Origin of the sequence: Flavisolibacter nicotianae (genome assembly GCF_003628535.1) — a bacterium.
Classification (GTDB): Bacteria; Bacteroidota; Bacteroidia; order Chitinophagales; family Chitinophagaceae; genus Flavisolibacter; species Flavisolibacter nicotianae.
Map to the genome: position 1 here is coordinate 1 of NZ_RBCI01000019.1, position 56,989 is coordinate 56,989.

The window sequence follows — 56,989 nt, forward strand, 5'->3', positions numbered from 1 at the left end:
GGGAAGCTGCGCCTCTGACCATTTCAATGCGGCTGACCGCTTCCATTGGTGGCAGGTAGTAGGCTTCGTTGTAGCCATAAATATCCGCACTGATGTTGTAGCCGTTCTGGCGGGTGTTCATCTCGATGCTTTGCGTTGGGTTGAGCCCTCGTGTAGCGATGCCGTTGGCGGTAAAGCCGCTGCTTTCCGTTTCCACAATGTTCAGCCCCGGAATGCGACCAAGGATCTGCCGGGTGTTGTTGATGGCTTTGTTCGCATCCAAACTGTCAGTGAGGATCACTTCATTCTTTTTACCAGCGTAAATCACGCCGTCTTTTACCTCCAGCAGATGGCCAACACCATTCACGGTCCGGTAGCCGGTAATGGTTACCGGCTCCAGGCTTTTGGCGGAATCTTTTTGTGCATACAGGGAAAGGCTGCTAACTAACAGGATAACAGCACCAACTGACCTTTTTTTCATGATAGGAACAAAATAATTGGCGCAAAACTGACGGAATTCTCTTGAACGCAGTTTCAAAATCGGGAAATGCTGGCTACGAAATGCGGAAATTTTGCGAGCACTTCACCCTTTCACAAGCCTGCTTTTGTCTAAGAGGTTGGAGAGATCTTTCATGAATATCATGCGGAAATGTGAAAAAACAGACCTTATTGAAAACCACTGTTTCATAAAAAAACATCCGGTATGGGGGCTGCCAGCATAGCGTGTGCTCCCGGGATTGCAGGCATTTTCCGCTTCGTAATTCTTCGCATCGGCAATTGTGACTTTAAAAAGATCGAAGACACGATGGATAAACCCCTCTACGACGAGATGCATGAGCGGCGGCAAACCCGCAAAGCCTGACGTTTGAAGAAACTGCGACAGGCGACTGTTGAACCAGTGATCGGTACCCTCATCAACTTCCTGGGCATGCGACGGGTGAACACCCGCGGGGTCAAACTGGCAAACAAGTGCCTGCTGGTGGCAGCGGTCTGTTACAATCTCATACGACTGCTGTAATGGATAGCTGACGGCACTGAAAACATAAAAAAAACGCTTGTTTGGCTCCTTTTTCTGCTGTGGTTCTTCCTGTTTCCGCAGGATGGGAAAAGCCGCTTAGCGGTAGTGGTGAGTAAATGACGAAACAACGCTAGTTATTGGATACAACTTAACTAAAATAGATTTTAAAACGGAGTTGTGCAATAGCGACCCTCGTTGTGCGATGTCCTATTCGTCCATTCTGGATTTCAGATCCATCCGTTGGTGTAATATTCTTACGATCTCAATGTCACTGGATTTCACTCCTCGGTAGAAAACAATGTGTTTACCAACAGGAAGCCCCAAAATGGCTTGGTCGATTTCATCGTAGTTCTTTCCAAGCGCTGGATTTTGTACAAGGTCTTGAAAAGAGCTGGTCAAAAGTTCATAATATTTGTCAGCCTGGCTATCCAACCAAACTTCATACGTATGTTCCCAAATCTTAGAAAGGTCTTCAACAGCCTTGTTGGTGAGTAAATACCTAGCCATTTCGTTTCTTCCTGGCTTTTAAACTTTCCAGATGCTTTTTCGGATCGAAATTTCTCGAAATGCCACTCTCTATTCCCTCTTGAATCGCGCCTTTTACAGCCGCAATCTTGTTTTCTTCCTCTTCCAAAAGTCGCAGTCCGGCACGAAGGACCTCACTGGCATTTTTATACCGACCTTCGGCAATTCTGCTTTCAACAAAATCTTCAAAATAGTCTCCTAAAGAAACAGAAGTGTTTTTCCCCATCGTCAACATTTTTGATCGAAGTTACCAATTTTTGGTAATGGCAGGCTTAGGATTTCGCCCTGCAAGTAGTTGACTAACCTGAATTTACCTTCGCAAGAGATTGACTAGTGGTTTCCGCATTTCGTGTAGTTCTAACCATCGGCAGCACCAAGAAGGCTGTCCCAGGTTCTATTGAAGTTCCGCCTTCCCAATTTGTGGAGGCAGAATAGAGAAAGCCAACCTTCGATACAACGTAGGTTGGCTTTCTTCATCTACCGATGAGTGGACTGAAGTGCTAAAAACCGTTACGCTGCACCTTGCCCCGCAACTCTAGAACGATACATTCACCAAGCACTTAAACAAATAAAACGTGATAACAAATTTTTTAAAATACGATCTTGCTTACATCTTCCCATGTGCTCTTCGATGCCTCGAACCACAAGTTAGAACGGCACATTTGAAGGAATCGAATCCAGACTATAATATTGATGGCGGAGCTTATCTCCTTTGATCGTTACGATACGAAAACCTGAAGGATCCTTTCCTAAAGGTTTGCCTACCGGACCTGTAGTGATCATTTCAATATTTTCTGCCTTTCCAAATGCGTTACGATGATAATGCCCAGCGAAAATGTGACGGATACCATGGGCTTTAAACAAGTCCAGATATTTTTTTCTTGTGGATAACGGAATATTAAAATACTGATCTGCCTCCTGCTCTTCCTTCAAAAAAAAAGGATGATGAAGGAAAACGATAATGTGCCGGTACCTTTTTGCCGCTGCTTCTTCTAAAGTAGTCCTCAACCATTTTTCCTGTTCCAGTGCTTGCTCAGGAACATGTTGAGGCGCCTGTAGATACAACGAGTTGAGCACAATACCGAGCATGGAACCGTGCGTAAAGGTGTAATAGTCCGGTCCAAAATTTTTTTTGTAAGCAGCAATATCGGAAGGAACAGGCATATTTTGAACATCGTGGTTTCCTGGCACACTATACAAGGGAACACTGGCGCTAAGTTGACTGGAAATTCGTTTGTATTCGGCTATTTGTGTGCTGTCAGAGGGCTTATTCACCAGATCGCCAGTAACAACGACGAAAGCTGGCTTTAAACGGTTGGCTTCCGCAATCGCCTTGGTGTAACGTAGGGTTTCCTCTTCAAAGGATTTATCTTCATTGAACATTCCAAACTGCGGATCGCTCATTTGAATAAAGTAAAAAGCATCTTGACTCCGTCTTAGGGTTGCGCAACTACAGAGCGTTGCGCAAAGTACCAGAATCAAGACATTGCGAAATGACAACATGTTTATCCCTTTTTATTTTTCCAAAAATAGACGCATAACAAACAAGGAGAACGATCATTGCTTTCAATACATACTTAATTCTTCAGCCAATTTTTAAATGTGAACTCCCCGCTAAACCGAACATTGCTAAAATAAAGAAATAGAGAAACATGGATACTTGAAGAGTGCAGGATTGCCATGAAAATGAACCTACGCCGAAACACAGAAAGAGAGCCTTTGCCCGGATGGCCGCCACAGACAAGGGTTTCAGCGGAAAAGAAAATGAACAACTCCTCAAAAGTGGATGCGACTAGTTCGCCCGGTGTCACGTTTTATATTTTGCACGTGTATTTTATTGGCCATCGAACACCTACATGGAAAGTTCGAGCTCCCCAGTTGTCACACAGGTAGTTTCACCAACAGACAATCCGTTGCACGGCATGTAATTTAAAAAAGTAGACAAACTCAGCTGAAATTAGTTGATTTCAGTAAAGCGACACTACACTAGTAAAAATCAACGTTGACAATGCATTCATAAGATCAGTCCATTCGGGGATTGGATGCAAATAATTTACAATTAATTCATCTTTTGGTAATGATTTAATAACAGTGGAGATTGACCTTTTTGTGCTTTCCAGCCCCTTCTCATGAAGGGTCGTCACAAAACCATGTGGATTTTTAACTTATAATCTGTGTTACATGTCAAGGATACTGTTTGTTTACTTACACGATTCCTCCAGAAGCCAAATGGCAGAAGCCTTTTTAAACCTTTTTGGAGAGGGAAAGTTCGAGGCAGAAAGCGCCGGCCTTGAAAAAGGAACCCTCAGCCCTCATGCGTTACAAGTCATGCAGGAAATTGGCATTGACCTCAGTCGGAATGAACCGAAGGAAATCTTTGAGCTCTTTAGACAGGGACGGCATTACAACGCTGTAATTTCATTGTGTGATCAGACAAACGGTGAAAAGAGTCCTTTATACCCCGGCATGACCCAAAGGATCAGCTGGTCATTCTCCGATCTTTCCCGTTTTACAGGTACAGAAGAAGAAATTCTTGAAAAAATCAGAGCAGTACGAGACGGAATAAAAGAAAAAGTGTTGGAATTTATTGAGCAGGCAAGCGATACAACCTTTTGGTTAACCGAGCAATTGAGAAATTAATTAGCCACAACAAAATGCATAAGTTAAACCTATCAATCACAGCAAGAGATTGAATACGATAGACAGGTTTGACCTCTGCTCCAATTCAACATGAATGGCAGAATCGAGCGCTTCGACCGACGACCATTCGTAAGCAATCAAATTTTTGATTTTTCAGTTTGTAAAGTTGATTGCACGAACCTCGTAAAATATGCAGGCCGGCTGTTATACCGACACCTTAAAATGTAACAACCAAAGTTCAGGAAGTAAATAAAACCGTTCTATATTACGGGTACATCGAAGCAACTCACGTTGCAAACACATGACCAGTATAGCGAACGAATTTTGTTTTCAACACCCGCCGAAATCCTAAAACAGCCCAATTTGAAAAACTTGCAGATTTACCGGTCACTTCAAAAGCCGGCGAACAATACATGGTTCCATTATGGAAGCAATACGATCCTTCGCAAGTCGCCAGAAGTCAAAAAATCTAATCTGTACTTTACGAAAAAAGCAGGGAGATGATCTCCGTCCAGTAAATTTCCATTGTCGACAATAATCCTGTAAACGGTATCCTTTGCTGTTTCCTCCTTTTGCATTGTCTCAACATACCATTGGGCAAACTGGCTATTCAACAAACCCTCCTTAACATTTGCCGGTAAATGCCTTGACTTTCGTATAGTTGTCTCTGTCCTGATCCATTCACCGTCGCTATGAAAACTGGCAATAGTGTTATGATTGTTGTATGTTACAAGCGTCGTATAGACACTGTCTTTAAACAACCACCTACGCACCGGAACAGCGGGATACAGCGTTGCAAATGCTTTCTCTACTTTATCTGGCAGATTTGCGGTACGCAACTGAGCGCTACAAGAATTCACTAATACCAATGCAGAAAAAAAAGTAAAAAATAGCTTCATCCTCTTTTTTTGTTTACTGAGTAATAAGCGGACATGCCCATCGGCTTTAGGCAATTAGCCCTGTGTGCCCTTGCACCTGCGATTTATTGAATAAAGAGACCATATGAAATTTGCATACGCTTGCAAAAAGGCTGGCAAGCAGTCTAGTTCAAAACCAAAATTTAAATTAGCCGAAAGAGAACATCTATGGAATGCGTCTCGTTGTTTCCTGGTTGTAAAGATGTTTTTGGCATGTGACCAAATCGTAAAACTGATGTTACGAAATTGTTAACGCCTAATATTCATAGACTTAACAACTTCTATCGAAAAAGCAATGGTACAAAGCAGGTGTACCTGTCTAGTTTTTCCAACTGATTTAATCTTCTATCATTAATGGCTTATCCCTACACAAGCACATACCCTAACCACTGATTGTGGCTTGTTTTGACCTTTAAGAAAAAGGGAAAGCAGCGATAGCCACTGATCTCGTTTTATAAGAATGGTAGCCTCCGTCAAGACTTTCCTAAGGTGTGCTTTTTGTTGGGAGAACGACGTTGTCTTTGATCATGAATTTTACCAGCGATGCGATTGCCTGGAAAACCTGCTGGTTGCGCAGGTGTATCAGGTGGCAGTGGTCATGCCGATCGAGGGAGTGGCAGTTTTGGTAGTCACATACGAGAGATAGGAAAAAAATAGCGAACGACATTTTTGGATGTCCCTTTCAAAACGCTGATCCTGGATCGCAATTTCGCGTGGTGGAGAAAACAATAGGCTTTTAGGGCTGTAGCGTAGAACAAATGCTGGCCAAGGGCAAATATCCTTTCTGCAAAGGATGAAAAAAACGGATCCATTGTTTAAAAGAATCGACTTGGACAGAAAGCACGAAACAGCCTTTATTGGTGCAACATCAACGTACATTTTTCCTGAATACGTCCTCCGGTGTTTAACAATTAAAATGTTATGTGCATCTGACTAATCGATGATTTCATCCGACCAGTGTTTTTCAGGCCCTTCAACCTCCTTGTTCAATGTCTGCTCCAAATCACGCCTGTCCTTTTTGTTCCGGATAATTAAGAACAGAATCAAAGCAAGGGCAAGGACGATAATAAGGATGATTTCGAGTGTGTATGACATAAACCAATATTGAACAGTGATGACTTTCCGTCGCTCTGTGAACTTCTCCCGGTTTGGTCCGACGATCCATCCGAAGCATTCCCTTCAGGCTTTGCTTTTGAATTGCCACACAAAATTTAAACATTTCTGAGGGTCCAAACAAAAGAAAGCTCGCCTTCCTCGATTGACCTTGAAAACAGGGTCACCATTCCTAATAAAACCCTGAGGGGCATTTCTCAAACGCACGCTTAAAATTTCATCAATGCTGTTTTGAGCTTGTCCTCTCTTCCGAGATAACCGGAGGCCAACCTCAGGTGGCCGTAGCACCATGCCGTGGCATCTTGGCCTCCCCTTTTCCATATTCATAAAACGCAGCCTTGTAGTGCGAAGCGAGAGAATACGAATAATAAAAGACAAAAGCTGTTATGTGTCTCGAACCAGTGAAGGTGGTGCAGATATTGGATTTTCGCATCGCCGCTGCGAATGTAATCGTGCGATGTGAAAAGAAGACGAACATTAAAATACAAAGTTGTTAATGAACGCTTTTTACTACGGTCGCTAAATTCGATCACTCCCGGGCAAGAAATCAAATCAAACTACCTTTTTCAGCAACTGTTGCTGCTGCAAAAAATGCTGATACCAGAAGCCCGATGATTTCACGATGCGCCGTTGCGTGGAATAGTCAACATACACCAAGCCGAAACGTTTACTGTAGCCTTCCGCCCATTCAAAATTATCGGTAAAACTCCAGGCAAAATAACCGCCGACCTTCACCCCTTCCTGTTTAGCCCGTAGTACCTGCTCAAGGTATTGCTCGTAAAACTGTATGCGGCCGTGGTCTTCCACGTGACCATCTTCCAGTCTGTCGTTGAAGGCAGCACCATTTTCGGTGATGATGATTTTCTTTACACCCGGATAACTGTTGAAGCGCTTCAATACGCGGTAAATGCCTTCAGGATAAATCTCCCAGTCCATCGCGGTGGTGGGCATACCTCGTTTGCTGCCTTTTACCAGGCGGGCATTGAGATAGGGCATGATCGTGCTGAAACGGACCACCTCCCTGGTATAGTTTTGCAGGCCGATAAAATCCATTTCCGTTTGGAGCAATTTTTCATCGCCAGCTCGCATGTATTTCTCCACCCCCTGCAGTACCTTCAGTTCTTGCCAGGGATAGCCAAGGCCCAACAGCGGTTCTACAAACAAGCGATTACTTAACACATCCACCCGTTGTGCGGCATCAACTGAAAATTTGAGATTGTCAATTGGATCAACCGGAGCACAGGAAAAGGTGGTACCCACCTGCAGGTTACTATTGATGGACTTGATAACGTTCGCACCAAGGGACTGGCTGAGCGCTGCATGATGAACCGCAGGCAGAAAATTGTTTAAGCCCTTTCTTCCCGGTGCATGCAATCCCAGGAAGTAACCGGCGCCGGTGAAGGCCATGGGCTCGTTCAGCACCATCCAGTTTTTCACTCTGTCGCCAAAGCGGTGAATGCAAAGCGCCACATATTCTTCAAACCAACCAATAATGTCGCGATTGGTCCAGCCGCCTTTTTCTTCCAGCGCCTGCGGCAGGTCCCAGTGATAAAGGGTGACCCATGGTTCAATGCCGCACTCAAGGCAAAAATCAATGAGGTGGTTGTAAAACTCGAAACCCTTTTCATTTCGCTGTCCGCGGCCCTCTGGCAGAAGGCGAGACCAGGAAAGTGAAAAGCGAAAATTGCGGATGCCTAAAAACTCCATCAGGATAATGTCCTGGATGTAGCGGTGATAAAAAGAAGTCGCGTTGTTGGCATTTTCACCGCCTTTAATCTTGCCTTTGCGGCTTGTGAATACATCCCAAATGGAAAGACCTTTGCCGTCCTCCGAATAGGCGCCTTCCGTTTGGTACGCAGACGACGCCACCCCCCAGGTAAAATCATCACCAAAATCACTGCTATGTAATCCCATACTAGGTCTTCAACTGGTAAAAGATTTTTTTCAATAGAAGGTTCCTGAATTTAGAGAAGGTGGAGATAGAATATTCTGGCATTCTCTGCTTCAGGTTACCCCCTATTTCGTGCGAAATGATCTGATCAAGTATCCACTCGGTCTCGTTGGGAATGTCAATCAGGATCTTCGCTTCGCTTTCCATCCAGGTTTTTATTTTTTTGAATTGTTTTGGCTTGATGTTTTTCAACACCGGAATACCCAGTAGCTTCAATGCGGCGGCATTGCACTGTTGTTCGTATTGGCCTTTCATCGGAATTGCCAGCAATTTCTTATTTAGAAAAATGGCTTCCGAGGGAGTTTGAAAGCCAGCGCCGCAAAACACACCGGCCGAGGACACCATGCTTTTCACAAAGGCTTCGCTGGTCACGGGCAGAAAAGAAATGTTATCGTACTCATAGGGCATCACGCATCGCTTGGAGAAGACCTCCCATTTTTGTTGAGGAAATTGCGTCAGCAGCTTAATGATTCGTTTGTCGCTATACGCAGGAAGATAAACGGTATAGTGCACACCGTTTGTTACGACAGCTTCGCGAATTTCTTTTCGGATGATGGGTGTAAAAATATTTTTATTATATGGCACGAAGTGAAAACCATACTTCACCGGCGTGGGTGCGTAATAGTTTAATACAGCCTGGCCGATCAGGTCAACCTTTTTCGGTTTAGGACTTTGTTTGTTCACAACCGCCGCCTGATGGCTAAAGCCAATGCAGGACTTACCCTTCAGGAGACAGGCCCAGGCACTCACCGGTTCAAAGTCGGAAAAGACAAGGTCATAGTCTTCAACAGGCAGTGAGTTAATTTCATTAAAAAATGTTTTCAGCCTTGCTTTCTTGTAGGTCTCCAGGTAATCGATACCGCCTTTTTTGCCAAAGACAAAACCCAATCCATGGAGGCGGTACTTTACCTCGAAAGGCAGTTGAACGTCCACTTCCGTGCCGCTGATCAAAATGTCAACATCTGCCCGCTTCATGAGGTAAGGCAAGACTTCCAGCGCAACAGTGAGATGGCCGTTGCCTGTGCCCTGTATGGCGTAGAGAATCTTCATAGATAGAATAAGGGTGGCCAGGCGGGTGTTCGCCGACCATGACCTAATACCAAAACAACGAACTGCTTATTAGCCGAATGTTACCGAAGTGTTATACATTTGTTATGGTATAAGAACACTATTTTTCACAACTAGATGACATTACCATAACATTTTGGTTATACAGCACAACCATCTTTGTCAGGCAGTCAATTAAGCAAATCAATCGAAGCGTATCTTCTCATGTCGTAGCCCGGCTGTTTTTACAGCGGGGCTTTTTTTCCTTGCAAGCCGTTGCAACAAACAAGACAATGAAAAATTGCCGCTGCTATTACCGTTGGCTTTGGCTTACCGGGGATGAGCCAGCTCAACGCTCTGTTGTGCATTAATGCCTTTTCTAAATAAAGATTGAAAAAAAGCTCTTGTATATTTTGCCTGCACGTTGAAAAAGCCTTTGGCGTTGTAACGGCGTGAGGAACTTTTTACCGTGATCTTTCGTGTAAAAAGAATATGACCGTAACGGCTCACCTTTAACGCAATGTCCACGTCATCACCATAAAAACAAAGCGCGGTGTTGTAGCCGCCTGCTCTTTCCAGGATAGCTGCATGAATGAAAACATTACCCCCGATAACAACACCGCCCTTGCGGAACACTTGCACGATTGTATTGAGTGGCTGCAAAACGAGTAACTGGCTAAAATAAGTGAGTGTGCGAACAAGGAACTTCCCATCAAAATAATCATACGGGCCGGCAACGGCGGCAATGCCCTTCTGCTGCAACAATTTTACACCGTTGCTGATCCAGTTGGGGGACGGCAGGCAATCGGCATCCAATTGTGCGATTATTACACCAGTTGCATTCTTCCGGCCGCACTCCCTGGCAAACTGCGTTCCCTGACGCCCCTCATTCAGTAGCCTGAACTTGAACGTAAGATGATTGCGGTAAATAAAGGATCTCACCACTTCGGCCGTGCGGTCGGTGGAGGCGTTGTTGATGATAAGCACTTCACAATTGGTGTAATCCTGCTGCTGCAAGGCTTCCAATGTTTTGAGGATGTACTTTTCTTCGTTATAGGCCGGAACAAGCACGGAGACTTTCGGCGTTGCGTTTTCCATGGTTTCTATTTTTCGTTGGTAAGAGTCAATGTTTCGAAAACAGGCGTAGAAAGGGCTTTGTCACCAGCGGCCGTACGGATTTCTGCGCCGGGCAGAAAAACAGGTTTGCCGATACTGCGGTTGCTGCGGAAATCTTCACCCAGCAAGAAAGCAACGGTGGCAGCCACCTGGCTTTGATAAACCGTTTTGATGCCCTTCATCTCGCCAACTGGCAAAATGTTTTTGCCCAGCAAGGCCAGCCAGATTTCGCCGGAACCCGGCACGAACGTGTGATGTTTCACCCACTTCTCCCTGCGGCCGCGGCCATGATCCGTGGAGATGAGAAAAGTGGTGTTGTTCTTGTAGAATGGATCGGTCTGCACAGCATACCAGAGCTCTGCGATCATCTTGTCCACATTGGCAAGCTGCTGCAGGTACAGATCATACCGGCTTTTATGCGCAAATTCATCGGTTTCACCGAGGGCTAAAAAAACCACCCGGGGGTGGTGCAGCCGGATGTACTCCCTGGCGTTGAAAAAGGTCAGCAGGTCGTAGCGCGTCTTGTCTTTATGCGCAACACTGTCCTGCACCTTATTGGCAAGCCGAATGCTTTCCGCCGTATCGCTCAGCACTGCATAGCCGCTGTTTTGCATCATGGTGTTGCGCCGGCTGTTCAGGATAAAGGGAAAAACATTCCATGAGGTAAACGCCGCAACGCGGTTTCTGTACTCCGGCAAACCGTTCAGGTATTCAAGCACGCTGATGTTCCGGTTGTATTGCGGCGCATTAAGGATAGGCAATGGGTCGGGGTAGCCCGTCAGCAATTCGTTGTAACCGGGATAGGAAATCTTGTATATGTTTTTCACATTGACCTTGCTTTCTATTGTCCGGTTGCCGTAAAGCTGCCCTTGTTTGGCAATTACGTTCCAGAAAAAAGGCATGAGCCTTTTGCGCCGCTCTTCCGGCGAGGGATCCCAGTAGAGTTGACAGGAAAGCGCCGTATCCTGTACAAACCCTGTGTCGTGAAGAAGGGCCGAGTCCGCGCCATTGAAGATTTCCTGCCACCGGGTGCCGTCGGTGGTGATGATAAAAATGTTTTCTGCTTTTTGTGCCTGAACCCTTGTGCCCAACAAGATAAGCAAAATCAAAACGCACATTCCAGTTTTCATAACGAGAGGTTTTGCAAAGAAACCACCGCTATATTTCCGCAGGATGAAGCGAAGTTTACGTTCATGTTACGAATGGAGTCATACCTGCAACGTCTACATGTTGTTGACAAAACCATCATTTTGCCGTAACGATTTATTCATTTTGATAATAGAACTTGACACTCCAATATTTTCGGTATGAAAAACGTCATACATGTTATTAAGCTTGCTATTTTCCTGCGTTACTTCCGCCAGTAAAATCTCGCTCTGAAGACAGGTGGACAAGCATCTATGAAATGTAGGGATCAAGGCCTAATGGCCAGGCCGGGGCTATTTCTTACTGGTGAGCACATTAATTTCCGAAATGTCCATCTGGTGTAGGAAAGGTTCAGGCTTCCGGATGCTTTTAAAACAATTCAGCGCAAGAATTTCATCACTAAATTTCTCCACGACCAACTCGACATTAAGATCAAGGTAAACAAACGACAACATTTCGGTGTTTTTGATTTGCAAACCAAATCAAGTGGAATGCCGTTAAAGCTCAGCTCTTCCATCTGATGTACTTCCGGAAGAGACTTGAAGCGGTGGAAGGTGAACATGCTAAAGGGTGTAATGGTTGAAAAACAGGCTTGCCAACAGCGCCACTGTGTAAAATGTGAGCCAGGAACAAAAACGAAGCAGGTCCTGAAAAGACATGTCAGCAGACGGTGCAGTTGATTGTTGAACATGCACAAAACGAACCATCGCTTGTGAAGCCAACTTTACCCAAGTGCAAACTTTCAATGAAGCCTGTGTCGGCTTTCTTCTTCACAACCAATGCATTCACCAAAGTCAAAGATTTGTCTCAGGTACTTTTCCGATCCCTCTCATCTTTCCACATTATCTTATTGTTAACTTTCCGTAACTTCCAATAAGTGAAAATGCCGCCCACAATATTGCTAACGTTCCTTTTTCTTTTTACGGCCTTGCAGCCGTCAGAGGCGCAGTCCAACTCAAGGGTGGTCGATTTTTTTAGTGTTACCTTTTCGCTTCCCGCTACTTACAAAGCGGCTCCCTTTGAAAAATCCCTGACGGCTGCTGCCATCCGGGAGTATATCAGTGGTATGGACACGGCCTCACTACGCCCCTACCTGACAGCCTTGCTCCAGTACAAGGAGCAGTACAGCCCCGATGACTGGCTATACTATCAGCTGGTGCGCAAAGTAGCCGAAGCCATTGTTCCCAAAAAAGAAAATTACGACCGCTATACCTTTCACAAATGGTGGCTTTTGACCAAATCAGGTTACGACGCGAGACTCGCCATTTCAGACACGTTCCTTCTATTTTATGTACAGAGCAACGAGAAGATTTACAACATTCCATTCCGGATGATGGACGGCAAACAGTTTGTCTGCCTCAATTATCACGATTACGGTTCGATTGATTTTGACAAACATCATTTTTCCGATGCCACACCGTTTATCAACTCAAGTGCAAGACCATTTTCGTATAAGATCAATCACCTGCCGGATTTCAGACCGGCCGACTACACTGACAAAGAAGTGGCGTTTTCAGATGGCTTCCGCGAGTTTTCCTTCCACATCAAAATCAATCAGCAGGTCAAGCAACTTTTTACCAATTACCCAGTGGTCGATTATTCCCTGCAGTTCAACATGCCGCTCAGTAAACCCACCTATGAGTCCCTGGTTCCCGCGCTGAAACGGCAGCTAAAGGGATCAAAGCCAAAAGACGGTGTTGAATTCCTGATGCAATTCACCCGCTATGCTTTTTCGTATAAGCCGGACACTGAAATATTTGGCGGCGAAAAGCGGCTGTCGCCGGAACAAACGCTTTTGTATGATTACAGCGATTGTGAAGACAGGGCAGCGTTATTCTTTTTCCTTGTAAAAGAGCTTTACAACCTGCCCATGCTGGTGCTCACCTATCCGCAGCATGTAACGGTTGCCGTGCAGTTTGACAAAGCCTATGGGAACACGATTGAGTTCGAAGGAAAGAAATACTCCTTGTGCGAACCCAGTCCGCAGACAACAGATTTACGCGTTGGACAGGAGATGCCTGCACTCCGGAAGCAAGCCTACGAGATTGCTTATGCCTACAGTCCTCATTGATACATTCGCACCATCTGTGCAGCCATGAAAAATGGCGAAGTTTGACTTCGCCATTTTCAATGAAAGAAAAAATTTCTTACTTATTCCAAACAGTCCAACCGGCAGTCCAGTCATTATTTGGGTCTACAGCCCCTCTGAAACTCACTTTTTCAAAGAACGTGTCGCTCAACGTTCCAAAATCAAACAAGGCTCCGGCTAATAATGGTGAACCGGCAGCAGGCTTCAGATTTGGCGTACCGTTGTTGAATGGATCGGTAATCTTTGCATCGGCAGCAGTTGAAATAACGGTAGACTTGTATGCTCCTGTTGTTTGAGCGGTAACAGAGGCGAGGTCGTAAGTGGTGCCACCAGCCAGCGCCAGCCCTGATTGTACATCAATTGGATTGATGACCGCTTGTACCAAGCTGTTGTAAAAGGCACTTGTTCCTCTTACATAAGCGGCGACCGTTGAATCTTCCTGTAGACGCAGACCGCCTTTTTGACCGCCAACCACCACAGAGTTAGCCAAAATGAATTTGGCACCTCTTCTCCAACGCATACCCCAACCATAATCTGCCGATGTACCGGTTGCGCCGTTCGGACCGATGGCTGTAAAATTTGAAAGTACAGGGAAGGTAATTGGCGTACGGGTCAAGAGGAAGCCGTTGCTCGGGTTTACATTATCCACTTCAAAGTTGTTTGATACATCGCCAGTCGTGCCCTTATTGTCCGTGAATTTTGGATCCTTAATAGAAATACCAAATTGGATTTTCCCCCTATAGCCGTCGTCCATATCAAAATCATCATCTGCACTGTTGTAAGCGATCAGGTGTTTACAATTAACAGTGCCGCCGAAAAATTCATAAGCATCATCCAAACCTCTTACCACCTCCACATAATCAATCGTGGTTCCGCTGCCCACAGCATATAGCGATAAGCCATTGACTTCATCACCGGGGTTTACAGCTTTACCGGCATACTCGATGCGTACATAACGTACCACGCCGGAATTATGCGCATCGTTGGTGCCACCGAAAGCACTGAAGGCAGGATCCAAACCGCCTTCCATGACGGAGTGGTTTCCGTTCGAGGTAGCCTGCCCGGCAATCACCAAGCCACCCAGGTCACCAGGTTGCGGATTGGCTTCAGCCGAGGTAAAGACAATCGGGCTGCTGGCTGAGCCATCGGCCATGATTTTGGCATCACGATAAATCACCAGGACACCGGCAGAGTCCCTATTCGAAACGATTTTGGTACCCGGCTCAATGGTCAGGGTAGCGCCGCCAGTCACATAGACATAACCACGAAGACGGTACACATAATCCTTTTTCCAGGTCGTGCTGGTATTGATGGTACCTCGTACGTCAATAGTGCTGCCCACTGCGGGAGTGTTGCCAGTCGGGACTGTTTGATCATCGCTTTTCTTACACGAAGCCAGTGCGATAATGCTGGCAAAGGCAACGGACAAAGTAAGTCTGTTCATCATAAAATTTTATTTGCGCAGCGAAACTATTTTCAGCTTGTTAAGCTATTGTTACCGCAGTTTTACCGTACTATTATTTTGACAGGTTGTAGCGTACACCGAGGCTGATGGTGGTACCATATTTATAGGTGTTCATCAATTTGTCAACCGAAGGATCATACACTGTTTTTGACGGATTTGCCTCATACTTATAATACCATGAGAACGGCTGCGCAAACACATCGCTAACCGTCAGCTTGGTTTCAAACCGGTTATTCAGGAACTTTTTGCTTACCTGCAAATCCAACACATCTCGTGGTTTTTCGAAAATGTTCCGTCCGGCCGAAGAAGCTGCCCGAAACTTCAGGCGTTGGCCAATGCGATTGTACAGCACATTGAAAGAAAAGTCGTCATTGTCGGCACTGTACGTCAACCCACCGTTCACCAAGTAAGGCGACTGACCCTGCATGGGGCTGTTGATGCTTTCACCGTTGAACTGCACCGATCCTTTCAGCAATGAAGCATTGCTGTAAAATGTCAGGTGATCGAGGAAGGCATTGTTGAAAAACGTCAGCCGCTTTCTCAACTCCAGTTCCACTCCATAAACCGTTGCATTGTCGGCATTGGCAAAGCTCAACACATCGTTGCCCAAATTGGTTTGCTCAATGGGGTTTTTGAAGTATTTGTAAAATGTGCTTACCGAAATAATCTCACCTGGATTGGGAAACCATTCATATCGCAGATCGGCATTGGTGTTTTTGCTGCGCACCAGGTTGTTGTTTCCCTGCACGATAAAATCATTTTCGTAATCGTACACCCGGTAGGTTGCCAGTTCTCTGAACTCCGGACGGTTGACAGTTTGCGAGCCTGCTGCACGAAAATTGGCTTTCGGTGTCAGAGCATAGGTGAACAGCATTGACAGAAGAATGTCGGTATTGTCAAGGGAGACTTTCGCCTTTCCTTTTGTATTCAGTTCCTGCAGGTACTTCTCGGCCCGAACACCCCAGGTCAGTTTCACTTTGTCAGAAAAACGGTTGTCCAGCATCACATAGCCCGAATTCAGCAAACCAGTTCCCGTATAATCAGTTGCAGAAGCGGCAATGGGTGCATAGATCATTCCATAGTGGTCGATATTTTCGGGAGAAAGCAGGGTACGGAAAGTGGTCGATTTTGTTTCCGGAATGGTGGCTCCCCTGAAATCGGTGGACGCAAGTCCCAGCGCATTGACCTCAACGTTGCGGTCGCGGTAATAGTTGGCTGTACCCACTTTCAGTTTTTGCATCTGGCCTTTCCATGTGAATTGCTTCGCAGCATTCAGGTTGGCTCCATAAATATTTTCTTTAAGGAAGGAATAAATACGGCCGGCATCCTTGATCACGGGTGAGTTTTGGTTATTGAGGCGTAGGAAGTAGTTTTCCGAATTGGGTTCAGTGACGAAACTTAAAATATGCTGGTCAGGCTGCCAGCGATAAGTAGCCCCGAATGAGCCGTTCCAATCAATCGTCCAGGCCTTGCCCAATGTGTGTACACCTTCCAACACCGAGTTAAAGATGCCGTTTTGTGTCGCTTCGGTATTCTGGCTTTTATAGTTAAAGGTGAAGCCCTGGTTTTCCACGTTACGGCCAAAGCGCTGCGAGAACGAACTCACAAAGTCATTATTGAACAAATTTTTCAGCGAGATTTTGTTCTTCCCGTAAGAGTACGTCAGGTTCAGCAGGGCCGACAAGCTGCTGCGCATGTCGTAGGTATTGGTGTTGTAATAATAGTCCTGCATTCGGTAGGTTTCCCATTCATCCCTTGTCCGTTCAGCCACCCGGCGGCCGTTATTGTAATTCAGGGCATATATATATCCGAGCTTATTGCTTTCGTTCAGCAGTTTGGTGTTGCCACCTGTGTACGCAAAACTGAAATTCGGCTGACTTTGATTGCCGGCTTCCATACCGTAGGCATTTGGAAACTGCTTGGTGATCGCCAGTTTGGTTCCATCACTCAGGTTACTATAGGGTGAGCCGCGGTATTTGTAATAAGAACCGGGAATCAGGCGGGAATTGTCAAAAAAGCCCAAAGCATCAAGGCCGCCTTGCGGATATCCTTTGTAGAAATTTTTAAACGTCGTCAGCGTATTGTAGCCCGCATTAAACGATACTTCCGAAATAGGCCTTGACGGATAATCACGGGTGGTGATTTTTACGGCACCACCGGCAAAATCTCCTGGCAGATCCGGTGTGGGTGATTTGTAGATGGTAATGTTATCAATCAATGAAGACGGAAGAATGTCAAATGAAAAAGCCTTTTTATCTGGTTCTGTGCTGGGAAGGACAGCGTTGTTCAGTTGTGATGAATTGTATCGTTCGCTCAGGCCGCGAATGACAACGAATTTGTTATCCTGAATGGCCGTACCGCTGACCCTGCGAAGGACTTCACTGGTGTTGCGGTCAGGCGATTTTTTGATCACTTCTGCAGAAATAGCATCGGAAATAGCCGAAGCATTCTTTTGGACGGTGTAAAGAGATGCTACACTTTCTCTTCTGGCATTGGCTTTCACCACAATTCCGGTCATTTCAGCCTTTGCTTTTTCCAGGGTAATCGTTAAGGGAGCACTGTCTGTCCCTTGGACATCGCTAACAACTTTGGGCTGATAGCCCACATTGGTCACTTTGATTGCATACGTTTTTCCTGGTGCTACGGCCAGAAAGAAAACACCTTCCACGTCTGTTTTTGTTGCCACCGCGCTTCCTTCGATGGTGATGGTTGCTCCTACCAACGGCGAATTGTCGGTTGCGTCAGTTACCTTCCCCGTAATTTTTGTTTTGGCCTGCGAATAGCCGAGGGTTGTGATCAGTAAAGAGAAAATGAAAACAAAAGTACCTTTCATGATTTGATTGATTGACCGTGGCAAAAGTAGAAAGGCCGTGTGACGGGAAGCTTACTGGCTCATTAAGTTATTGTAAATGCAGTATTAAGAAATTATGACCGCAGGATTAATTTAGTTTTATTCTACTGACCTTGTTGGATTTGTATCATATGCCGGCTCTATTTTTGGCTCTACCAGATTTTACGAATGAAGCAGAGGACGGATTTTGCGTTGGTCGCTGAACTTTATCAGCGTTTTCAAACCATCGGCACATACCAGGAGAAGTTGCACTTCTTTGATTTGCACTGGGGCATTCTTCCCTTTACCCCTCCTCCGTTCGACCCGGAACTGACCTGGCTTTTGGCTAACAATTCAGCGTTGGACCTATTCAGTCTTCTTCTGCTGGAACAGGACCGGAGGAAAAACTACTATACCAAGACGATTAACCATGCGAAAGAAACTTTCATCTTTTCCGTCAATCCCGTTTCAAAAAGCCAGCGTATTGTTCTGAACAGGCATATTATTATCAAGTTTTTGAACACGTTTACCGCCTGGGAAAAACTAGAACGAACGTCGTCACCGGACGAACATGCGCCGGTCGGATGGAAGGACAAATTAGAAAATGCAAACAAGACTTTGCGTCTGTTGCGTGATAAGATAGCAGAAAATACTGACCAGCCAATGCAGGCCAGATTTCTCCATGTATTTTTTAAAGGCTATGCTGATAAAATTCTAAATGAGGAAGTCATCTCCAAGCGTAAACGGTTTGTTGAATTGTTTTTGTATGCGCAGGGGCTGCTTTATGCACAATATTTGGACCTGCTCGAAAAAAAGGCAAAGCACTGTGAAGCACCACCGGCCTCTGTTCACTCATTACTGAGCAAGAAGCTTCAAGTCATGGAGAAGATGGGATTCTTCAGCTTTCTAAAGACCGAACTACACAAAAAAAACGGAAATAAGAACCAGCTCGTTAAAGAAATCTACTTTCTTCTTTCCGCTCACCGGTCGCTGCCCACAAAGGACGAAAATATATTAATTGAAAACTTTTTGCTTGCAGACCGCAGGCCCACCAATGGAGGAAAATAAACAGAACGGTTACTTATTTGCTAGTAAAGCCTTTTATAGCACCCATCTTTTTACTTCTTTGCACTTTAGAAGGAACGAAAATGCGGCTCTTCGACCTGTGATTTTCGGGTAGAAAGTGGTAGCTGGATACGTCAACTTCAGGCTCAATGCTGTATCTCTCCGACCACTAGAGTCGCTTTAAATTATAATAATTTAAGAACCTTTGAGCCGTAAGTAGTTTTACAATCAGTCATTTCCTTGCAGTGCTCATTCCACTTCACCCGGGCAGCGAGTAATTGGTTGTGGACGCAATACTTCCTTCTACCCGGTTTACGTGAATGCACAGGCCAGATCATGCTATTCCCAGATGCTTCAGTTTTCGAAAGCAAATTCCCCGATCCTTTTCCGCATGCATAAGGGACATATAGAAAATGAACAAGCGCTGCCAAACCGGGCTACTTTTCATTTGTTTGGACGTAAGACCAATAACCTGAATTTTGCTTCAGATGATCCGGCGTGTTCGACACCCCGTATATTGCTATCTGTCGTATTGGAAAGACCCGCTTGTTTTTGTCGGAACTATCTTCCTGGTCCAGCTATTCTTATCAACAAATGGAATCAAGTCAGTCCTTCTTTGGTCCTTCCATGAGAAATCAAAACAGATTCTCTATCCAGGTATACTGTTCAGGATTACCGATGGAATTATAAACCGAATAAATGGCACTTTTGGAAAGCACATCGCCGACCACATTCCCTATAGACAGACGAAGCCCATAGGTGGAGATGACATGAGAGTTCATTGCCAACGTAAGGCTGTTATCCAGGAATTTTTAAATGCGCTTGAAGTGTTCGCTGCAACGGCCAAGATCATCGTTCCAGGTAGTTCCCTGGCGCTTCTGCATGTTGTAGGAGGATTTTCGCTTCGCCATTCAAAGCGAGAATAAGCTCCAACGAAGGCTGGTAGTCAACACATGAAAAAGCCAGGCTTATTATTAGCCCGGTGCATAATGCCGTCTTTTTTCTCCCATGCATCGTCAAAATATTTTTATGCAAATCCGAAAGAATAGGAGGGCTATTTTTACCCCTCAACAATTTCATAATAATTCGTAAACGCATTTGTAATCAAATGTTTACATACTGCTAAAACAGAACCTTCTACCTTCCGCCGCCAGGATATATTTTGTAATTATCAATCTATGAGAGCAACCTTTCTTTTTATTCTTTGTGGTTTTGTTTTGCAGGCAGCAGCACAGAGCCGCTTTCTAAAATCAGCAGCTCAGCATTCACACAACGACTACGAACAAGCTGTCCCTTTTTTCACCGCCTATCAGCACCAATTTGAATCCATCGAAGCCGATATCTTTTTAGCCAATGGGCAATTGGTGGTGGCGCACGATTCATCGGAATTGAAAAAAGGCCGCCTTCTTTCCGATCTGTACCTCGCTCCACTTGCAAAAGTCATAAGAGCCAACCAGGGATTTGCTTACACGGAAAAGGACCAACCGCTTCAACTCCTGGTTGACATTAAATCAGAAGCTTACAGCACCTTACATTCCTTGATATCACAGCTACAGGATTTTCCGGACATCATTCACTGTCCGACTCTCCGGGTTGTCATCAGCGGCAATCGTCCAAGAGAAGCGGATTATAGCCGGTTTCCTTCGTTTATCTATTTTGATGGAACGCCAAACCAAGCATATACTGAAGAGGCTCTGAATAAAATTGCCATGATCAGTGACGATTTTCACCACTATTCAAAATGGAAAGGATCAGGCCGTTTACCTGCAGAAGAAAAAAACAAACTGGTACAAGTCATTCAAAAAATACATGCACGCCATAAACCTTTTCGCTTCTGGGGTTGCCCTGACGGGCCCTCCGCCTGGAAACAGTTTGTCGAATTGGGTGTGGATTATATCAATACCGATCGTATTGAAAGGTTATCCTCTTTTCTTCAAAACGCTTCTTCCGCAAATTCACTCTCCCGGAATGACAGACTGACGCTGATGCCGTACAACCGTCTGATCCGAAGTGCAGGAAAAGTCATTCCTTTTGGCGATCCTGCGCTGGAAAACCATGCCCTCGATGTGACGTCGCTGCCCAATGAAAATCTTGTTGTGGTGGAAGACCGTTACAGCATTGTTGTGCTTGACCCCATTTCCGGGAAGATCGTTGACCGCTTCACCTTCAGGCAGGATGCCCGGTTTAAGAACTTTATGAGTACGTATTCAGGTATTAAGACTTTCACTACCGACCTTCAAACTTTCATTGTCTGGAGTGCAGCGGAAGGAAACGGCAGCCATAGTTTTCTGATGTATGCGCAATGGCAGGGAAAAATCAGCAACATCGGTTCTGTTCCTTTTGATAATAAATCACCAGCCCCCAATGCCATTCCGAATGAGATCTGCATAGCAAATGAAAAAGGGATCACCTATGTCTATGTCGTGCTGAACGGAAACAATGAACTGGTAAAGCTTAAATGGTCAGATAAATCCGTGATATGGAAAGCGCAGACCGGTGTGGCGCCTTATGGCATTACAAAGGCAAATGGAAATCTTTATGTCACCAACTGGGCCGGCCCTTTAGCAACAGACTCCACAAAAGAAAGAACTGGCGTTCCCTGGGGGCCTGGCTTATACCGATCCGAAAACTGGCGCTACCGCAAGAGGTACCGTTTCCATTTTCCGCGCCTCGGATGGAAAGCTCCTCAAAGAAGTGGAGACAGGCCTGCACCCGAATGCGATCCTGGCCGGTTTGGACGGACAATATGTTTATGTCTGCAACGGCTCCAGTGACCAAATTTCTGTCATGGATACACGCTCTTTTAACATTGTAGAAACAATTGCAACCGGCATTTTCAAAAACCAACAGCAAACGAAAGGCAGCTCGCTAAATGGCTTAGCGCTAAGTAAAGACAATCGCTATTTGTATGTATCAAATGGACTGGACAATGCGGTTGCCATCATTTGGTTGGGCAAGCATTCCGCAAATCGCCTCCTACAAAAATCACTGATCACCGGTTCTATTCCCACAGAAGCCTGCCCTGCCGGCCTGATGGTAAAAAACAATTTACTGGTTGTAGCCAACCTTGAATCAACCGGCGCTCACGTGTCTATGCCTCCCAAAAACGCCATGGTCATTGACAACCAACTAGCATCGGTGAGCATTATTCCTCTTCCGTCGGCACCAGAACTGAAGAACTACACCCGTCAGGTCTATCAGCAAAATATGATGAGCCGATTGCAGGAGACAAACCTACCCCCCAGAAAAGGCACCGCACCACAGCCCGTACCGCAGCGATTGGGTGAGCCGTCAGTGTTTAAGCATGTCGTTTACATTATCAAAGAAAACAAGACCTATGACTAGGTGTTTGGTGATATGCACCAGGGCCGGGGCGACAGCAGTCTTTGTGTGTTTGGAAAAAAGATCACCCCAAACGAACATGCCCTTGCCGAACAGTTTGGATGGATGGATAATTACTATGCCTCCGGCAAATCCAGCGCCGAAGGACACCAGTGGACAGATGCCGCTATGGTTTCCGACTACGTTGAAAAAAATGTAAGAGCCTGGCTTCGGAGCTATCCGCACCGCCAGGAAGATGCGTTGGTGTATAACAAGCGGGGGTTTATCTGGAACCAAGCCATGGACCATGGTAAAACCGTGAGGATTTATGGAGAGGCCTGCACAACCGTTTATGATAAAAAACTAAAGTGGCCTGATCTCTATGCGAAATACCAATCAGGCACAAAGCCCTTCTGGCACAACACGACGACCATTAAGCGGATTGAGAACATCATTGCACCCGCTTATCCCGATTGTGACAACCTGACCTTCAGCGACCAACAGCGGGCCACGGAATTTATAAAAGAATGGGAAGCATTTGAACAGAACAATAACCTTCCTGAGCTGATGGTACTGTCCCTGCCAAACAATCATACTGTTGGCACCTCACCCGGCTGGCCTACGCCGAATGCGATGGTGGCAGACAATGATCTGGCGCTGGGAAGGATTATTGAAAAAATCTCGCACAGTAGATACTGGGACTCGACGGTCATCTTCGTCACCCAAGATGCCTCGCAAAGTGGTTGGGATCACATTTCTGCGTACCGTACTATCGGAATGGTGATCAGCCCTTATTCGAAGCCAGGCGTGACAGCCACAAACTACAATCAAACCTCCATGGTGCGTACCATTGAACAGATCCTGAGTATTCCGCCCATGAATGTCATTGATGCCACAGCAACACCTATGTTTGATTGCTTTAATCCCGTAAAAAGGGATTTCCGGTTTACGGCAATGACCAACAACGTTCCCTTGGATCAAATGAACGCTGCCCTAACGCAACTGAAGGGGAAGGAGCGAAAATATGCGCTGGAATCCTTGAATGAACTGTTCAACGAAGTGGACGGTGGCAAAGACGAGGCGATGAACCGTATTATCTGGAATTATGCCAAGGGCGATCAAAAGTACCAGGCCATCAAAAAACAGCCAAGCCAATGAACACAATTTGCAGATTTCTTTAAAAACATAAGACCAGGCAGATGAAGTATTTTAATTTTCATGTTTATGGCAGTTTGCGTATGGCCTTTGTTCTCGTTACCAGGACTGTCTTTGTGTTAGGCCGATGCTTACAAAATACGGCAGCAATGAAGCCAAGTTCAACCGTTTAACATGGTGCATTCATGCATCAAATATCATTTCACACAAACGTGATGTTTTGATAACATTCTGTTCGCACAGTTTTGCAGCACAAAGCAGTCAAGTATTTGCAATCGAAGCGTTATTTTCTCTTGTGTACCCGCTGTTTCTACAGCGGGTCTTTCTGTTATCGGCTTTTAGAACGGAACAATAGCACCTGCATGAAATTACGCTTCCTGCCCGGTGGCAAGCGGCTTTGGCCAAAGCACCAGGATGAAAATGAACAGGACACTACGTTCCGCTCCTGAAAGCGTTGAGAAGGAAAACAACGTCACTGCCCGGCCTTCTGACGAAGATCCTCGCTTATTCCCTGAAAACACTTCCCCGGCGGGAAAGGTTGCGATCATGGGAAACGCCAGGGCCGGGTTTACCAGTCATCAGAAAACATAACAAGGATTGCAGGTTTTGATCGAAGCCAGTTTTAGCCGGTTGTTTTTTTGAGTAACAACACGCTTTGTTAGTTTTTCTCTTCGTTGATCGCCCAACGGTTTATTGCGTTGTAAGGCCCCTCCACAATGATCTTGTAAAAACCTGAAGGCTTGTCCTTTACATCTATCAGCAGGTGTTGTTTCGCTACCGGCACTTCGCCTACCAACTGGTACGTGTCCGTTTCACCGGCTGTCATGTTGTTGGCCGTTGCCAGCCAGATCTTCGCTGTGCCTTTTGCACCATACGCCTGCCAGGAAACATCGATGCTGTTTTGGATGAGCACTGCTTTTGGATGCGCCACCGAAACAGCACCGCTGAGCGGCACGCCATCGATCTCCCGCTCCTTCGGGATGGGAATCTTCAGATGCCTTGCAATGGTGGGAAGAATATCAACAATGCCGGGTTGAGCATACTACGTATAGGCGTTGATGCGTTTCAGGTTGGTCACCATCCAGGTCGTCCGCTGCCTTGGTGATTGCCCCCCGTGCCCCCTGCCTGTTTTTTCATCGCGGCCATGATCGGTGGTGATGAAGATGAGCCAGTCTTCGCCAAATCTTTTTTGCCGCTCCTGTATGGCCGCCCAGATGCGGCCAATTTGCTGATCCATTTTTTCCACCGCAGCATAAAACTGCGGGCTGTCACCGTACATATGGCCCATATCATCGGTGTATTCAAGATACATCCACGAAAGCTCAGGGGCCGATTTTTTAATCGTGGCAACAGCATCGGTTGCGACCTGCTCGTCAATCCGGTGCATAAAATCGCCCGCTTTGTCGTGCGGAAAACGAACCGTATCCAGTTCATATCCATCGAAGTGATCATCGAGTTGCAGGTTGCCGGTTTGCGGCAGCCCCTCGCCTACGAACTTGGTGCGGTTGTCGGTCCAGCTTGAAAAAACAGCCGTTTTTCCTTTCGGGTACTGCTCTTTGTACAGGCGGAAGATCGTCCAGTAATTGTAGTTCGGTTCCTTGATATTGTTGTCCCACACGTTGTGCTTATTCACCCAGGTGCCGGTAAGTAAACTGTTGTAGCTAACAGCTGATATCGTGGGGGTTTGCGGCGAATAGCCATCTTTTTCGCCACCCACGTAAGCCCTCCTGTAATGGCCTGTTGCTGCAATCTGATCCAGATTGGGTGTCGCCACTTTCTCCACCACATCGGCCGGTATGCCATCCACGATAATAAACAGGGCTTTTTTTGCCCCTTTTTGTGCACTGGCGGTGAGACAAAACAATAAAACCGTAACTGAAAAAATGCCGTTGCCCTTCATCCTCATCATGTGTTTGAAGACTAAAATTTAGTTATCCGGTCGGATCTGAGTTGCTGTTGTCAATCCACTTACTTTTTTGGTTTTTCTTTTTTCTTGTAATGGTCCTCCCGCTGCTCGTCCTCGTCATCCATCTTCGGGCCTTGCTCTATTTTGCGCCAGTCGATGGTGCGGCTGTAGCGATCCATAGCCCTTTGCGGATCAAACACCCGCTTGTCCGGAAAAACAAACGTGTACGGTGCGTAATCGGGCTTATCGGTGAAAAAGTCCTGCAAAAGCGTGGCCGTTGCATCATACTGGTTGACGTAATTTACCCCAAGGATGTTGTAGATCGTTTTCAGGATTGAACCAAAGTTGGCATGTGTGTGACTGGTGTAACCACGCTTCACATAAGGTCCTGCCATCATCAGCACGCTGCGGTGTGCATCTACATGGTCCACGCCACCCTGCGGATCATCTTCAGTAATGATCACCAGCATGTTTTTCCAATAGGGTGTACGGGAAAGAAAATGCAGAATGCGACCAATGGCCAGATCATTGTCGGCCATGTAGGACTGCAGATAGGGATAGCCGTGCTCCGGTCTTGGTTTGGCACCATGATCGTTTGGAACCTGCATGGTCAGCAGTCGCGGCATTTTCTGCTTTCCTTTCAACCATAGGCGGGTAAATTCCCGTTCGAACTGCTCCATGCGGAACTGGTCGGGAATGTTGGTGTTGAAGCCGGCATAATCGTGGCTGGTGCGTAGAAACAAAGCCTTTTGCATGGGCACCATCACACCATGCGCCGCACCAGTGGCGGTGTCCTGCCATTCTTCCCGCACATGCGCCGTTTCGTTGGCCTCGCCGAAATTGTAAAAGGAAACGCCGCTTCGTTCCAAGGCTTCCCAGAGGCCACCTATCTCCGCATAATCTTCCGGGTCTATGCTGCCTGTGGAACCAGGGAAACGACGGCCTGGTGCTTTGGAAAAAACCTTTGCAGTTTTGCTTACGCTGGAATTGGTTTCCACCCATTCGTTGGGGACCACACCCATCATCCAGTGGTGCCCGTGAATAGACGCATCGCTGTCGCAATAAAAATTATCCGAGAACGAAAACTCCTTTGCCGCCTTGGCGTGATTGGGCATCACATCGGCATGCAGCACAGTATCCATCTTTGAAAAAACATTCACGTTGACGCCAAAGCGGGCCAAAGTAAGATCGCCTTTGCCGGTAGGCATCTGCCCGAGCACCTCATCGTAAGTGCGGTTTTCCTTCGTGATGTAAACAATGTATTTGATAGGGCTTTGATACGATTTTGGCAGTGGAGGCAGCGGATTGATTTTGTTCACTGCAACGGTAGCCGGTTGAAACGTATTTTGCAATGTTTGCCTCGTGTACGCCGTCAGTTGGGAAGCATCGGGCATGCTGATTTTTTGAAACGTGCCGAGTTGAATGTCGCCAATGTAGGTGCCCTGCACTGGAACTGTAAAATCTTTTCCGCCATTCGGCCCGGCGCCATGTCCACGGCAACTGATCACGTAGAGCTCTTTTTCATCGGCGGATAATTTCACCCTTGCCGGACCCCAGCCAGTTGGGACCAATCCCTTGGTGGTTCCTTTCTCCACATCCACCACCGCAACGGCATTAAAACCAAGTAAAGCCACATACAAGGTTTTTTCGTCTTTACTCAGTGTTAAGCCAAAAGGCAAGAGACCACGGTAGTGATCAATTCGTGCATCCACTTTGATGGGAATTTGGCGAACAATCCTGTGTGTACGATAATCTATTACTGAAATATTATCGTTGGTCGCATTGGTTACATAAGCATATCTGTCACCTACGGCAATCGAGTTGGGACTGGCGCCACCCACCACTTCGGCATCTTCCACCATCTCGCCGATCTGGTAACCGGTTTTGAATTTGTCCATCACTTTGTTGGTTGCCAGCTCAATGGTAAACACACTCATCGCTTCCGGCGAATTCGGTGAACCCACGCCGGGAATTTTCCGTCCCTCCACTTCCGTTCCTTCAATGGATTCTTTGGAATTGTTCGCATACGGATGATGGGAGATTAGCAGCGAATCATAATTCTTTTCATTAGCACCTTCGATCAGCGGATAGGCATACATGCCCACATTGGCAACAAAAGCCAGCTTTTTGTCTGGGCTTAACGTGAGACCAAAAGGCTGGCGACCGACAGGAATAGAAGCCGTGATTTTTTTAGAACTCAAATCAATACGCACCACGCGAAAATTGCCACGATCCAACACCAGCAACTCATTGTTGCTGTCGTTGTACAAAAGATCGGAGGTGAAGCTGTCATCAAAGATTGTGTTGCCCACTCTCCCATTTAAGGAAATGGAATCCAGCCGCACCATGCGTTCAATGTCGTAAAGGAGAACCGCACCGTTGTCGCCGCCGCTGAGGAAAACCGTTTTATTGTCTTTGAACGCCACGCCAAGAAACGAACCGTTGGAAAAAGGTGAAGCAAAGGTTTTATCATAGCTCGGTACACGAACGGTTTGCAGGCTGGCGAGATCAATCACTGTAAAAACGCCATTGTGAAGGGTGATGGCTTTTTTTCCATCCGGTGAGATGGACATACCAAAGGGATCGTGTGTGATCGTGATGGTTTGTCCGGCCGGTGTTACATAACGGCCACTGGGCAATACAGAAGTACCGTTGCGATCAATGTGCGTGTATTCAGCGATTCCCGGCACCTGCAAGGTCGTGATGGTTTTCGGGGCTGTTTGTGCGGCTGCCTGCAGCAGGGAAAGAGAAAGGGGTAAAGCAAAAAAAAGTCGCATTAGAAAAGAATACAAAAAAAAGTTTAAAATAAATGATGGCTAAACCGCGATTGACGGACCGGTCATTTGCTGCACCACTTCTTCGGCTAGTCCAAAGGACAGCGTCATACCGGCGCCACTCAAGCCGTTGATGATGGTCACGCCTTCTTCGGGTTGATGAATAAATTCGGTAGCGCCATCAGTGCTTTTTGGATAAATGCCGTTCCAGGTTTGCAAAATTTGCCAGTCCTTGAAGCGGGCAAATGTTTTCAAATAATCGAGGATCATCCGGTTGATGAACTCTTTGTCAAAGGGATCGTGCACCAGGCCGTATTCGTGGCTGTCGCCAACCGTCAGTTCGCCTTCGCCATTCTGCGACACCATTACGTGAATGCCCCACTTTCCGTAGTCAGGCATCGTTTGCTGGTAGTGTTGTTTCAACTGCGGCAACGTGGGGGCTACTTCAAACCCCTTGTAATGCGTCAGCGACAGTCCGCCGCAAAGCGAAGGACCAATGCGCCAGCCGTTGGGTTGCGCCATCAGGCGCATCATCTGCAGTTTGCATTTGGTGATGGCACTTGCGGTAAAAACTTCAGGATACAAAGTTTCAAAGTCGGCGCCGCTGCAAACATAAATTACATCTGCCTCCCACCTTCTTTTTCCGGAGGAAACAACCGGGTATTCTATGTTCGTAATGGCGGTGTTGAAATGGAACTGAACACCAAATTTCTGTTGCAAGTAAGCCGGAAGTTTTTCAATGGCCACGCGGGATTCTACAATCATTTCATCGGCGCACCACAAAGCGCCCAGCAAACCGTCCGTATTGACAGCTTCGCTTTGGCTGGTTGCCTCCGCAGCGGTTAACAATTTTACGGGGCGGTGCTTGCTGGCCTCAGCAAACTCCTGCAGCACCAGCCATTCCAACGGGTGATAAGCCAGGTGAAAGCTACCCGTCTCGCTGTACCACAACCCGGCTTCGGTGCAAACCTGTTTCCAAACGGCTTTGCTGCGCAGGGCTCTTTCGTATAATCCACCATCCGGCTGACCAATGGGCCACAACATCCCGAAGTTGCGGATGGACGCACCAATGGCTTTTTCGTTGCGTTCAAAAACGGCCACAGCATAACCCCTTTCCGCAAGGCTTTTGGCCGTTGCCAGTCCGACAATACCTGCACCAATCACAATGGCTTTTTCACGCTGCATAAACTTCTTTTATTGGCAAAGATGAAGAATGAAATTTTCGTTTATAGTAAATCGAAGCAACAACTGTCCCAACCATTCCGACAGATGAAACCAGAAAAACCGCACCGACGAAAAATGTAGTCCAGGATAATTGCAATCCGAGAAATTCTTTTAAGAACAACACAAGGACACTTCCCAAATACCCGAACGAATCAGCGATGTACATCATAAAGCCCACGTTGCCGGTCACTCTGTAGGAAGCGATCATCCGCTCGAAATACAGGGCATTGAAGGGCACGTAACTCAGATACAAACCCGTTCCGATGAGTGTCATCCACGCAACAGCACCAATGTCTTGCCGGGTAAATAAAACGGTAGCAATGAGCGCCAGCGCATAACCGGCCATGATGATATAATGATTGATCAAAAAGGCTTTGAAATTATCTTTCACCAGGATCAGGAGCCCCATACAAAACAGCACGATCAGCGAAACCGGGATCTCCGTTTTGGTGAAGATGGAAGGCTGGCTGCTGTAGCCCAACTCTGTCCAGAGTTCATTGGCAAAATTGTCCCGGAAATCACGCAGGATGGTTAAGAGAACATAGGTAAAAACAATCACGATAATCCCCGGCAGAAAGATGGACACAAACTGTTTTCGCTCATGCCCCGTCATTGGTTTTCGGACACTACGCAGGCGTACGTCTTCTTCGGTCGGTGGCGGCACATGATGCAGCAGCCAGGCAAACAAGATCATGGGCAACACAAACAGGCCTCCTGTAAAAAAAGGCATCCACATTTCGCTGACACCCCTGTTCACCACCAGGGACTTGCCCAGGCTTTTCACCACACCGGACGAAAAGATAAAACTCACCGACAGCACGGCGCCCATCAGTTCCGTGGTCTTTCTTCCTTCAAGATAACTGAACACCAGTCCCCATACCATGCCCAGTGGAAAGCCGTTGATAAAAAGAAAGAGTATGTTGTATGGCGACGGCGTCAGGGCAAAAAACAGAAGGGCAATCCAGGCAATCAAAATCAGGAGCACAATGGTGGCGGCACGGTTGGCGCCTTTCATCGCAGAGATGAAACGGATCCCGTAAAATTTGCTCAGCATGTAGCCAATCACCTGGGCCGTGACCAGCCAGACCTTGTAATCAATGTGCAAAAAATACTGCCCCTGGAAACCCGCTGCCGTAAACGGCTTGCGAAAGGCATACATGCAGAAATAGGTGGCAAACGAACACACCGCCGCATACACCGTGATCAGCCATTGCGGCATCCCGGACAGGCGTTGATGAAAGGAAGGAAGAAAAAACATCGGTTCAGGAATGGTTGTCGACAATCCGGAGCAACTCAGATAGATCATCAATGATAAAAGAAGGTTCGTAGGGTTCGAGTTCTTCTCTTTTAAAAGCACCGGTTGTCACACCAATGGAATACAGGCAATCGGCATTCTTTCCTTCATTCACATCCACCTCAGTGTCGCCAACCTTCACCACTTTTTTCGGTTCAATGATCCCGGCTTTTTGCATCATGTTGCGGATCATGAAAGGATGCGGCCGGCCGGCTTCAACTTCGTTGCTCGAGACCACATAATCCACCAGGCCTTTTTTCACCCAGCCTAATCTTTCTACTATGACTTCCGTAATTTCTTTGGAAAAGCCGGTGTTCAATCCCACTTTAATGTTGCGTTCCTTCAACGAATGAAAAACGTTTTCGGCATGCGGCAGGGACTGCAGGTCTTTGGTGGTTTGATAGTATTCCACCATCGACTCCAGGAAGCGCTGGTGAATCGTGTTGACAAATTCATCCGTGATCCTAACCTTATCCCCCTCGTACACTTCCAGCATTTTTTTGATAGCTTCTGTTTTCTTGTACCCCATCAGCGGGTTGATCTGCTCCAGCGGAATATGATAGCCAAATTCCCGCAGGGCTGTTTGAAAAGCAAGGGCAATAGCACCGGTGTCTTTCACGGTGGTGCCAGCAATATCAAATACGATAAGTTCTATGGTTGGTTGCATTTAATTTGTTGAATTGGCTAAGTATTCCTGTATCATGGTGCGGAAAAAAGAAAGAGGCAAAAGCGTTGCTTTTGTATCCTTGGCGCCCTCATCCCAAAAGCGCACCTTGATGATGTCGTGAAAATAAGGGTGCTGTTGAAACTCTCGCACTTCGTCCGCTGACATCGGTCCACCCTGCCATTGCAAGGTTTGTACACTGGCCGGTGATAATTTCTTTTGATAGTCCGCATCGGTTGCCACCAGGTAACGCTTGGCCGCCACATGCTGCTCCACGGCAGCACAAATGCGCTCCGGGAAGCCTCTCTCCCGCAAATAAGCGGCGCCGACACCTTCATGGTTCACCACGCCGTAAGTGCCCATGGCTTCGGTGGCCTGTTCGTGTTTGAGAAAGTGCCCAACGTCGTGCAGAAAGGCGCCCAGAATAAGTTCCGTATCGCAGGCATGGTCCATCGCCAGCATGGCGCACTGGATCATGTGCGAAGCCTGGGAAACAGGTTCGCCATCGTAGTCTTCGTCGCCATAACGTTCAAACAACCGCATGATCTCGTTGGCGGTTTGCAGGGCCTTGATAGCGGGTGTCGTTTCGCTCATGTATGATTAGATTTTTTGGTTGAGGTGATTATGGATTTCTGTTAAGATAAAGTATGGATTTAAAAACGGGACAGTTCTGTTAACGAACGCAGCAAAAAGTTACGTTTACGCAACTCCTTTTTTGAAGCAAAGAAAAACCGAAGCCTTCGAAAAAGCCTCGGTTTAAGGACAAGAAATTATTTGATCAGCCACATCACACCGTTGATGCCGTTCGATCCGCCATACTGCGCATCCAGTGTAGCTTTATAGTTGGCGCCATTCTGATTTTGTTCCGCAGCCGGGTATCCCCAGCGCAACGGAATGATGCCATTGTTACCTACGCCTGTTCCGCCCTGAAAACTCGGCATACTGGTTCTGCGATAGTTGAAATACGCCTCCCAACCGGAGTTCTGGAAAAAGGCAAGGTATTTCTGTACCAGGATTTGTTGCAAACCAGTTGTACCGCCGGCATATTTGACAGCAGGCTGGTTGTAATAATCGGTAAAGTTGAAAGTAAACGGATACGGCGCGATGTTGCTCAAGCCACCTGACTTCAGGAAGTAAGCGGTAAAGTTTGATTGGGCTACATCAATGCCATAAAAGTTCATTGATTCAACAATGCCTTTTTTATACCATGCTTCCGCATCGCCGGTGATCCAGCCGCGGTTGATGGCTTCGGCCATGTTAAAGCAAAGCTCCTTGTAACCGATCAGCACATCGGGTTCACCGGTAAAGGTGGAATAATACCGCTTCCGGTTGATGAAGGAAAACAGCCGGGCACTGGCTTCCGTTTCAATAATGTCAATGGACTGGCCAGTGCTTTCGCCTACGAAAGCACTGAAGTTGGTTGGATTCAGGTTGAGCGAATCAACGATCTTCCACGCCGGTTCAGCCGTGACAAACACACGGGGATCTTTCAGGTCGGTGAGTGTTTTGATATAGGTCTGCGCCATGCCATAGCGGGAAGACGTCGAACCGAAATTGTTTGCATGCAAAGCGTATTGGTTATACGTGGGCACATAGGTAAACTTGAAATCATCAGCCTGGCTGGTAAACACCGGGTATTTTGTGGGATTGTTCACGATGGCCGCAAACTGGCCGGGCACATTCAGGTCGGCGTCACTGGCTTTTTTGCTCAAGGCCATCAGCACCCGTAATTTAAACGAGTTCACGGTTTTTTGCCATTTGCGCAGATCACCGTTAAAGTAAATGTCCTGCACCGAACCGGCAATGGTGTTGTTACCTTCATTAATCAGGCTGGCAAAATGCGTGTTGGCGGTATCCAAAATGTTCAGCACGTACTTGAACACCTCTTTTTGCGGCGTGTACGATGGCGTAGGATTGTTAATGCTCTGCAACGCATCCGTCAGCGGAATGTCCCCCATCATGGACGACAGGTTATAGAAATACCAGGCCCTTGTAAACTTGCCAATGGCTTCATAGGGATTGACAGCGGGAAGGCCTCGGGTTGTCGCCTCTTTTTCCATCTGCACCACGTTTTTCAGGGCAATGTAACTGTCGAATGAGCCGCTCTGCCAGTTGTACTGGTTGTCGCCATAGTAGCCATACGCACCAAGGAAATATTGGTTGTATTTGTGCACGTTGTCCCAAGAATTGATGCCGCCCAGCGCCCCTTCTTTGCCGGTGCCGGAAATGTCTTTCAGCACCGCACCGAGGATCAGGTCGGGTGTTACCGTCGTAGCTTTGTTTGGATCGTGTTGCAGGTCGTTGATCTCTTTGTTGCAGGAGGTAAACACGGCGGCTGCCAGTCCTGCGAGAAATATATTTTTCAGAAGTTTCATTTTTCTTTTCTTTTTAAAATTAAAACACAAGGTTCAGGTTCACACCGTAGCTGCGGGTCGTGGGTGTCTGCAAATTGGAGCCGCTGTCTTGCGTATACTGGTCCACATCCACATCTTTGTAGCGGCTCGGGAAAAAGTACAGCAGGTTACGGCCCACCAGCGACAGGGAAGCCTGTTTGAAAAAGGCTTTGTTGCCAAACAGCGTAGACGGAAACGCATAGCTCAGCGACACTTCCCGCAGTTTTGCATAGGTCTTGCTGATCATGTCCAGATCGGGAATGCTGGCCATGCGGGAAACATAACCCTGAACGGATGTCGGATTTGTATTGGGGGATACCGTCAGGCCCTTCATGTTGGTGATCTCGCCGGTGATGGGGTCCAGCACGATGGGTGCACCGGTCAATACCACACCCTGGCCTACATACGAATAGGCGGCCGATCCCCTGGCATCGTTCGGACGGGCATCGCCGAAGGCACCTTCTGCAGTCTCAATGTGACGTCCACCCTGCAGGGTTTTCTTGCGCACATAATCTTCCATTACGCCACCCACCATGCCGTCAAACTGAAAGCGCAGGGAAAGGTTCTTGTAACCAAGTGTGTTCACTACCCCCCACTGCCAGTCCGGGTCGGCATGACCGTATACTTTCTGTGCCGTCACACCCAGATCAGAATAGCGCAGCAACAGACCAGATTTGGCGTCGTGCACCAGTTGCCCGTCAGGCGTTCTGACAAAGGCATTGCCGTATATCAAGTCGGTCCGGGTGCCATTCTTCACATAGTTGTTCGGATTGGAGTTGTTCACCCACACTTTTTTGAATGTAAACCAGTTGGCAGCCACGTTCCAGTTGAAGCCATTCGGGTTTTTGAAAGGCGTCGCATTTACGGCCACTTCCCAGCCATCGTTGGTGTAGGTATTGCCGTTGGTGAGGTTGGAATAATCACCACTCGCAGCCGACATTCCCTTCGATACAATACCGGTGTTCCGGTAATGATAGCGGGTGATGTCCACACCAATTGCATTTTTCAGGAACCGCAGGTCCAAACCGTATTCCCATGCTTTCCGACTGTTGGTTTTGATCAGCGGATCGATGGATTGATTGGAATAGCTGGCGCTGTTGATATTGTTGTAAGAAGGAGACAGCGTGTAGGTTCTTGAGAACTGGTAAGAAGGTCCGTCATACGGAGAAGGATAGGCATAGCCATATTCGCTACCCGGCAGACCGCTGATGTTCGGCGAGAAGGTACTGGCCGTACCACCGGCTTTACTTTCCGCAAAGGACGCTCTTGCTTTGACAAAAGAGATCGCCTCGGGAAGTTTTACATATTCGGAGATCACCGTGGCCAGGTTAAACGAAGGATAGAAGTACGTGTTGTTATTGGTTGGCAGTGTCGATGATTTGTCCACACGGCCGGTGGCATTCAACGTCACGTACGAGCCGTAACCCATGTCAAAAGAGTAATAACCACTCAACACTTTCATTCCCGAATTGAACGAAGTGGCCTGCACTGCATTCAGCGAGTTGGAGAAAGCGTAAATGCCCGGCACGTTGAGGTAGTTGGTGGTTGTATAGTTCGAGTTGAACTTGAAGTTGCGAAGGTTGGCGCCTAGTAAACCCTGTACATCCAGGAAGCCCAGGATGCGGTTGCGCTGGTATCTTGCCTGTGCTTCGATGTTGGTCTGGAACAGGGATCTTCTGTCCTCACGGTAATCACCCCAGGATGCACTGCGGTACGAGTTGGCCGAATACGGCACTTTTTCCGAATTGAAAAAGTCGTAGGCATTGACGCTGGGGCGCACCAGGAAGTCAATGTTGTTGTTCAACTTATAGTTCAGTGCCACATAACCGTACTCGTTGTTCATGTAATGACCGCGCAGCCACTCATAACTCATGAAATACGGGTTGTTGTAGCGCCAGTATTCCGCATATTTCTGCTGCACACCGACTTTGCCCGCCTGCCAGTAGTCACGCATGTCGGCAATGTTCCAGTCGGCACCGCCCCAAAGGGTCATGTTGTAGATGATGCTGTTGGGACCATAGTTCACGTCCGGCAGATTGGGCGTCGATTGCCGGTTGTAATTCAGATACGTGGTCAGCGTGAGCCGGTTGGTAAAACGCTGGGTCAGGTTGGCCGTTGCATTAAAGTTGTTCAGCGAGGTGTTGGGCACAATGCCGCGCTGGTAAGTATTGCCCACCGAAAAACGTGAATCGGTTTTCTCGGAAGAAGAACTCAGGGCCAGACTTGTGGTGGAGAGAAGCCCCGTTTGCAAAAAGCGCTGCAGGTTGTCCTTTCCTCTGGCTACCCATAGTGTGGGTTTGACGTGTCCTGTATAGGTTAAACCATTTTCAAATTTGGTCGTGTAGGTTTGGTTGGGATCGAACGGGCCGTCGTATTGCGGCAGCAAGCGGCCGTCCAGTTTGGGCCCCCAGCCTCCATCATAGTCATAATCGTTCACTCCACCGCCCTTTCCATCACCAAACGCATAGGTGCCATATTCACCGGGACCATATTCGTCCTGTACTCTTGGCAAAGCAATAAAACCTTTGCTAAACTGGTTGCTCGTGTTGAATTCAACAGTAAAGCCTTTTTTGTTCCGGCTGCCTTTTTTCGTGGTAATGATGATGGCACCGTTCTGACCGGCAAAGCCATACAGCGCCGCTGCATTGGGGCCTTTGAGAATAGTGAAGCTTTCGATATCATCCGGGTTTACGTTGTAGGTATCGGACGTCATCGGCACACCGTCTACCACGTACATGGGAGCACCGTCGCCGCGAAGGCTGATGCCTGGCGCATGCCCCATTTCCGGATTGATGTTCACCGACAAACCGGCCACGTTCCCTTTCAGGGAATTGAGGGGATTGGGTTCGCGGGCTTGTGTGAGGCGGCCGGCATCCACGGTTTGCGTGGCATAACCCAGGCGTTTGACTTCTTTTTTGATACCGGTGGCAGTCACCACCACTTCATTTAACCGTGCATCGTTTTGAACCAGGGCTATTGGCACAAAATCGCCGGTGATCTTCGATGAAATGGTTTGGTAACCGATAAAGCTAACGGTAAGGATATCGCCGTCATTAGCACGAATGGTAAATTCTCCCGCGGCATTGGTGGTCGTCACCGCTTTTGAATTCTTCACCGCAATTGTTGCCCCGGCAATCGGTGCCGCTGTTTGGACATCTGTTACTTTTCCCCTGATTGGAGCTGTTTGTGCAAAGAGCTGAAAACTGAAGGAAAAAGAGACAAACAAAAGGAGCAGCAGTTTGACCTTTGGATAGACTTGCTTCATAATGGAAAATGATTTCAGAGCGCAAACCTATCCGGGTTGTGTTAAGGAGATATTGTTTGTAAATTACGAAAAGGTTAACCAATATTAAACACGTAAATGAAATTTCCGCACGCATTAAACACAGTATTGGAAGCACAGGCTTCGCATTACTCAACTTATAGAAATGATGGATTACGAGGGATGTGATTTCGTCAAAAGGCAAACAACAAGCATCTCCGCATCGACTCTACCTGCGTTTTTGGGATTTTGCAACTTTCTTGCATCAAAGAAAAGGGAATCGCCTTCTTCCAAAACATAAACCTCATTGCCGATTGACTATTCTACTTTTCCTTTCAAAACGTATTTGAATTCGAAGGCTTCCGTGCGTTCGGCCGGCCGCATGCGGTAAATGAGTCAGCAATACAAAATCGAGATGATAGTCCTGAACTTGCGTGGAAAAGAGCCGCCGATAAGTGAATTCTTTAGTGTTTTCTTTTTCAAAGGGCCGCTAATTTTCTTTTTTCCGGACGATCACTTTCTGTTGTCCATCCCTGACATAAATGCTGGAGAAGAACTCATCCAGAATAATCTCCAAGCCCTTGATTAAACTTATCAAAACGTTCAATGAAGAAATGGTGCGGCAGTTTTCAATCTGCGAGAGCACCCCCTTGGTGATGCCTGCCGCATCGGCCAGTTGCTGCAACGTGACACGTTTTTCCGTACACATGTCCCGCAAGCGCTGACTGATCTGAATAATTACATCTTCCTGCACCATAGTAACGCTAAGAAATATAATTCGCTCCACGTTTCAGTTTTGTTATGCCTCCACGTAAATAATTGCTGAACGGCCTACCACAACGCGTCTATTGAACTTGCTCATGATTCATTAAGTCGTCGTTGCGATGTTCAGGCAAAGTAGTGAGCACTTAAACTTAGCGAGACGATGGGTTCATTCTGATCTTATACTTTCCGCCGCCATTTAAAAATGATCTTTGGGTAATGATTACTTGACATTCTGTTCATCTTAAAGAATCAATTTCAATTAAATTTCCGGCAAAGCACCCGGCCTCCACAGGTGTTGGATGTTTTGACTTCGGCATGATATACCTCTTTATGAAAACCCAAGAAAATTATCGCCGCAAAAAGAGAATCAGCAAAGCATTGCTTCGGGTGGTGATGCTGATTGGCTTTGCCGTCATCGCCTTAATGCTGTATTTGATGGACCGGTAGCCGGTTGAAATTTTTCAAGATGATGCAGTTCTTCAGCGTAATAATTCGATAAAGCTTCGCTAATATTCCCATAACCACTAGCGGGAACAGAGAACCTACTTTAGCATCGAAAAGCGATCTCTCGGCAAGGCATGAAAAATCAGCGAAAGAAAATTCTCTTTTTAGTTGGCTCACTCAACCAGAGGACACAGATGCACAAGATTGCCTTGTATCTTCCCGAATACGACTGCTTTTTCATCCAGTAGTATTCATCCAATCCCCTTGTGCAATTGGCCCTGAAAGGCGGTTTGCCCGAAGGAACTGTGTCGGGAAAAAGCTGCAACAACGTTCAGACCATTACCTGCAACAACTCAACCTGGCCAACGATTATGCGGTCGCCGTGTACAGGGACCGGTACGACATGGCAGTGTTTTGCTCCGATTTGTTGATTGACAAGGACCTGCAGAAGATCAAAACCGTTTTTGTGCAGGGCGGCATGACGGACCCGATTACACCGCTTGCAAAATGGTGCACAAGCTGGGACTGGCCCCTACTTTGCTAAAAACACCGCCCTGAATGGCAGCAGCGATTCCGTTGATCTTTATGGTGCCGCCTCGAAAGAATACCAAGAACAGTTTGCAGAACAGGGCACCAGTCCCGAAATTTTTTTTGACCGGCCTCCCGAATTACGACAACATTGGAAAATTAGCTGCCTGCAATTCCCTTCCGTTTCCGTTTTAAAAATTATCCAATACACCTACCCTTTTGTTGTAGAAGAAGTGGATACCATTCTTTGCGGCGTGTTTTCGGAAACAGAAATTGACATTGCCTGCGCCAGTTCAGTGGATCGCTAGCGTCATCCTCAAAAAAGACCTCTTCAACCGTCATTGAAAAACCAATACGGTGAAAATCCCGGAGTAAAGTGCAAACCTGCGTTAGATTAACAATACCCGCCTGAAGGAGAAACGAACAGGTATGGTTACAGAAGTTGTTTTCAAGAAAAAGCCTGCGGCAAATGGCAGGCCTCGTAATGATAAAGAAGCGGGATAACACCCACCGACGTTCTAATAACAATCGAAAGATTCTCTCGGGTTGTCATACATAAATCAAATTTCGAAGACTGACGCTGCCGGTCGGGGTTCTTTTTCCTTTTTCGCCTTGCGAATACCTGCAAGTAAAATCTTCTCCACTTTTTGCATTCTGCGCTTGAACTTCTTTTTCCCCAATGTGTGCTCCAAATCTGTCAAGGAGAAAAGTGCCTGGCTTACCTGTAGGCGAGCCTGTTTTCGGGTGAGCTTCTGCGGTGTCCGATTACCCATGTGAATAACAGTTTAGTAACACTAATTTAATACAGGGTGCAGGATTTCAATGTTAAGCTTTGACGCAAGCAAATGCAAATGTGGCTTTATCAATTTTGCTGGCGTGACAAGGAACGAACACTTGCTGTTCACCAATCATCGGGAATGTTCAGACCGAGTCTATTGACGAAAAAATTATGGAGGCAGGGTTGTGAATGGTCGCTTTTACCCCGGCCAATCTCTGACTCAAAAGTTTCAAAATCTTGAAGAGGAGATGCAACTGAAGATTGAAGACCTGCTTGCCGACGTTCAGGCGCAGGTTCGATTTGAATCCTTCCCTTAATTGCGCCTGTCATTTGGAGAAGGTCGCCCACTACTTTTTTCATCCTATAACCTTTTGGATAGCTGAATGGTTATTCGGTTCTCACACGAACCGTTTACATCCTCAATTTGCCGCTATTCATTTTGGCTTTGAACGATAAGGCCCGAATATGTTCTTCACCGCCATATCAGGGGTGCTATCGTCCAGAATGATAATATAGTAATCGTTTCCACCGGGCAATACTCGTACGACAATATGTCCCTGCTGGCTTTTGTAAGCATTGTCAATCAGCGGCCCAATCACCAGTTTGTTTGCTTCCAGCATGTTGGTGGCAAAAAGGTCCCTCTGGGTTTTGTACAAATAAGGTGTTGTTAACCGGATCAACACTTCGTGGCCCGGATGATCAGACGACCAGACTTGTTCGATCCAGGCTTTTGGTTTAAAGGTCTTGATCTGAAATTCGTTCACCGCATCACGGTTGCCATGGTGATCCATGGTGGCGACATCCACCTCGCCAATGGCTTTTGCTACCGGTGTTTCCACATCCCGCCAGGGCGCATCGCCGTAAAAAACATTGCCGGCGCAATCGCCGCCGGTATAGTACCGGAACGGACCATAATTGATGGTGAACACAAGGCTCAAGCTGTTTTCATCGGGCCATGTTTTGGTATTCGCCGAATCAATAGATGGAAAACACTGAAGGGTTGCTGAATCTTTCCCTGTCCAGATATCACCGTTTGACTTTACCTGCTGCACATAAAACTGTGGAAACGATTTTGCGTCGTGCTGCAAAACGATCTGGTTTCTTGTCCCGGCTTTGAACCTTTCTATCACGGTACCCGATTCTGCTGTTGTTTTTACCCATTGCAAATAATTCTGCACCGTTTTATCATATTTGCTGCCCTTTGCATTGGCTCTGTTCATGAGCTTTTCAAACGGAACCGGAAAATCATACCGCGGATAGCCCCGGTCAAGAAAATGATGGATCGGAATCAATTCACTGATACCGGTAATGCCGGAAAGCACATAGTGTCCGTGCTTTGACTGCGGCGCCGTTGCGTACCAGCCGCCGAAATGATCTTCATGAAAGTGAGAAATAGCGGCATAATCCAGATGAAGATCCGCAAATGGTGTCACGTTTTTCATGTAGTGGTAAATCCACTGAAACGGAAGTTTGCTGTCGTTCGGACGAATGGCTGAATTGCGGGCCGACATCGTTCTTAGCTCCGTCGGGTCTTCTTCTCCCGCATCGAAGAGCATGGTGGTACTGTCGGGAAAAATATAGTAGGCTGCATTGCCACGTCCGGTGTTGATGTGGTGCAGATCAAGATACCCCTGCCGCCATGACGGCAGCGGTTTTCCCACCACAGCAATGGTATCACCACGCAGAAATTGCCCTAGTGCATTGACATGATCCGTGTTGATGTAGTCAACCTGCAAAGACATCAGCGTTTGCCATATGTCCATATTGTCCGGTGTGCCCCAGAAACGCACCGTCTTTTTTGCTGCATGCGCCTTTTTAACGACAGCCTGCAGACGCTGCCATTCCTTGTCTGTGATCGTCTTGCCGTGAACATAATCAGCCATGTTATCGCTGAGCATGGCAACTCGATTTAGTTCCGCAGGTGAATATTCCTGCGAAAGCACGCCATCAAAGCGAATGAATGAAGGATAGGCGTTAAAATGCGTGGGCTCCGGACGGTTACCGGAGATCACAACCTCCAAAGATCGGGTGTTGATTAGCGCGGGGAACTTGCGCAGTGTTTGAATCAACTCGTTTAACGTAGCGATTGAATCTGTTTTGATGTCAATCAGCAACTGGAGCTGTTTTTTCTTGTCTGGGAAGACAGAACCATTGTTTCTCTTGATGCAAGCGGCTAATGGTTTCAGATAAGATAGTTCTAAGCTGCGATGCAGTGATAATTCACTCGAATCATGCGCTACCAGCAATGAATCGTGATGCAAAAAGATATCTGCTTCAATAGAACCAAAGCCTTCCTGATAGGCCGTCCAAAATGGCGCTGGCTGCTCATAATCATTGTGCGAGTGGGCATTGGCAACGGTGTAGGACTGCGGTTGTGCACACAGGGTAAATTCCCAAAATACAAATAAAAGAACGATCGCTTTTTTCATTGGTTTAAAGGAAAAATATGTTCAGGTAAAACTGCAACCGGTGCTGAAGTTCTGCTTTTAAAAAACATTTCCCACCGGCCGAAAAAATCGTACGGTGGGAAAATGCCCGAGGGAGTATGCGTGTATGTTTAAAAACTGTATCGAACGCCAAACTGCACCGAATAATAACTGGCTCCTTTTGTTTTAGCGCCGGCATTGGTATTGACCGAATACTTGAACGAGTTGGCTGCTGCATCAAAACCGGTCAGGTTATACAAAGTCGTATTGACAATTTGATTGTAATACCCCCATTTATAATTCAACAGATTCAACAAGTTGAAGATATCGGCACGAAAGGTCACCTTGCTGGTTCCTCTGACTTTCAGGTCATAGGCAGCACTCAGGTTCCATTGCGTCCGCCAGGGCATCAACCCTCCGTTGTACGGTGCAAACTTTCCAAAGTTGGCTTGCAAAAACTTCCGGAACTCAGGACTTGTTTTATCCAATAAGGTTTTCATGCCGGCGGCGATGTCAGCAGGTGTTTTCGGGTCGTTCGGATCGAAGATATAAGCCAGGTCCTGCCCGTCATTTCCTTCACCGATAACATCTTTGTTGACGTTCACAGTGTAGTGTGCATTCTGGTAAGCCTGGAAAGAAGAACTGATGCTAAAGCCGTGGAAGGTTGGGCTAAGAAAGAGTGCCACCAGTTTGTGCCGCTGATCGCCATCGCTCGACCAATTTCTGCCATAGGACGCATAGTCCCAGTAAGACGCACCCACGCTGAAGTTGGCATTGCGCGGGTCACCGCTGTCATAGGGCGGCGTACCGGTGGCCTTGCCGTAAGCGTACGATACGTTCAACGAACCGGCTTTGCCCATTTGTGCGGCTGCTTCTACCACTGCACCCCAGTACCTGGAAGCCCAGTCGGCGTTGGTAAAAAAGCGCACCTGGTTGAAGTTTGAAGAGATCCGTGAATTGGCCAGAATTGGCTGACTGCCGGTGCCCGTTGGGGTCAGTGTACTTGCCGGCACATAAACGTCGCGACCCTCGTTGGTCACAAACTCCGGTCTGCGTTTCAGGTTAACGTCATAGAGGTAGAAATTGTCCCGCGTATTGTTGTAATACAGGTTGGCACCCACACGGAACCAGCTATTGACGTAGTGATAATAACTCAGATTGGTTTTGAAGGTTAAGGGCGTTTTTAGGTTTTTGTCCACAACCAATACCGTGGCAGGTTGGGTGGTGCCAAGCGATTTGTAGTAGTCAACACCAGGCACTTTGTTGAAATCTTTTTGGTAAGCCTGCCAGTCTGGAACGGGCACATTGGTTCGGATATCGACCTGGCGGAAATCAACCCCGTTGTCAATGTGCGAGAAGGTGATGGGCTGTGTGGTCAATTCAGAAGCAAAAAGGCCGGCACCGAATTTGACAATATCGCGGCCGTTGCTGTGCACATCCCAGACCAGGTTGGCACGTGGCTGGATATTTTTTGCATCAAAAGGCACCACATGCGTATTCAGGCCGAGGTCCTTATCCAGTTGCGCATTGTAGGTTGGCGCATTGCCAATAATTTGTCCGTCCCAACGAAGACCAACCGTCAGGTTCAGGTTCGGGCGGAGATTGGTTTCCATTTGTGCAAACGCACCCAATTCAAGCAACGGAATGTTGACCCTTGGGTTATCGCCGTTCAGCGGAATTTTCCGGTTGAACCGGTAAGGGTTGTTGGCCGCCATGTCCGCAATGCTGTTGTAATAAAACTGTCCCTGCTGGTCGTGAGTCAACTGGTCGGAGATAAAGTTGATGTTGTTATCGGTTCCGAAAACAAAGTTCAAATTGCCTGCTTTGTAACGCAGGTAATCCACGAGTTGGATCACGTTGGAGGCGTCCCGCTCCGGCACCCAGTTCTGGTTTCCAAAGGCAACGGTCTTGGTGCCCTTGCTGCTATCGGCAAACGTGGAAGTGACAGTGACAAAACCCTCCGGCACCCTGTTGCCCAAAAAGGTCAAAAACTTGCGGTACGTGCTGAACTGCACTTTGAGTTCATTGGTGGTTCTTGCGCTCAACTCGCTGCGAAGGCTTGCCATGGCCGAATGGTCCACTTCCACACCGGTATACTGCGTGCTGAGAAGTCCACTGCCTTTTAACTTGTTCGGATCAACAAAATGCAGGTAATTGTATTTGAATGTCAGCAGGTTTTTCCGGTTGATATTCCAGTCAATTTTTGCAAAGGCATTCTGCGTTTTCTGCACAATGTCGACGGCACCGTATTGCTGCATGACGGGAAAACCAAACTGCTTTTGCATGATGTCAACAATACGTTGAAGATTGGCTTCGGTAATCCCCAGATTTTTCTCTGCTTGGTCGTGGGTAGCACCCGAAAAAGTAAAATCGTAGGCACGGAACGGAATGGTGTTGGTGTATTGGTCGTACGAAACAAGATAATGCAATTTATCTTTTACGATCGGGCCACCGAACAATGCACCAAACTGGCCGACCTCGTATTTCGTCGTCAGTTTGTTTCCATTGACGTCTTTTTTGGCCGCCAGCGCATTGCCGCCGTAATAGCCCCATGCAGAACCGGAGAATGTATTGGTTCCCGATTTGGTAATGGCTCTTACCAGTCCACCGGAACCACGGCCGGCTGTGACATCGTAGGCATTCGTCGCAATTTCAAATTCGCGAATGATTTCCGACGAAATGGAGAAAGCTGCATCCGTAACACCACCAAAGGTTGCACGCCGGTTACTTACGCCGTCAAGCATATAACCTGTACCGCCGGCTTTGGCACCAGCCAAGGTATTGCCACTTGCCAAGGGAGACAAAAACATCAGGTCCGTATAATTGCGTGTAGCGATTGGGATCTTTTGCAGCGTACGGCTGGTAATAGCTGTTCCCGTTCCAAGACGGTCGACACTGTTGGTAAAGCTGTTTGACTTCACCACCACCTCGGACAGCGTATTATTTTTGTTGCTCAACACAATTTGCTGCAGCACGAGGTGGTCACCGAAGTTCAACGTATTGTCTTTTAAAACCTGCGGCGTAGCATTGACCTCACTTACCTGAATGGTATACACACCCACGGGCAGTTCACGCAAAATAAAATAGCCCTTTTTATCGGCGATGGTGGTTGCCGTAAAGCCGTTGGTGGTATTGGTGGCGTTGATCGTAGCACCGTCGGCAGGCTTTTTATCTTCACTATACACAAAGCCGCTAATGCTGGAACCATTTCCCTGCGCAGACAAATGTCCCGGCAAAAAAAAGGAAGACGTGAAAAAAAATAAAAAGAAAACAAGAGTAGCCTGTACTCTCATAAAGCGTGCTGGTCTCATACAGTTTAATTTATACTTAGCTGTTTGTGCGCAAAAATAAAATCAGCAATTACGGATCTGTTCTGATTCAAAAGTGATAATAAAAAAGTTAAAGAAAGATAACAGTAAAATAAAGTCGTTCGGTACTTCTCTTCGAAAGCCCTTGAGTGTTACAAATGACTTTCCTGGGGCTTAGATTTTGCCCGCACATTCATTGCATCCCCAGGCATGTTGTTTTCACGATTTTCAATCTCCCCTGTTCATTCAAAACGATCCCGCAAACCATCGGCTACATGTGTTTAGCCAGGTCTTTCTTATAGATTGAAGGGAGGACAAAATGAAACGCATAAACGATGATCCATCGTCAATAGACATACAACATTCTGCCTCATAAATTTGGAAACAAGAGGCCTACGTACCGCCTGGTCACTTTGCTGAAGGCAACGATTCACGGTTTAAGATCTTCGGATGAAGTCCGGGCTGCTTGGCAGTATTGCTAATCTGCATGCAAACTATCCTTTCGAAAGCACAGCCATACAAGAAAGAAAAAAACAAATAACGAGAATTTCAAAATTGAAAACAGCAATTCCATGTGTGTCTTTTTTGCAGACAGTAAAACTTGAGATGAGCTGGCGGCAGTCTCATTGCGCTGTTTGATGTTTTCTGTCCAACAACATAACCAATTCATGCACCGCCGCGACTCCGTTTATTGTTGTCAGAAGACCTCCCAACCCACGCCTACATAAACACTTCTTCCAATAGACGGAATGAGTCCTGGCCCCGGGTATTCGTCCGTCCTTTGGGTGAAATACCGTTGATCGGTCAAATTGTTGATACCCGTTTTGAGTTTAAACTTCTTCCAATTTCCTGTCATCGACCAATCCATCACCGAATAGGCAGGAATGACACCAAACACGGGGTTGCTACTGTGTTCCTTATTGGCCGCATCGCCATAGGCTTTGGACTGATGCGAAAATTGAAGGGAAATGGAAAACCATTTTTTGGCGTAGCTCAGACCAATGCGACTGATCCATTGGGGTGCAAATTCCACCCGGTTGCCCTTGAATTCACCGTTGGTGTAGCGGGCATCGGTATAAGCAAAGGAATGATACAGGCTCAGATTTCCAAGCCGGGTGCTAACCTTTAGCCCCCGCGTAATATTCAGTTCAAGGTAACTCTCCACGCCTTTGTGAACGCTTTGCGCAAGATTGGTGCGATAGCTATACGCATTACCGGCATCGTCCTGCCTCAACACCGTTCCGATCCGGTCATTGTAGCGTAAATAAAAAAGGCTAATGTCATAGTTGAAAAACTGCCTGACTGTTCCCCGGATGCCCAGGTCAGCATTCCAGCCCTTTGGATCTTTGAGGTCCGGGTCAACCTTTGAAACAGAACCCAGGGGCAGCAACTGCGCATAATCCACCGGACGATAAGACTGGGTAATGTTCCCATACGCCGTAGCCTGTTTTGCCACCTCATGTTGCAGGCCAATACCCAGCAAAACAAACTGTCGTTCTTTTTCCTCTTCGACTTCCTTTTCCACACCGCTGATTTCAACCTCTCCTTCCGCTTCCGTTTCCAGTGTTTCCAGACGAATGCCGGGGCTGATGGAGAACCGGTCACTTAGTTGAATCCTGTTTTCCAGAAAGGCTGCGAGATTTATGGTTTGAAAATTATATTGCTCCTCGTACTCACCAGTGGTTGTCAGGTCAAAATCACTTCCGTTCGTGCCCGGCGCTTCTTCTTTGCGTTTGAAGCTTGCGTAGCTAAAACGTGCCCCTGCCGCCAACGTATTCTTTACTTTGCCAAATTGATAATTGTGGGAAAGCCTGAGCTCTGTGGCTGTACTTTTCATTATCTCTTTGTCCACTTCACGGTTTGCATACGCTCCGGACACAGGGTTATTTTTGTCTGCCACATCCGGCAGTGCATTAAACCAAACGAGGCTTCGCTCGCCAGATAAAAAAGTCGTACCCAAATAAAGAGAGGTGTTCTGGCTGAGCTTTTTCTCCATGTTGGCCGAAAGAATATTCCAAGGGCTTTTCACCCAGTTGCGGGAACGAACGGAAGCCCGGCTGTCTGCTGCAAATTGCGCATCGGTCAAGCCGCCGGGCATTTTAATTTGGTTGCGTAAAAGGGAATATTCCAGCCCCATCGAGAGATTGTTGGAAGCCTGGTATTTTATGTTTCCATAGCCGGTCAGTTGCTGCTGGTGGGAATTGGCTCTCCAGCCCTGCATCACCCGGTAATTGAGAAAAGAAATATAACGGAGTTTTCCTGACGCTCCGCTGATCGCATGATTGCTGTTAAACAATCCGCCACTGCCGGCGGTGTTCATGGAGGAATAGGAAGGCTTTTTTGACGAACCTTCCTTGAGAACATAATTTACCATTCCCCCAAGCTGTGAACCAAACTGCAAAGAAGAAGCGCCTTTGATTATTTCCACCCTTTCCACAGCTTCCATTGGCGGCAGATAATAGGTTTCGTTGTACCCGAAAACATCAGCCACAATGTTGTAGCCATTCTGACGCACGTTCAGCTCCAGCGACTGTACCGGGTTGAGGCCCCTGATGCCAATGCCATTGGCCACAAAGCCCCCTGTTTCACTCTCGACGATGTTCAAACCCGGGATACGTCCCAGTATCTGCCTGGTATTGTTGATCGCTTTGTTGGCATCAATACTGTCCACCACAATCACTTCGGTCTTTTTGCCGGTAAAGATGAAAGGTGGCTTGATTTCATTCAAGTGGCCAATGCCGTTCATGGCCTTATAGCCAATGATCACCACCTTTTCCAACGCCTGCACACGAGCGGAATCATCTTGTGCAACCGCCACCATGCAACCTTCCAACCCTGCCGCAAGCAGGAATAGTTTCATTCCCTGTCGGTGAAACAGCCAACGTTTTTTTATCATCGTCTTCTTCTTTTTGATCCTTCCCTTTGAAGAAAGCGGCTCTAACGGGTACCGGCATCGTTGAATTCTCACCATGCACATACTTCCAGAGAATTTCATTCAGGACCGGGTCGGGCACACGATCTTCGTTGGAGAAATCCAGCTTGTTGGACAGCCGGGTAAGCTTGTTGTCACCTCCATTTTTTTCGTTCAAATCTACCTCCGCAGGCAACGACATAAATCCGCTACGGTCCGGCTCTTTGGCAAAGCAGCGCCACATCGGTGTAGCGGCCGCATCGTATTGTGTCATGGGCGGCATACCCAGGATGAATTCGATGGTACGCAATACGGAGCTGGTCGAATACATCGTGTGATCAACAAACCCTCGCTTGACAAAGCCACCTGCCACGTAAGCTGTGGACCGGTGAGCATCCACATGATCCGGCCCGTTTTGCGCATCGTCTTCAAGGATGAAGATCACGCTCTCCTTCCAGATAGGACTCTTGCTCAGGTATTCCACCAGCATGCCCACGGCAAGATCATTGTCGGCCACGTGCGCAAACGGTGTTGGTCTTCCGACGGCCGTACCTTCTGTATGATCATTGGGAAACTTGATGGTGACCAGTTGCGGTACTGCGTTCACGGCCAGCAAAGAATCAAACTCCCGTTTAAACAAACCAAAGCGGGCGGTATCCCGGATGCTTCCGTTGAAGCTGGGAAAGTAAGGACACAGGTGATTTTTCAACACCGGTATCTGCGGTAGAAATTGATTGTTGGAAAACTCGCCATACGTCCGGAAACTGACTTCCGACCGATTGGCATTATCCCAGATGAATCCGTCCTTATTATTTGCCACGGCCCGTAAACCGGACGAGGCTTCCGAACTGCCTCTACGGCCATAGTGCGAAGGCCAGTTCTTCTCCAGAAAGTCGGTGGCATACGCCCCCATGCTCCAGTTGTGGCCGTCCGAACTCACTTCGCCGTCCACGTAAAAATTATCGAGAAGCACAAACTGTTTGGCCAGCGCATGCTGGTTCGGTGTGATCTTTTCACCAAACAACACCAGGCTTTTGTCACCGTTGCCTTGGGGCAAATCACCCAATACCTGGTCGTAAGTCCGGTTTTCTTTGATCAGGTAGAACACATGTTTGATGGGTGATTTTTCACCCACCTTTCTAGGAACGGGATTGTCCTCTTCTCCTTCGGTGATCCGTTCGTCTTCCAGGTGATATGGGATGTTGCGATACACGGCCTGCGAATAAGCTGCCAGCGCTTTTTCCGAAGGCAGATCAATGATGCTCAACGCCCCCTTGAACATGCCGGCGATGTACTGAACTTCATCAGGCTTGTTGGCGATACCTTCGTGTAAGACGACAGGCTCTTTTTTCACGCTTGGGTTCGGGCCTTTGGGATTCGCAAACGGTGCCAGTCCTTTTCCGTTGGTGACGAAAATTTTGTTTCCGGCAATCCGCACACAAGTCGGATACCAGCCGGTCGGGATAAAGCCTTTGGAGGTGCTTTTCCCGGGACGGCTCACATCAAAAACAGCCAGGCAATTGTTATCCGCGTTTGCAATGTAGAGGGTCTTTTCGTTACTGCTAAGCGCCACACTGTTCGTGGTGGAACCGCTCAGTCTTGTGGCATACAACGCTGCATTTAGCGTTTCCAGCAATTTGCGCTTTTTAATATCAATTACCGATACACTGTTGTCGTTGGCATTGGAAACATAGAGGTAGGTTCCCGTGGACGAAAGAAAAAGATCGTTGGGGTTGTCGCTGACGGCTACGCTGTCGATCAGCTTTTGTCTCCAGGTATCATAAACCAGAATCTTATCCATGGCCCATCCGCTGATGTACAACTCCCTTTTATCGGGCGATAAAAGACAGGTATAGGCCTCACCGCCCAAGGGGAGTTTTTGTTTGATCGATTTTGTTTTCAGGTCAAACACATACAGGCTGTTGTCTTCTTTGGTCACCACGTACAGCACCTGCCGCTGGTCATCGAGGGTGATCCCTGCGGGAGAGATTTTATTGGGCCATGGCGCTCCCAGTGTGATTGTATCAACGGTGGTTAGCTTTCCATGGTTGATGGCATATTTCAAAATCCAGTTGTCATTCCCACCGGAAGCATACAGAAATTTTTCATCGCTGCTAAAAACAAGCCCCCCCCAGCTTTTTCCAATGATCTTGTTATCCAAAACCATTTCTGTTTTCACATCCACCAACTGAATGGATTGAGTGCTTTGCCCGTTGTTGGTAACAGCCAGGTAACGTTGCGAACGGCTGACGGCGATATTCAGCGGCAGATCACCTAAAGGCAATTGTCGCCCTACCGGCGTAAGGCTCCAGCCGTTGGGGAGTTTCACCCGCTTTTTTTCAATTTCATTCAATTGCTGGGCAAACGTCATCTGTCCAATTGTTTGCAGAAATACAAGGAGGATAGTAATTCTTTTCATACGGTTTGTTTCAACATTGTTTAATGAAACCGGAGTGTTGCGGTAACGGGTAAATGATCCGAGGCGTAAGGCTCATTGATCACTTTCTGTTCCTTGACGTCAAATGCTCCCGGTGTGAATGCGATAAAGTCAATGGTTTTCCCTGGCTGATCCGAAGGAATGGTAAAACCGCAGTTTGTCGTGCAGGTGCGGGTGAGATGCTGATCAAGCACATCGATCACGCTTCCTCCCGCTTCTGCATTGAAATCACCACCCATCACTACCGGCAGCTTTTCTTTTTGCAGGATCTCCGCAATGGTGTTGATCTGCAAAAAGCGGTTGGTGTCTGCCCGTTGCGCATCCAGGTGCGTGCAGGCAAAAAGCAGTTTTCGGCCCATCACCTCCACTTCAGCCGTTGCCAGCACGCGGGGTTCTCCGTCTGTGCCACTGGCCGTTGGCAACCGGTGCGTCTCTGCATTGCTGATGGGCAAACGGGACAAAATTAAAACACCGTAATCACCACCATCGTAATGGATCGATTTGGCAAAATAGGCCTTCATGCCGGTTTTGTTCGCGAGGACTGCGGCTTCGCTGACTTCTTTTCCGGAACGGCTGGTATGCACGTCCACTTCCTGCACGGCCACCAGATCCGGCTTTTCCCTGTTGATCACGTTGGCAATCGCGTCCAGATCAATCAGGCCAACCCTCGAAGGAGGGTTGGCGTGGTGAATGTTGTAGGACATGATCCTGATTAAGGTAGCCTTGTTGCTTGTCTTCTCTGCTGTTAATTGCTGGTTGCAGGACAGCACCAATAGCCAGCAAACAAAGAGAAGCCATCCGTTTCTGGTTTGTCTCATCATTTTTAATCATTCTTCGTTACCAACCTGTGTTCTGTTGCAGCTTCGGATTGAGGATGGTTTCGTTGTAAGGAATGGGATAAAAGTATTTTTTGTCTTCATAGGTCTTTGGTGTATTACTTAACCAAAGCAGGTTTCCCTTATCACCCTGCGAGAGCTTTTTGGTATTGTTATCGAGCAGGAAATACACCACTCCACTGACCCTGTTGGCCGGCAGTTGATCCACAAAGCTCACATCCGGCTTACCGTCTTCATTCAGGTCCAGCAATTGATTTTTGGCGGGCACATAGAGACCGTCATACACCCGTTCGAGTAATTTACCCGCCTTCCACCGTTTCAGGTCATCGTAACGGTAGCCTTCCGCGGCCAGTTCAATGCCTCTTTCCCTGCGGATCTCCATGAGCACCGCGTTGGTAATATCGGGAAAGAATTTTGTTTGCATGTACGAATCAACAGCCGCTGGCATGACTGGATTGGCGATGCCTGCACGCTTTCTGAGTGCGCCGACAGTCAGGTCCCAATCAGCCTGCGAGAAACTGCCCAGTTCCGCTTTGGCTTCTGCATCATTCAGCAACACTTCTGCATAACGGATAACGGGAATAGAATTATAGCTTTCGGTGCGGGTGTCGAAGTATTTGTCGTCCAGTGAAAATTTGACGATCTGGTAACCGGAATACGTTACATTAAAGTCGGGCAGTGCGGTAGTGCCATCGCTGCGTTTGTAAAAACCCGTGCGGATGGTTTGGATCAAACGTCTGTCCCTGTTTTTGACTTCTGTTTGGAATTGAAGCGTGTCGTATCCAGGCATAGCCGTAAACGGCGTACCATCGATGTTCAAATAGGTATTCACGAAGGTTTTTGACAGGCCAAGCCGTGCACCCAAAGTAGCACTGTTGTACCACCAGGCGGCGTCGTGCCATTTGCGCAAGGTGTTGTTGTAAACGGCAGCCAGCAGCACTTCGGTGGAAACCGGGCTTTCACTGATGAAAAGTGAACGGTAATCTTTATCGGGGTTGCCGGTGTTTTGCAGGCGATACTGTCCGCTACTGATCAGAAGGTCAGCTGCATTCACCGCTTCCTGCAACCATTGATTGGCTGATGTGCCCAGTGAAAGTTCGGTGTGGTATTTCCGGAACGTGCCTTCAAACAAACAGATTCTGGACTTTAGTGCCAGTGCCACCCATTTGGTGATTTGTGTAGCAGAATTGTCCTTTGGGCTGTAAATGTTCTCACAGGCAAAATTGATGTCGGCCAGCACCGAGTCCATCACCAGCGTACGTGCGTCACGGGGTTTGTACAAAGCCGAATCAGTTGGGTCCATGGCGTGATTGTACCAGGGCACATCGCCAAACTGCTTCACCATGTTGTAATAGAAATAGGCCCGAAAAAATTTGGCGATTCCGGCATAATGGTTCCTTGCCTTTTGCGGAATGGAAGGATTGTCGTAATGCTCCAGGAAATAATTGATGTTGCGCAGGCTTCCCCAGTTCCAGCCACCGGCATCGGAGGCGGAGAATTTGCCCGAGATATAGCTGGGTACCGCATTGGGCACGGTAATGTCGGCCATCACGTCACCTTTGTAGATGGCCGGCCCGTCGGGAAGCAGGGAATAAAAAGAATTCACGTATAACTGAAGGTTGTTCTCATTAGCAAACGCCTGTTCCGGCGTTAATTTATCCAGTGGTCCAAGATCCAGGTATTTTTTACAGGAGGTCAGGCCTGCCAGGGCCATCACCACGAAAAATATTTTTTTCATACTTGTTTAGGATTGATGAATGTGTTTTCTTGTTCGTTTTCTCTTTTAGAAATTGATGCTTGCCCCAAGCGTATAGGTTTTTTGCATGGGGTAAGAGAAGCCATCGCCACCACCGCCGTTGATTTCCGGATCGGAACCTTCGATCACTTCCGGATCGAAGTTCTTTGTGATCTTGAACATGCGTGAGTAGGTCCAGAGGTTTTGCCCTGTGAGATAAACACGCACCGACGAAAGCTTCAGTTTTTGCATCATGCTTCGCGGAAGTGTATAACCAATGGTGAGGTTTTTGAGCCGCACATAGCTGGCATTTTGCAAATAGCGGGTTTGCGCCACAGCCAGTTCTCTGCTACCGGAAAGGGCCACATACCCGCGATAGCGTGGGAAGTAGGCGTCCTGGCTTGGGTTGTCTTCCGTCCAGCGATTTAAATTAAATGCCGGCAGGAAGCTATAGGGACGGTTGTATTGCCCCCAGAAATACGCCGCTTCCGTGGAAGGGAACCAATCCCGTTTGCCCACGCCCTGGAAGAAGAAAGAAAGCGAAAGATTGTTCCAGTCCATGTTACCGGTGACACCATACGGAAAACGGATCGAGGAATTACCAATGATCTTCTGGTCACCGGGATCATCCAGTGTATTCTTCCCTCTGTTTACTTTTCCATCGCCGTTCAGGTCGGCAAACTTGATGTCGCCGGGCAGCAGTTTGTTGGCGTTACTCACCACAAAATAGCTTTGATCGGCATGCTTAGCGATTTCATCCTGGGAAGTAAAAAACCCTTCTGTCTGGAAGCCCCAGATATCGCCCAGCTGTTGGCCGACATAATAGGTTGACAAAAGCTTATTGGGGTTGTAAAACCTGGTAATGTGAGAAATGTTATCGGCAAGCGTCACACGCAGGTTATAGGAGAAGGGCTTGCGGCGGCCGATGTGATCGGACCAGTCGAGGGAAAGCTCCCATCCTTTTGTGACCAGGTCTGCATTGTTGCCTTTGGGTACGGAAGCACCAAAGGTGGCGGGCAGCGGCTGGCCGGCGGTGATCATTCCGGTGGTGTTTCGCTGATACCAATCGTAAGTCAGTTTTAGTTTTCTTTTCAACAATTCCACATCACCACCCAGGTCAAAGGTGGTGGCCTTTTCCCAGGTGAGGCCTGTTGGCACAACAGCCGGCTGTTGAAAATAGCTGGGAAACACACCGCCCATGATCACCGAAGATGTGGCCGATGAAATGGTCTGCATGAAGGTATAGGGTGAAATGTTTCCGTTACCGAGCGAACCATAAGAAGCCCGCAGTTTCAGGTTATCCAGCCAGTTGCGGGTTGGTTCCATAAAATGTTCTTCCGATATTTTCCATCCGGCAGAAGCGGAAGGAAAGAAGCCAAAGGCCTGGCTGGCCGGAAACTTGGACGATCCATCATAACGGCCGTTCAGCTCGAGCAGATATTTGCTTTTGAAATTATAATTGGCACGGTAGAAAAGGCCGGATGTGGCCCACTCGGAACCGCCGCCTCTCAAGGTATAATTCTGGCCGGTAGCAAGGTTGAAATCCGTGAGATTATCCACCAACAAACCATCTCTTTGTGCAAACAGGTTTTTTACCTGATCCTTCTCGAGGTTCAATCCACCCAACAGTTTCACGTTGTGCGGACCAAAGCTCTGGTTGTATTCGCCGTAAATGTTGCCAACGAGATAGTTCTCGGTGGTGCCGTTGTTGGACAAATAATTTAAACCCGAGGTAATGTCTTTATCCGGGCCTATGCTGTACGGAACGGTAAAGAAACGGCGCTGCTCGCTGGAATTGGTGTAGAGAAAAGAAAAATCGCCTTTTAGATTCAGCCTGTTTTTGATTACGGCTGCGTTGAATCCGACCGTGTTGCGAAGAAAGTTTTGCCTTGTGGTGGAATAGCTCTTTCCATAATAAAAATCACCGATGGAATAAGCACCGACAATGCTCATGGAGCCATCCGGGTTGAGCATCGGCGATACCGGAAAAGCTGTCACCGCCATCAGCCGCCACACGGCGTTGACACCACCAACAGAGGTCAACGGATATTTGTAATTGTAACTGGAAAAATCGGAATTGCTGTTCAGCGTCAGCCAGTCGGTTACCTTCACACTTCCTTTCACCCGCAGGTTGTAGCGGTTAAAATTATCCGTGTTGTACCGGAAAATTCCATCCTGGTGGTAATACCTCCCGGAGATGAGGTAATTTATTTTATCCGAACCCCCGGAGACACTCAGCGAGTGTTCCATCGACGTGTTGTTGTCTTTATAGAGTTCCCTGAACCAGTCTGTGTTTGCGTAGTACTGGTATTTGCCGGTAGCAGGATTGACGGTCACCTGCGGGAGCCCCGGATGTTCATCATGGTACTTCAGTGAGTCCAGGTAAGCCATGGAAAACTCCAACTGTGAGTTGATGGATTGCGGATGCGAGAGGTAATCGTTCCATGAATAAAAGGCCTCGTCGAAGTTTTTGGCCCAGAGGTAACCGTTGTTCACCAAGTCCGGTGTAAACGTTCGTTGATTAATGGAATAATTCGTGTTGTAGCTAATCTGCACCTTGTCCTTTTTTGCTGACTTGGTGGTGATCAGTACCACGCCGAATGAACCACGGGCCCCGTAGATGGCAGCAGAAGAGGCATCTTTCAACACCGATACGCTTTCAATGTCGTTTGGATTGACCGTACCGGGATCACCGGGCACACCGTCGATCAGCACCAGCGCACTGCCGCCGGAACCAATAGAGGTAACACCCCGGATGTTGAAAGACGGACTGCGTGTTGGCTTGCCATCCGTGATTTTGATATTCAGGTTCGGGATCACCCCCTGCAAGCCACGGGCAACATTGGGCAGGGGCCGGTCTTCAAAATATTCGCTGCCAACCTGGTCCACCGCACCGGTTAAGTTGACCTTGCGCTGGGTACCGTATCCAACGACCACCACCTGACTTAAGGCGTTTTCGCCGGTGGTGAGCTGTACAGGCAAATTGATGGTTTCGCCTTGTTGGCTGGCCGTAGCGGTAACGACCTTTTTATCATAACCTACGTACGTAAACGTAAACGTGTAGGTTTCGCCGGGTTTTACATTATTGATGATGAAATCACCCGCTGCGTTGGTTTGACTTGTTGCTGAAAAGTCGCCCGTTTTGTTTTGCACCGTAACCGTTACATTGGGTAACGCGTCTCCGGTTTCCGTTTTCACCCTGCCCTTTATTGCCGGCGGGTGTTGTTGTGCGAAGGTTTTGCTCCCTGGTCCCAACAGGACAAAAAAGCAAAGAAGAAATGAATAAAATTGTTTCATTTTATTTTGATTTAGACAATACAATTCCTCTCCCCAAACGGGGCTGTTTTTTCAATAGCAAGCGTGATGTTTTTGGATTACGCTAAAGTGTTTACCACTTCTTTTGAAAGAAGCTCATTGCGAAACGAAATGGTTGCTATGGCTTCATACTTTGATCTGTTGGTTAAGGAGCCGCAAATTAGGAATGCCGTAGAAGTTGTGGAATTAACTCTTTGTTACCAAATAAAGAAGGTTGCTTCAACGGCTTCTGACGGGGCATCATCTCTTTCATCCGGCAAATCGAACCAAGAACGGCGAAGGAGCTCACCAGAAGACCAAGATCGAATGATTTTAAGTAGCGCACACTTGGCCAATCAATTCACGTTGACGTGATGGTTTGATAACGTTCTGTTTAAACTGTTCTCACAGTTTTGCAGCATAAAGCAGTCAAGCATTTGCACCGTCAGGTGGAGCTGACCGAACAGTTATCGAACACCTTATTACAAGAATTGATCATGTTTTGTCAGCTAAAATATTGATTTTGCGATATTTATACTAAGGACCATTTTGAGTGATGGTGTTCGACAATCGTCCGGTCAGCTATCCTACTGCTCCCTTCATCTACGATGTATCGAAGGTCGAAGCGCTCGA

The 56,989-nt window shown here is 47.4% G+C and carries 38 protein-coding genes; 8 read left to right on the forward strand and 30 right to left on the reverse strand.

Features of this window, described 5'->3' with window-relative positions:
* A partial coding sequence (locus D6024_RS25165) for a TonB-dependent receptor plug domain-containing protein (RefSeq protein ID WP_162945019.1) occupies positions 1 to 460 on the reverse strand: 460 nt, incomplete at its 3' end.
* A 222-nt stretch (positions 461 to 682) separates the two neighbouring features.
* Between D6024_RS25165 and D6024_RS26940 the strand changes: the two genes are divergently transcribed.
* Positions 683 to 841, forward strand: a complete 159-nt coding sequence (locus tag D6024_RS26940; protein WP_162945020.1) for a hypothetical protein — start codon at positions 683 to 685, stop codon at positions 839 to 841.
* A 3-nt stretch (positions 842 to 844) separates the two neighbouring features.
* Positions 845 to 997 (forward strand): transposase, encoded by a 153-nt coding sequence (locus D6024_RS25170; RefSeq protein WP_121357594.1) that lies wholly within the window; start codon positions 845 to 847, stop codon positions 995 to 997.
* Between the two features lie 207 nt (positions 998 to 1,204).
* Here the strand turns inward: D6024_RS25170 and D6024_RS25175 are convergent, their stop codons facing one another.
* The 3 genes from D6024_RS25175 to D6024_RS25185 all read right to left on the reverse strand — a co-directional run bounded on the left by D6024_RS25175 (position 1,205) and on the right by D6024_RS25185 (position 2,926).
* Complete coding sequence (locus D6024_RS25175) at positions 1,205 to 1,504, reverse strand: type II toxin-antitoxin system RelE/ParE family toxin (protein WP_121357595.1); 300 nt, start codon at positions 1,502 to 1,504, stop codon at positions 1,205 to 1,207.
* The gene (locus tag D6024_RS25180; protein ID WP_121357596.1) at positions 1,497 to 1,748 is read right to left on the reverse strand and encodes a type II toxin-antitoxin system ParD family antitoxin; all 252 of its coding nucleotides are present in this window, start codon (positions 1,746 to 1,748) and stop codon (positions 1,497 to 1,499) included. The genes D6024_RS25175 and D6024_RS25180 overlap by 8 nt, the downstream gene beginning before the upstream one ends.
* Before the next feature lie 422 nt (positions 1,749 to 2,170).
* On the reverse strand, positions 2,171 to 2,926 hold the full coding sequence (locus D6024_RS25185) for a metallophosphoesterase (RefSeq protein ID WP_205573372.1): 756 nt from the start codon (positions 2,924 to 2,926) through the stop codon (positions 2,171 to 2,173).
* A gap of 777 nt (positions 2,927 to 3,703) precedes the next feature.
* Between D6024_RS25185 and D6024_RS25190 the strand changes: the two genes are divergently transcribed.
* The gene (locus tag D6024_RS25190; RefSeq protein WP_121357598.1) at positions 3,704 to 4,162 is read left to right on the forward strand and encodes an arsenate reductase ArsC; all 459 of its coding nucleotides are present in this window, start codon (positions 3,704 to 3,706) and stop codon (positions 4,160 to 4,162) included.
* A gap of 422 nt (positions 4,163 to 4,584) precedes the next feature.
* Here D6024_RS25190 and D6024_RS25195 read toward each other — a convergent pair whose 3' ends face one another.
* From D6024_RS25195 to D6024_RS25220, 6 genes are all read right to left on the reverse strand, one after another.
* Entirely contained in the window at positions 4,585 to 5,061 is a 477-nt protein-coding gene (locus D6024_RS25195) for a PepSY-like domain-containing protein (RefSeq protein ID WP_121357599.1), read from the reverse strand.
* 951 nt (positions 5,062 to 6,012) lie between these two features.
* Entirely contained in the window at positions 6,013 to 6,174 is a 162-nt protein-coding gene (locus D6024_RS26945) for a hypothetical protein (protein ID WP_162945021.1), read from the reverse strand.
* A gap of 570 nt (positions 6,175 to 6,744) precedes the next feature.
* Positions 6,745 to 8,106, reverse strand: coding sequence for a GH1 family beta-glucosidase (locus D6024_RS25205; RefSeq protein ID WP_121357601.1), 1,362 nt, complete (start codon positions 8,104 to 8,106; stop codon positions 6,745 to 6,747).
* A 1-nt stretch (position 8,107) separates the two neighbouring features.
* Positions 8,108 to 9,193 (reverse strand): glycosyltransferase family protein, encoded by a 1,086-nt coding sequence (locus D6024_RS25210; RefSeq protein ID WP_121357602.1) that lies wholly within the window; start codon positions 9,191 to 9,193, stop codon positions 8,108 to 8,110.
* A 327-nt stretch (positions 9,194 to 9,520) separates the two neighbouring features.
* Entirely contained in the window at positions 9,521 to 10,288 is a 768-nt protein-coding gene (locus tag D6024_RS25215; protein ID WP_121357603.1) for a glycosyltransferase, read from the reverse strand.
* A gap of 5 nt (positions 10,289 to 10,293) precedes the next feature.
* A complete protein-coding gene (locus D6024_RS25220; RefSeq protein ID WP_121357604.1) occupies positions 10,294 to 11,436 on the reverse strand; it encodes an alkaline phosphatase family protein in 1,143 nt (380 codons plus the stop codon).
* 899 nt (positions 11,437 to 12,335) lie between these two features.
* On the opposite strand from D6024_RS25220, the gene D6024_RS25225 reads away from it, so the two are divergent.
* Positions 12,336 to 13,523 (forward strand): hypothetical protein, encoded by a 1,188-nt coding sequence (locus D6024_RS25225; RefSeq protein ID WP_121357605.1) that lies wholly within the window; start codon positions 12,336 to 12,338, stop codon positions 13,521 to 13,523.
* A 76-nt stretch (positions 13,524 to 13,599) separates the two neighbouring features.
* On the opposite strand, the gene D6024_RS25230 is transcribed toward D6024_RS25225, so the two are convergent.
* A complete protein-coding gene (locus D6024_RS25230) occupies positions 13,600 to 14,988 on the reverse strand; it encodes a hypothetical protein (protein WP_121357606.1) in 1,389 nt (462 codons plus the stop codon).
* A 70-nt stretch (positions 14,989 to 15,058) separates the two neighbouring features.
* Complete coding sequence (locus tag D6024_RS25235) at positions 15,059 to 17,839, reverse strand: TonB-dependent receptor (RefSeq protein ID WP_121357607.1); 2,781 nt, start codon at positions 17,837 to 17,839, stop codon at positions 15,059 to 15,061.
* Between the two features lie 513 nt (positions 17,840 to 18,352).
* Here D6024_RS25235 and D6024_RS26950 point away from each other — a divergent pair.
* From D6024_RS26950 to D6024_RS25260, 4 genes are all read left to right on the forward strand, one after another.
* Positions 18,353 to 18,904: a hypothetical protein gene (locus tag D6024_RS26950; RefSeq protein WP_162945022.1), complete on the forward strand. Its 552-nt coding sequence runs from the start codon at positions 18,353 to 18,355 to the stop codon at positions 18,902 to 18,904.
* Positions 18,905 to 20,079: 1,175 nt separating this feature from the next.
* On the forward strand, positions 20,080 to 21,675 hold the full coding sequence (locus D6024_RS25250) for a phosphatidylinositol-specific phospholipase C/glycerophosphodiester phosphodiesterase family protein (RefSeq protein WP_121357610.1): 1,596 nt from the start codon (positions 20,080 to 20,082) through the stop codon (positions 21,673 to 21,675).
* Between the two features lie 13 nt (positions 21,676 to 21,688).
* Positions 21,689 to 22,246 carry a YncE family protein gene (locus D6024_RS25255; RefSeq protein ID WP_240410159.1) on the forward strand — a complete coding sequence of 186 codons (558 nt, stop codon included), beginning with the start codon at positions 21,689 to 21,691 and terminating at the stop codon, positions 22,244 to 22,246.
* Positions 22,247 to 23,380 carry an alkaline phosphatase family protein gene (locus D6024_RS25260; protein ID WP_121357612.1) on the forward strand — a complete coding sequence of 378 codons (1,134 nt, stop codon included), beginning with the start codon at positions 22,247 to 22,249 and terminating at the stop codon, positions 23,378 to 23,380.
* Positions 23,381 to 24,035: 655 nt separating this feature from the next.
* Here the strand turns inward: D6024_RS25260 and D6024_RS27370 are convergent.
* From D6024_RS27370 to D6024_RS25360, 18 genes are all read right to left on the reverse strand, one after another.
* A complete protein-coding gene (locus D6024_RS27370; RefSeq protein WP_240410160.1) occupies positions 24,036 to 24,332 on the reverse strand; it encodes a hypothetical protein in 297 nt (98 codons plus the stop codon).
* An 87-nt stretch (positions 24,333 to 24,419) separates the two neighbouring features.
* A complete protein-coding gene (locus D6024_RS25270; RefSeq protein WP_240410161.1) occupies positions 24,420 to 25,286 on the reverse strand; it encodes an alkaline phosphatase family protein in 867 nt (288 codons plus the stop codon).
* 59 nt (positions 25,287 to 25,345) lie between these two features.
* Entirely contained in the window at positions 25,346 to 28,060 is a 2,715-nt protein-coding gene (locus tag D6024_RS25275) for a YncE family protein (protein WP_121357614.1), read from the reverse strand.
* Positions 28,061 to 28,099: 39 nt separating this feature from the next.
* Positions 28,100 to 29,242 (reverse strand): TIGR03364 family FAD-dependent oxidoreductase, encoded by a 1,143-nt coding sequence (locus D6024_RS25280; protein ID WP_121357615.1) that lies wholly within the window; start codon positions 29,240 to 29,242, stop codon positions 28,100 to 28,102.
* Positions 29,232 to 30,539 (reverse strand): DUF5690 family protein, encoded by a 1,308-nt coding sequence (locus tag D6024_RS25285; protein ID WP_121357616.1) that lies wholly within the window; start codon positions 30,537 to 30,539, stop codon positions 29,232 to 29,234. Before D6024_RS25285 ends, D6024_RS25280 begins: the two co-directional genes overlap by 11 nt.
* Before the next feature lie 4 nt (positions 30,540 to 30,543).
* Positions 30,544 to 31,242 (reverse strand): HAD hydrolase-like protein, encoded by a 699-nt coding sequence (locus D6024_RS25290; protein WP_121357617.1) that lies wholly within the window; start codon positions 31,240 to 31,242, stop codon positions 30,544 to 30,546.
* Positions 31,243 to 31,833, reverse strand: a complete 591-nt coding sequence (locus D6024_RS25295) for an HD domain-containing protein (RefSeq protein ID WP_121357618.1) — start codon at positions 31,831 to 31,833, stop codon at positions 31,243 to 31,245.
* Between the two features lie 176 nt (positions 31,834 to 32,009).
* On the reverse strand, positions 32,010 to 33,614 hold the full coding sequence (locus D6024_RS25300; RefSeq protein WP_121357619.1) for a SusD/RagB family nutrient-binding outer membrane lipoprotein: 1,605 nt from the start codon (positions 33,612 to 33,614) through the stop codon (positions 32,010 to 32,012).
* A 19-nt stretch (positions 33,615 to 33,633) separates the two neighbouring features.
* Positions 33,634 to 36,897, reverse strand: a complete 3,264-nt coding sequence (locus tag D6024_RS25305) for a SusC/RagA family TonB-linked outer membrane protein (protein ID WP_121357620.1) — start codon at positions 36,895 to 36,897, stop codon at positions 33,634 to 33,636.
* A gap of 487 nt (positions 36,898 to 37,384) precedes the next feature.
* Entirely contained in the window at positions 37,385 to 37,681 is a 297-nt protein-coding gene (locus tag D6024_RS25310; RefSeq protein WP_162945024.1) for a helix-turn-helix domain-containing protein, read from the reverse strand.
* A gap of 1,851 nt (positions 37,682 to 39,532) precedes the next feature.
* Positions 39,533 to 39,769, reverse strand: a complete 237-nt coding sequence (locus tag D6024_RS25325) for a hypothetical protein (protein ID WP_121357624.1) — start codon at positions 39,767 to 39,769, stop codon at positions 39,533 to 39,535.
* Positions 39,770 to 39,843: 74 nt separating this feature from the next.
* Positions 39,844 to 41,838 (reverse strand): phosphatidylinositol-specific phospholipase C/glycerophosphodiester phosphodiesterase family protein, encoded by a 1,995-nt coding sequence (locus D6024_RS25330; RefSeq protein ID WP_121357625.1) that lies wholly within the window; start codon positions 41,836 to 41,838, stop codon positions 39,844 to 39,846.
* A gap of 128 nt (positions 41,839 to 41,966) precedes the next feature.
* Entirely contained in the window at positions 41,967 to 45,146 is a 3,180-nt protein-coding gene (locus D6024_RS25335; RefSeq protein WP_121357626.1) for a TonB-dependent receptor, read from the reverse strand.
* 694 nt (positions 45,147 to 45,840) lie between these two features.
* Positions 45,841 to 48,003 carry a TonB-dependent receptor family protein gene (locus D6024_RS25340; RefSeq protein WP_162945025.1) on the reverse strand — a complete coding sequence of 721 codons (2,163 nt, stop codon included), beginning with the start codon at positions 48,001 to 48,003 and terminating at the stop codon, positions 45,841 to 45,843.
* A complete protein-coding gene (locus D6024_RS25345) occupies positions 47,942 to 50,473 on the reverse strand; it encodes a bifunctional YncE family protein/alkaline phosphatase family protein (protein WP_121357628.1) in 2,532 nt (843 codons plus the stop codon). Before D6024_RS25345 ends, D6024_RS25340 begins: the two co-directional genes overlap by 62 nt.
* 20 nt (positions 50,474 to 50,493) lie before the next feature.
* Positions 50,494 to 51,195: an endonuclease/exonuclease/phosphatase family protein gene (locus D6024_RS25350; protein WP_121357632.1), complete on the reverse strand. Its 702-nt coding sequence runs from the start codon at positions 51,193 to 51,195 to the stop codon at positions 50,494 to 50,496.
* Between the two features lie 133 nt (positions 51,196 to 51,328).
* Positions 51,329 to 53,065, reverse strand: coding sequence for a RagB/SusD family nutrient uptake outer membrane protein (locus D6024_RS25355; RefSeq protein ID WP_121357629.1), 1,737 nt, complete (start codon positions 53,063 to 53,065; stop codon positions 51,329 to 51,331).
* A gap of 45 nt (positions 53,066 to 53,110) precedes the next feature.
* Complete coding sequence (locus D6024_RS25360) at positions 53,111 to 56,359, reverse strand: SusC/RagA family TonB-linked outer membrane protein (RefSeq protein WP_121357630.1); 3,249 nt, start codon at positions 56,357 to 56,359, stop codon at positions 53,111 to 53,113.
* Positions 56,360 to 56,989: the final 630 nt, after the last annotated feature.

Bases quoted from the DNA above. Each gene is read 5' to 3' on its own strand.
- D6024_RS25220 (WP_121357604.1), bottom strand. From the start codon at position 11,436: ATGAAAACTGGAATGTGCGTTTTGATTTTGCTTATCTTGTTGGGCACA.
- D6024_RS26940 (WP_162945020.1), top strand. From the start codon at position 683: ATGGGGGCTGCCAGCATAGCGTGTGCTCCCGGGATTGCAGGCATTTTC.
- D6024_RS25215 (WP_121357603.1), bottom strand. From the start codon at position 10,288: ATGGAAAACGCAACGCCGAAAGTCTCCGTGCTTGTTCCGGCCTATAAC.
- D6024_RS25355 (WP_121357629.1), bottom strand. From the start codon at position 53,065: ATGAAAAAAATATTTTTCGTGGTGATGGCCCTGGCAGGCCTGACCTCC.
- D6024_RS25210 (WP_121357602.1), bottom strand. From the start codon at position 9,193: ATGAAGATTCTCTACGCCATACAGGGCACAGGCAACGGCCATCTCACT.
- D6024_RS25345 (WP_121357628.1), bottom strand. From the start codon at position 50,473: ATGAAAAGAATTACTATCCTCCTTGTATTTCTGCAAACAATTGGACAG.
- D6024_RS25180 (WP_121357596.1), bottom strand. From the start codon at position 1,748: ATGGGGAAAAACACTTCTGTTTCTTTAGGAGACTATTTTGAAGATTTT.
- D6024_RS25280 (WP_121357615.1), bottom strand. From the start codon at position 29,242: ATGCAGCGTGAAAAAGCCATTGTGATTGGTGCAGGTATTGTCGGACTG.
- D6024_RS25235 (WP_121357607.1), bottom strand. From the start codon at position 17,839: ATGAAAGGTACTTTTGTTTTCATTTTCTCTTTACTGATCACAACCCTC.
- D6024_RS25255 (WP_240410159.1), top strand. From the start codon at position 21,689: ATGGATACACGCTCTTTTAACATTGTAGAAACAATTGCAACCGGCATT.
- D6024_RS25230 (WP_121357606.1), bottom strand. From the start codon at position 14,988: ATGATGAACAGACTTACTTTGTCCGTTGCCTTTGCCAGCATTATCGCA.
- D6024_RS25300 (WP_121357619.1), bottom strand. From the start codon at position 33,614: ATGAAACTTCTGAAAAATATATTTCTCGCAGGACTGGCAGCCGCCGTG.
- D6024_RS25295 (WP_121357618.1), bottom strand. From the start codon at position 31,833: ATGAGCGAAACGACACCCGCTATCAAGGCCCTGCAAACCGCCAACGAG.
- D6024_RS25325 (WP_121357624.1), bottom strand. From the start codon at position 39,769: ATGAAAAAAGTAGTGGGCGACCTTCTCCAAATGACAGGCGCAATTAAG.
- D6024_RS25340 (WP_162945025.1), bottom strand. From the start codon at position 48,003: ATGAAACTATTCCTGCTTGCGGCAGGGTTGGAAGGTTGCATGGTGGCG.
- D6024_RS25285 (WP_121357616.1), bottom strand. From the start codon at position 30,539: ATGTTTTTTCTTCCTTCCTTTCATCAACGCCTGTCCGGGATGCCGCAA.
- D6024_RS25175 (WP_121357595.1), bottom strand. From the start codon at position 1,504: ATGGCTAGGTATTTACTCACCAACAAGGCTGTTGAAGACCTTTCTAAG.
- D6024_RS25335 (WP_121357626.1), bottom strand. From the start codon at position 45,146: ATGAGACCAGCACGCTTTATGAGAGTACAGGCTACTCTTGTTTTCTTT.
- D6024_RS25270 (WP_240410161.1), bottom strand. From the start codon at position 25,286: ATGATGAGGATGAAGGGCAACGGCATTTTTTCAGTTACGGTTTTATTG.
- D6024_RS25250 (WP_121357610.1), top strand. From the start codon at position 20,080: ATGAGAGCAACCTTTCTTTTTATTCTTTGTGGTTTTGTTTTGCAGGCA.
- D6024_RS25195 (WP_121357599.1), bottom strand. From the start codon at position 5,061: ATGAAGCTATTTTTTACTTTTTTTTCTGCATTGGTATTAGTGAATTCT.
- D6024_RS26945 (WP_162945021.1), bottom strand. From the start codon at position 6,174: ATGTCATACACACTCGAAATCATCCTTATTATCGTCCTTGCCCTTGCT.
- D6024_RS25360 (WP_121357630.1), bottom strand. From the start codon at position 56,359: ATGAAACAATTTTATTCATTTCTTCTTTGCTTTTTTGTCCTGTTGGGA.
- D6024_RS25305 (WP_121357620.1), bottom strand. From the start codon at position 36,897: ATGAAGCAAGTCTATCCAAAGGTCAAACTGCTGCTCCTTTTGTTTGTC.
- D6024_RS25225 (WP_121357605.1), top strand. From the start codon at position 12,336: ATGCCGCCCACAATATTGCTAACGTTCCTTTTTCTTTTTACGGCCTTG.
- D6024_RS25350 (WP_121357632.1), bottom strand. From the start codon at position 51,195: ATGTCCTACAACATTCACCACGCCAACCCTCCTTCGAGGGTTGGCCTG.
- D6024_RS25205 (WP_121357601.1), bottom strand. From the start codon at position 8,106: ATGGGATTACATAGCAGTGATTTTGGTGATGATTTTACCTGGGGGGTG.
- D6024_RS25190 (WP_121357598.1), top strand. From the start codon at position 3,704: ATGTCAAGGATACTGTTTGTTTACTTACACGATTCCTCCAGAAGCCAA.
- D6024_RS25330 (WP_121357625.1), bottom strand. From the start codon at position 41,838: ATGAAAAAAGCGATCGTTCTTTTATTTGTATTTTGGGAATTTACCCTG.
- D6024_RS25275 (WP_121357614.1), bottom strand. From the start codon at position 28,060: ATGCGACTTTTTTTTGCTTTACCCCTTTCTCTTTCCCTGCTGCAGGCA.
- D6024_RS25290 (WP_121357617.1), bottom strand. From the start codon at position 31,242: ATGCAACCAACCATAGAACTTATCGTATTTGATATTGCTGGCACCACC.
- D6024_RS25185 (WP_205573372.1), bottom strand. From the start codon at position 2,926: ATGAGCGATCCGCAGTTTGGAATGTTCAATGAAGATAAATCCTTTGAA.